46 protein-coding genes, 9 tRNA genes, 1 other RNA gene and 1 pseudogene (1 of these 57 running past the window's edge) are annotated in these 57,671 nt (G+C 71.1%); 33 read left to right on the top strand and 24 right to left on the bottom strand.

Annotation, left to right across the window (positions count from 1 at the left end; genetic code table 11):
* Positions 1-237: 237 nt before the first annotated feature.
* From QIY60_RS12295 to QIY60_RS12280, 4 genes are all read left to right on the top strand, one after another.
* Positions 238-1,251, top strand: a complete 1,014-nt coding sequence (locus QIY60_RS12295; protein ID WP_283142446.1) for a dipeptide epimerase — start codon at positions 238-240, stop codon at positions 1,249-1,251.
* Positions 1,252-1,381: 130 nt separating this feature from the next.
* On the top strand, positions 1,382-1,846 hold the full coding sequence (locus QIY60_RS12290) for a pyridoxamine 5'-phosphate oxidase family protein (protein ID WP_283142445.1): 465 nt from the start codon (positions 1,382-1,384) through the stop codon (positions 1,844-1,846).
* 37 nt (positions 1,847-1,883) lie between these two features.
* Positions 1,884-3,182: an ATP-grasp domain-containing protein gene (locus tag QIY60_RS12285; RefSeq protein WP_283142444.1), complete on the top strand. Its 1,299-nt coding sequence runs from the start codon at positions 1,884-1,886 to the stop codon at positions 3,180-3,182.
* A 96-nt stretch (positions 3,183-3,278) separates the two neighbouring features.
* A complete protein-coding gene (locus QIY60_RS12280) occupies positions 3,279-4,769 on the top strand; it encodes an ATP-binding protein (protein ID WP_349253914.1) in 1,491 nt (496 codons plus the stop codon).
* A 100-nt stretch (positions 4,770-4,869) separates the two neighbouring features.
* On the opposite strand, the gene QIY60_RS12275 is transcribed toward QIY60_RS12280, so the two are convergent.
* From QIY60_RS12275 to QIY60_RS12265, 3 genes are all read right to left on the bottom strand, one after another.
* Positions 4,870-5,295, bottom strand: coding sequence for a PIN domain-containing protein (locus QIY60_RS12275; RefSeq protein WP_283142443.1), 426 nt, complete (start codon positions 5,293-5,295; stop codon positions 4,870-4,872).
* Positions 5,292-5,570, bottom strand: a complete 279-nt coding sequence (locus QIY60_RS12270; RefSeq protein WP_283142442.1) for a CopG family transcriptional regulator — start codon at positions 5,568-5,570, stop codon at positions 5,292-5,294. Before QIY60_RS12270 ends, QIY60_RS12275 begins: the two co-directional genes overlap by 4 nt.
* A 163-nt stretch (positions 5,571-5,733) precedes the next feature.
* Positions 5,734-5,821 (bottom strand) — tRNA-Ser (locus tag QIY60_RS12265).
* Between the two features lie 71 nt (positions 5,822-5,892).
* Here QIY60_RS12265 and ffs point away from each other — a divergent pair.
* The 6 genes from ffs to QIY60_RS12235 all read left to right on the top strand — a co-directional run bounded on the left by ffs (position 5,893) and on the right by QIY60_RS12235 (position 14,515).
* Positions 5,893-5,991: signal recognition particle sRNA small type (gene ffs, locus QIY60_RS12260), an RNA gene on the top strand.
* A gap of 130 nt (positions 5,992-6,121) precedes the next feature.
* Positions 6,122-8,371, top strand: coding sequence for a DNA polymerase III subunit gamma and tau (locus QIY60_RS12255; RefSeq protein ID WP_283142441.1), 2,250 nt, complete (start codon positions 6,122-6,124; stop codon positions 8,369-8,371).
* A gap of 61 nt (positions 8,372-8,432) precedes the next feature.
* Positions 8,433-9,689 (top strand): phosphoribosylamine--glycine ligase, encoded by a 1,257-nt coding sequence (purD, locus tag QIY60_RS12250; protein ID WP_283142440.1) that lies wholly within the window; start codon positions 8,433-8,435, stop codon positions 9,687-9,689.
* A 402-nt stretch (positions 9,690-10,091) separates the two neighbouring features.
* Entirely contained in the window at positions 10,092-11,738 is a 1,647-nt protein-coding gene (locus tag QIY60_RS12245; RefSeq protein WP_283142439.1) for a hypothetical protein, read from the top strand.
* 225 nt (positions 11,739-11,963) lie between these two features.
* Positions 11,964-13,427 (top strand): N,N-dimethylformamidase beta subunit family domain-containing protein, encoded by a 1,464-nt coding sequence (locus QIY60_RS12240; RefSeq protein ID WP_283142438.1) that lies wholly within the window; start codon positions 11,964-11,966, stop codon positions 13,425-13,427.
* 176 nt (positions 13,428-13,603) lie between these two features.
* The gene (locus QIY60_RS12235; RefSeq protein ID WP_283142437.1) at positions 13,604-14,515 is read left to right on the top strand and encodes a phosphoribosylaminoimidazolesuccinocarboxamide synthase; all 912 of its coding nucleotides are present in this window, start codon (positions 13,604-13,606) and stop codon (positions 14,513-14,515) included.
* A gap of 47 nt (positions 14,516-14,562) precedes the next feature.
* Here the strand turns inward: QIY60_RS12235 and QIY60_RS12230 are convergent.
* The 8 genes from QIY60_RS12230 to QIY60_RS12195 form a co-directional block, all read right to left on the bottom strand.
* Positions 14,563-14,635: transfer RNA gene (locus QIY60_RS12230), tRNA-Gly, on the bottom strand.
* 22 nt (positions 14,636-14,657) lie between these two features.
* Positions 14,658-15,293 carry a response regulator transcription factor gene (locus QIY60_RS12225; protein ID WP_283142436.1) on the bottom strand — a complete coding sequence of 212 codons (636 nt, stop codon included), beginning with the start codon at positions 15,291-15,293 and terminating at the stop codon, positions 14,658-14,660.
* Positions 15,290-16,471 carry a histidine kinase gene (locus tag QIY60_RS12220; protein ID WP_283142435.1) on the bottom strand — a complete coding sequence of 394 codons (1,182 nt, stop codon included), beginning with the start codon at positions 16,469-16,471 and terminating at the stop codon, positions 15,290-15,292. The genes QIY60_RS12225 and QIY60_RS12220 overlap by 4 nt, the downstream gene beginning before the upstream one ends.
* A gap of 86 nt (positions 16,472-16,557) precedes the next feature.
* Positions 16,558-17,349 (bottom strand): ABC transporter permease, encoded by a 792-nt coding sequence (locus QIY60_RS12215; protein ID WP_283142434.1) that lies wholly within the window; start codon positions 17,347-17,349, stop codon positions 16,558-16,560.
* Complete coding sequence (locus QIY60_RS12210) at positions 17,346-18,269, bottom strand: ABC transporter ATP-binding protein (RefSeq protein WP_283142433.1); 924 nt, start codon at positions 18,267-18,269, stop codon at positions 17,346-17,348. Before QIY60_RS12210 ends, QIY60_RS12215 begins: the two co-directional genes overlap by 4 nt.
* A gap of 129 nt (positions 18,270-18,398) precedes the next feature.
* A tRNA-Gly gene (locus QIY60_RS12205) sits at positions 18,399-18,471 on the bottom strand.
* Between the two features lie 79 nt (positions 18,472-18,550).
* Positions 18,551-18,622: transfer RNA gene (locus tag QIY60_RS12200), tRNA-Gly, on the bottom strand.
* Between the two features lie 145 nt (positions 18,623-18,767).
* Positions 18,768-19,085 carry an Lsr2 family protein gene (locus QIY60_RS12195; protein ID WP_283142432.1) on the bottom strand — a complete coding sequence of 106 codons (318 nt, stop codon included), beginning with the start codon at positions 19,083-19,085 and terminating at the stop codon, positions 18,768-18,770.
* A gap of 331 nt (positions 19,086-19,416) precedes the next feature.
* Here QIY60_RS12195 and purS point away from each other — a divergent pair, with 331 nt between their 5' ends.
* Genes purS through purL form a run of 3 tightly spaced genes read left to right on the top strand, consistent with a single transcriptional unit; the run spans position 19,417 to position 22,594 of the window.
* The gene (purS, locus tag QIY60_RS12190) at positions 19,417-19,668 is read left to right on the top strand and encodes a phosphoribosylformylglycinamidine synthase subunit PurS (RefSeq protein WP_067162360.1); all 252 of its coding nucleotides are present in this window, start codon (positions 19,417-19,419) and stop codon (positions 19,666-19,668) included.
* Entirely contained in the window at positions 19,665-20,345 is a 681-nt protein-coding gene (gene purQ, locus QIY60_RS12185) for a phosphoribosylformylglycinamidine synthase subunit PurQ (RefSeq protein ID WP_283142431.1), read from the top strand. Before purS ends, purQ begins: the two co-directional genes overlap by 4 nt.
* Positions 20,345-22,594, top strand: a complete 2,250-nt coding sequence (gene purL, locus QIY60_RS12180) for a phosphoribosylformylglycinamidine synthase subunit PurL (RefSeq protein WP_283142430.1) — start codon at positions 20,345-20,347, stop codon at positions 22,592-22,594. The genes purQ and purL overlap by 1 nt, the downstream gene beginning before the upstream one ends.
* A 313-nt stretch (positions 22,595-22,907) precedes the next feature.
* On the opposite strand, the gene QIY60_RS12175 is transcribed toward purL, so the two are convergent.
* The gene (locus QIY60_RS12175) at positions 22,908-24,359 is read right to left on the bottom strand and encodes an MFS transporter (protein WP_283142429.1); all 1,452 of its coding nucleotides are present in this window, start codon (positions 24,357-24,359) and stop codon (positions 22,908-22,910) included.
* Between the two features lie 209 nt (positions 24,360-24,568).
* On the opposite strand from QIY60_RS12175, the gene QIY60_RS12170 reads away from it, so the two are divergent.
* From QIY60_RS12170 to purM, 4 genes are all read left to right on the top strand, one after another.
* Positions 24,569-25,231: a TetR/AcrR family transcriptional regulator gene (locus QIY60_RS12170; RefSeq protein ID WP_283142428.1), complete on the top strand. Its 663-nt coding sequence runs from the start codon at positions 24,569-24,571 to the stop codon at positions 25,229-25,231.
* 176 nt (positions 25,232-25,407) lie between these two features.
* On the top strand, positions 25,408-26,193 hold the full coding sequence (locus tag QIY60_RS12165) for a maleylpyruvate isomerase family mycothiol-dependent enzyme (protein ID WP_283142427.1): 786 nt from the start codon (positions 25,408-25,410) through the stop codon (positions 26,191-26,193).
* A gap of 240 nt (positions 26,194-26,433) precedes the next feature.
* On the top strand, positions 26,434-27,960 hold the full coding sequence (purF, locus tag QIY60_RS12160; RefSeq protein WP_266981902.1) for an amidophosphoribosyltransferase: 1,527 nt from the start codon (positions 26,434-26,436) through the stop codon (positions 27,958-27,960).
* A 45-nt stretch (positions 27,961-28,005) separates the two neighbouring features.
* Positions 28,006-29,073 (top strand): phosphoribosylformylglycinamidine cyclo-ligase, encoded by a 1,068-nt coding sequence (gene purM / locus QIY60_RS12155; protein ID WP_283142426.1) that lies wholly within the window; start codon positions 28,006-28,008, stop codon positions 29,071-29,073.
* 118 nt (positions 29,074-29,191) lie between these two features.
* Here purM and QIY60_RS12150 read toward each other — a convergent pair whose 3' ends face one another.
* Together QIY60_RS12150 and QIY60_RS12145 are read right to left on the bottom strand one after the other, a co-directional pair.
* Positions 29,192-29,458, bottom strand: a complete 267-nt coding sequence (locus QIY60_RS12150; RefSeq protein WP_190091932.1) for a DUF3073 domain-containing protein — start codon at positions 29,456-29,458, stop codon at positions 29,192-29,194.
* Positions 29,459-29,739: 281 nt separating this feature from the next.
* Positions 29,740-30,843, bottom strand: a complete 1,104-nt coding sequence (locus tag QIY60_RS12145; protein WP_283142425.1) for a Glu/Leu/Phe/Val dehydrogenase dimerization domain-containing protein — start codon at positions 30,841-30,843, stop codon at positions 29,740-29,742.
* A 176-nt stretch (positions 30,844-31,019) separates the two neighbouring features.
* On the opposite strand from QIY60_RS12145, the gene QIY60_RS12140 reads away from it, so the two are divergent.
* Positions 31,020-31,862, top strand: a complete 843-nt coding sequence (locus tag QIY60_RS12140; protein WP_283142424.1) for a hypothetical protein — start codon at positions 31,020-31,022, stop codon at positions 31,860-31,862.
* A 542-nt stretch (positions 31,863-32,404) separates the two neighbouring features.
* Positions 32,405-32,611 (top strand): developmental transcriptional regulator BldC, encoded by a 207-nt coding sequence (gene bldC, locus QIY60_RS12135; protein ID WP_003949541.1) that lies wholly within the window; start codon positions 32,405-32,407, stop codon positions 32,609-32,611.
* Between the two features lie 360 nt (positions 32,612-32,971).
* Here bldC and QIY60_RS12130 read toward each other — a convergent pair whose 3' ends face one another.
* The 3 genes from QIY60_RS12130 to hrpA form a co-directional block, all read right to left on the bottom strand.
* Positions 32,972-33,196 (bottom strand): DUF6274 family protein, encoded by a 225-nt coding sequence (locus QIY60_RS12130; protein ID WP_283142423.1) that lies wholly within the window; start codon positions 33,194-33,196, stop codon positions 32,972-32,974.
* 243 nt (positions 33,197-33,439) lie between these two features.
* Positions 33,440-33,514 (bottom strand) — tRNA-Asp (locus tag QIY60_RS12125).
* Between the two features lie 104 nt (positions 33,515-33,618).
* Positions 33,619-37,551, bottom strand: coding sequence for an ATP-dependent RNA helicase HrpA (hrpA, locus tag QIY60_RS12120; RefSeq protein ID WP_283142422.1), 3,933 nt, complete (start codon positions 37,549-37,551; stop codon positions 33,619-33,621).
* A gap of 102 nt (positions 37,552-37,653) precedes the next feature.
* On the opposite strand from hrpA, the gene QIY60_RS12115 reads away from it, so the two are divergent.
* From QIY60_RS12115 to QIY60_RS12105, 3 genes are all read left to right on the top strand, one after another.
* Positions 37,654-38,019, top strand: a complete 366-nt coding sequence (locus QIY60_RS12115; protein WP_283142421.1) for a hypothetical protein — start codon at positions 37,654-37,656, stop codon at positions 38,017-38,019.
* An 89-nt stretch (positions 38,020-38,108) separates the two neighbouring features.
* A complete protein-coding gene (locus QIY60_RS12110; RefSeq protein ID WP_283142420.1) occupies positions 38,109-38,912 on the top strand; it encodes a DsbA family protein in 804 nt (267 codons plus the stop codon).
* Positions 38,909-39,742, top strand: a complete 834-nt coding sequence (locus QIY60_RS12105; protein WP_283142419.1) for a cytochrome c biogenesis CcdA family protein — start codon at positions 38,909-38,911, stop codon at positions 39,740-39,742. The genes QIY60_RS12110 and QIY60_RS12105 overlap by 4 nt, the downstream gene beginning before the upstream one ends.
* 44 nt (positions 39,743-39,786) lie before the next feature.
* Here the strand turns inward: QIY60_RS12105 and QIY60_RS12100 are convergent.
* The 3 genes from QIY60_RS12100 to QIY60_RS12090 form a co-directional block, all read right to left on the bottom strand.
* Positions 39,787-39,860: transfer RNA gene (locus tag QIY60_RS12100), tRNA-Phe, on the bottom strand.
* A 24-nt stretch (positions 39,861-39,884) separates the two neighbouring features.
* Positions 39,885-39,959, bottom strand: a tRNA-Asp gene (locus tag QIY60_RS12095).
* Between the two features lie 39 nt (positions 39,960-39,998).
* Positions 39,999-40,071: transfer RNA gene (locus QIY60_RS12090), tRNA-Glu, on the bottom strand.
* Positions 40,072-40,237: 166 nt separating this feature from the next.
* Between QIY60_RS12090 and QIY60_RS12085 the strand changes: the two genes are divergently transcribed.
* The 8 genes from QIY60_RS12085 to QIY60_RS12050 all read left to right on the top strand — a co-directional run bounded on the left by QIY60_RS12085 (position 40,238) and on the right by QIY60_RS12050 (position 49,669).
* Entirely contained in the window at positions 40,238-40,588 is a 351-nt protein-coding gene (locus QIY60_RS12085; RefSeq protein ID WP_180357222.1) for a metallopeptidase family protein, read from the top strand.
* Complete coding sequence (locus tag QIY60_RS12080; RefSeq protein WP_283142418.1) at positions 40,585-41,097, top strand: CrcB family protein; 513 nt, start codon at positions 40,585-40,587, stop codon at positions 41,095-41,097. Before QIY60_RS12085 ends, QIY60_RS12080 begins: the two co-directional genes overlap by 4 nt.
* Positions 41,094-41,456, top strand: coding sequence for a CrcB family protein (locus QIY60_RS12075; RefSeq protein WP_283142417.1), 363 nt, complete (start codon positions 41,094-41,096; stop codon positions 41,454-41,456). The genes QIY60_RS12080 and QIY60_RS12075 overlap by 4 nt, the downstream gene beginning before the upstream one ends.
* A 165-nt stretch (positions 41,457-41,621) precedes the next feature.
* Complete coding sequence (locus QIY60_RS12070) at positions 41,622-42,179, top strand: hypothetical protein (RefSeq protein WP_283142416.1); 558 nt, start codon at positions 41,622-41,624, stop codon at positions 42,177-42,179.
* 230 nt (positions 42,180-42,409) lie between these two features.
* Positions 42,410-44,638 (top strand): DEAD/DEAH box helicase, encoded by a 2,229-nt coding sequence (locus QIY60_RS12065; protein ID WP_283142415.1) that lies wholly within the window; start codon positions 42,410-42,412, stop codon positions 44,636-44,638.
* A gap of 228 nt (positions 44,639-44,866) precedes the next feature.
* Complete coding sequence (locus tag QIY60_RS12060; protein WP_283142414.1) at positions 44,867-47,830, top strand: VCBS repeat-containing protein; 2,964 nt, start codon at positions 44,867-44,869, stop codon at positions 47,828-47,830.
* Between the two features lie 87 nt (positions 47,831-47,917).
* Positions 47,918-49,483 (top strand): amino acid permease, encoded by a 1,566-nt coding sequence (locus QIY60_RS12055; RefSeq protein WP_283142413.1) that lies wholly within the window; start codon positions 47,918-47,920, stop codon positions 49,481-49,483.
* A gap of 113 nt (positions 49,484-49,596) precedes the next feature.
* A tRNA-Lys gene (locus QIY60_RS12050) sits at positions 49,597-49,669 on the top strand.
* A 142-nt stretch (positions 49,670-49,811) separates the two neighbouring features.
* Here QIY60_RS12050 and QIY60_RS12045 read toward each other — a convergent pair.
* Both QIY60_RS12045 and QIY60_RS12040 read right to left on the bottom strand, forming a co-directional pair.
* A pseudogene (locus QIY60_RS12045) lies at positions 49,812-51,317 on the bottom strand (tyrosine-type recombinase/integrase); the annotation flags it as partial.
* Entirely contained in the window at positions 51,314-52,063 is a 750-nt protein-coding gene (locus QIY60_RS12040; RefSeq protein ID WP_283142412.1) for a helix-turn-helix transcriptional regulator, read from the bottom strand. The pseudogene QIY60_RS12045 and the gene QIY60_RS12040, both read right to left, overlap by 4 nt.
* 135 nt (positions 52,064-52,198) lie before the next feature.
* Here QIY60_RS12040 and QIY60_RS12035 point away from each other — a divergent pair, with 135 nt between their 5' ends.
* The 3 genes from QIY60_RS12035 (at position 52,199) to QIY60_RS12025 (ending at position 53,911) form a co-directional block, all read left to right on the top strand.
* Positions 52,199-52,426, top strand: coding sequence for an integrase (locus QIY60_RS12035; protein WP_283142411.1), 228 nt, complete (start codon positions 52,199-52,201; stop codon positions 52,424-52,426).
* Positions 52,427-52,559: 133 nt separating this feature from the next.
* Complete coding sequence (locus tag QIY60_RS12030) at positions 52,560-53,390, top strand: hypothetical protein (protein WP_283142410.1); 831 nt, start codon at positions 52,560-52,562, stop codon at positions 53,388-53,390.
* Entirely contained in the window at positions 53,387-53,911 is a 525-nt protein-coding gene (locus QIY60_RS12025; protein ID WP_283142409.1) for a hypothetical protein, read from the top strand. Before QIY60_RS12030 ends, QIY60_RS12025 begins: the two co-directional genes overlap by 4 nt.
* Positions 53,912-54,149: 238 nt before the next feature.
* On the opposite strand, the gene QIY60_RS12020 is transcribed toward QIY60_RS12025, so the two are convergent.
* Positions 54,150-57,026, bottom strand: a complete 2,877-nt coding sequence (locus tag QIY60_RS12020) for an FG-GAP-like repeat-containing protein (protein ID WP_283142408.1) — start codon at positions 57,024-57,026, stop codon at positions 54,150-54,152.
* A 317-nt stretch (positions 57,027-57,343) separates the two neighbouring features.
* Positions 57,344-57,671 carry the 3' portion of an FG-GAP-like repeat-containing protein gene (locus QIY60_RS12015; protein ID WP_283142407.1) on the bottom strand. It continues 2,054 nt past the right edge of the window, so 328 of the gene's 2,382 nt are visible here — the last part of the coding sequence; its start codon lies off the right edge, out of view; the stop codon is at positions 57,344-57,346.

Below are 57,671 nucleotides of genomic sequence, written 5' to 3'. Positions count from 1 at the left end.
TCCGTCAACCATACGATCATCAATTCCGGGCGGACGGGGCCGATTCGGTCGCCTTGACAGCGGGATATTCCATGAACGGATCAAGGGTTCCGCTGTTCGGAGTGGTTTTGGATTGACTGCCGCAGAGTAATTGACAAGCCAGGACCTGGCCAGAAAACACCTGTTGCGCAGATCACAGGTAAAATGTTCAATCATCCCTCTGTCATTTTTAGCGGAGGCTGGGCTACCGTCCTCGGCGTGGATTCCTTGCAGTTCGCAGTGGTACGCCAGGAGATTGCCTTCGGACTTCCCTACACGTACGCGCGAGGCCATGACCTCACGTGCACGGTCGTACGCGTCGAGTTACGCGACGGATTGCGCGACGGTGCTCATCTCGGACGCGGTGAAGGCGCGCCCTTCGAGAGCTTCTTCGAGGTTTCCGCCGAGGAAACGGTGGCCGAACTCGAAGCGGTCGGCCCGCTCGTCGAGAGCGGCACCGCCGACCGCGCGGACCTGCTCGCCCGGCTCCGGCGCGGCGCCGCCCGCAACGCGCTCGACGCGGCGCTGTGGGACCTGGCGGCCAAGAGGGCCGGCGTCCCCGTGTGGCGGCTGCTCGGCACGCCCGAGCCCAAGCCGCTGGAGATCATGACGACGATCTCGCTGGCGGGCCCCGGGCAGTTGGAGCAGGAGATCGCCGAGAGCCGTTCCGTACGCGTCCTCAAGCTCAAGCTCGGCTCCCCGGACGCCGACGACGACGTACACCGCCTGGAGCGGCTGCGCGCCGCCCGCCCGGACGCGCGGATCGTCGTCGACGTGAACGGCGGCTGGGACCTGGACACCCTGCGCGTGATGCTGCCGCTCCTGGAGAAGCACCGCGTCCGCATGCTCGAACAGCCCGTGGACGCGGCCTCGGAGCCGGGCCTGCGCGGACTGCCGCGCTCCCTGCCGATCGTCGCCGACGAGTCCTTCGAGACCGAGGACGACCTGGAGCGGGTGCGCGGCCTCTACGACGGGGTCAACGTCAAGCTCGACAAGTGCGGCGGACTCACCGCCGCGCTGCGCATCATCGGCCGCGCCCGCCGCGAGGGCCTGCGCATCATGGTCGGCTGCCTGCCCGGCAGTTCGCTCTCCGCCGCCGTCGGCTTCCACGCCGCCCAACTGGCCGAGTTCGTCGACCTGGACGGGCACGTGCGCCTGGTCGACGACATCGAGCCGAGGATGACGGCGAAGGACGGCTGGCTCCAGGCACCGGCGCGGGAGCTGTGGGGGTGAGCGGGGTGAGTGGCGTCGTCCTGGACGGCGCCACGTTTCCTGGGGGGCGCTCCGGCAGGGCGGCGAAATGCGGCCCAACAGGGCACGGACACAGGCATGTTGAGACACCCCCTGGGCTAGGTTCATGACCATGACCAAGACTCCTCCTCCAGCAGTGCGCACGCTCGACGAGCGGATCAAGGACACCCGCGAGCACTTCGAGAACGACGTCGACACCTGGGTGTCGACGGCCTCGGCGGACGGCACGCCGTACCTGGTCCCCCTCTCGTTCCTCTGGGACGGCACGACGTTCCTGATCTCGACGGTCCGTACGGCACCGACGAGCCGCAACCTCGTGGCGAACGCCGCCGTACGGCTGGCCTTCGGCGCGACCCGGGACGTGGTGCTGGTCGAGGGCACCGCCGTACCGGTCGAAGAGGGCGCGCTGGAGCGGGAGTCGGCGGACGCGTTCGCGGCGAGGACGGGCTTCGACCCGCGCGAGGAGAAGCAGGAGTACCTGTACTTCCGCGTCACCCCGCAGCGCGTCCAGGCGTGGCGGGAGGCGAACGAACTGGCGGGCCGCACGCTGATGAGGGATGGCACCTGGCAGGCCTGAGAGGCCTGACGACTCGGAACGGGAACGGGGGCACGACGTGCCGATCCAGACGATCAACGACCGGGTGGCGGTCGTGGTGGACGGCCACTCCACGGGCGCGCTGCTGGCCCCGGCCTTCACGGCGTACGGGATCGGCGCGGTGCACGTGGAGAACCGGGCGGAGCGCTCGGCCGTCCACCTGCGCACGTTCGCCCCGGAGACGTACGGGGCCTGTTACGCGTACGAAGGCGACATGGCGGCCCTCGTCAGGGAGCTGCGCCCGCACCGGGTGGGCTGGGTGATCGCGGGCACGGACTCGGGCGTGGCCCTGGCCGACCGGCTGGCGGCCGCGCTGGACCTGCCCCGGCACAACGACCCGGCGACGTCGGCGGCCCGCCGCGACAAACGCGAGATGCAGCGCGCGCTGGCGGCGGCCGGGGTCCCCGCGGCGTGGCACGCGGCGGTCACCACACCGGAGGAGGCCCGGGCGGCGGCGCTGCGGCACGGCGGCGCCCCGGTCATCGTCAAGCCCCTGCGCAGCGGCGGCACCGACGGCGTGCTCTTCTGCGCCGACCCGGACGAGACGGCGAGCGCGGCCGGGAAACTCCTGGGCAGCGAGTCGATCTACGGCGAGCGCAACGGGACGGTCCTGGTCCAGGAGTACTTGCAGGGCGACGAGTACATGGTCAACTGCGTGAGCGCGGCGGGCCACCACACGGTCCTGGAGATCTGGCGGTCGGTGAAGACGGTGGTGGGCACGTCACCGGTGTACGACTACACGGAACTCCTGAATCCGCACTCCCCGGAATCCGCTCAGGTGACCTCCTACGTCCGAGAGGTCCTGTCCGCGGTGGGCAACACCTGGGGCCCGTCCCACACGGAGGTCATCGCGACCCCGGCGGGCCCCCGCCTGGTGGAGACGGCCGCGCGCCTCCAGGGCACGGCGGACCTCTCGGCGATCACCCGGGCGACGGGCCGCAACCCGGTGACGGAGACGGTCCACGCCCTCCTCGACCCCGACCTGTACGCCCGTGGCGGCCCCCCGGCGCCCCCGCCGCAGCGGGTGGCCCGCGGCGTCAGCTTCATCTGCCCCCGAAGCGGCCGCCTCCGCCGCGACCTGGACTGGACCCCGCTCCACACTCTCCCGTCCTTCCACAGCCTCCTGGCCCCCGCCCCCAAGGCAGGCGCCTACATCCCCCGCACCACCGACCTCTTCACCCGCCCCGGCGCGGTCTACCTGATCCACGAGGACCCGAGGGTGGTGGAACGGGACCACGCGACGATTCGGGGGTGGGAGGGGGAGGGGTTCTATGACATCGAGGAGGGGGAGGAAGCGGGTTCGGCGGGGGCTGATTGACGCGGCCCGCCGCCCACCTCTCCCTATCCATAAGGAGTGCAGCCCTAAGGGGTGCATCCCTTATCGATGTGCTCGGGTGAACAGGGGTAACACACAGTGCGGGATCAGGATCGGTCCAGGCCCCAGAAGCCGGCGCACGTCTTCGACCGGCAGGCCGAGTGGGACGGTCTGGCCGCGTTCGTGGGGCGGTCCACCCCGCACGCGATGCTCGGCGTGGTCAGCGGCAGATGGCGAATGGGGAAGACGTACCTGCTGCGGGCGCTGGCCGAGGCACGGGGCGGGTTCTATTTCGGGGCGACCGCCGCGACCGCGGGCGAGTCGCTGCGGCAGTTCGGGGCGGCGCTTGCGCGCCACGTCGAGTCCCCGGCCCCGTTCTCCTTCGCGACGTGGGACGACGCGATCACGTACCTCTTCTCCCTCGCGGCCCCCGCCCGGCGCGGGGAGCCGATGCCCGTGGTGATCGACGAGTTCCCGTACCTGGTCAAGGCCGCTCCCGAACTTCCGTCGATCGTGCAGCGCGAGATGGACCGCTTCCAGTCCGAGGAGAGCCGGATGCGGCTGCTGCTGTGCGGCTCCGCGATGTCGGTCATGGGCGGGCTGCTCGCCAGCACGGCACCGCTGCGCGGGCGTGCGCAACTGGAACTGGTGGTGAAGCCGTTCGGCTTCCGTGGCGCGGCGGAGTTCTGGGGCGTGGCCGAACAGCCGGAGCTCGCCGCCCGCCTGAACGCCGTGCTGGGCGGAACGCCCGCCTACCGCCGCCAGTTCCTCGCCGACGACGTCCCCGAAAGCCTCGCGGACTTCGACGACTGGCTGTGCCGTACGGTCATGTCCCCGCTCAGCCCCCTCTTCCGGGAAGCCCGCTACCTCCTCGCGGAGGAGGCCGAGATCCGGGACGCCGCCCTCTACCACTCGGTCCTCGCCGCCGTCGCGGACGGGAACGCGACCCGGGGCGGCATCGCGAACTACATCGGCCGCAAGTCCGTCGACATCTCGCACCCGCTCAACGTCCTGGAGGACAGCCACCTTCTGGTCCGCGAGCAGGACGTCTTCCGGGCCGGGAAGACGCAGTACCGCATCGCCGAACCGCTGATCAATTTCTACGAGGCGGTGATGCGCCCCGCCTGGCCCCTCCTGGAGAGCGGGCAGGCGGCAGAGGTCTGGTCGCGCTCCGGCGAACGCTTCGCGGCCCAAGTCCTTGGACCCCGTTTCGAGGCGCTGTGCCGGGAGTTCCTGCGCGGCCCCGGCCGGAACCTGCTCGCCGGAGGCCTCGGCCAGGTGGGAAGCGGCGTCGTCGTCGACCCGGTGGCCCGCCGGCAGATCGAGATCGACGTCGCCGCCACCGAGCCCGGCTCGGGCGCCGGCCCCGCCTCCGTCCTCCTGCTGGGCGAGGCCAAGTGGGGCACACCGATGGGACTCCCCCACCTGGACCGCCTCCGCCGCGCCCGCGACCTCCTCGAAGCGCGTGGCCTGGACACCACTCACTGCGCCCTCGCCTGCTTCAGCGCCACGGGCTTCAGCGATGCGCTGCACGCGGAGGCGGACCGGGGCGAAGCCGTGCTGATCGGACTGGCGGAGCTGTACGGCTGACCTGTTCCGAGGCCCTGCTCAAAGGAACCCCGACAGAGCGGGACGGGCTTGAAGAGCACTTCAGCCGTAAGAGCCGGCGGGGCAACCTGTGGTGGCCACGTCATACCTTCTTGACGACGATCGTGTCCGGTACCAGCTTCTCCAGGTCGTCCACGTCCGAAGTGAAGACGGTGACCTGCCCCTTCTGCTGCCGCGCGATGACGGCGAGCACCGCATCGATCGCGTACTTGTGGCCGTGCAGCTCGGCATCGGCAAGGAGGTGCCGGGCCTGGCGGGCCTCGTCCTTTCCGATGTCGGCGACCTTGAGACGGGAGAGTACCCAGTCCCAGCGCTGCTCGGTGGTCCTGCCGTCGTACGCCTCGATCAGCGTCATGGGAGAAGTCACCACCTCGGCTTCTCCCCGGGCCGCGAGGTCGAGCCAGGCGATCATCTTCCGGTCGCCGCGCACGGCCAGGGACAGGGCTTCGCGGTCGAGTACGAATACACGCAGGGGCCGCTGCCCGTGTTCGCCGGCGCGCTTCTTCACGTGGCCTCTCCGGCGTTGTGCTTCCCGGCGGCGCGACGTCGCTCGTGCTCGGCGTCGAGATCCTCCAGCTCCTCGAATGCCGCGGCGCGCTCGTCTTCGGTTACCGGACCGTGTTCCTCCTGCAGCCATTCGACCAGCTCGCACAGCCGGTCACGGTCGCGCTTGAAGCGCAGCGCCTCGGCGACGTACGCCGACAGGCCCCGCTCTGCTGCCTCCGCCCGGATCTCGTCAAGGAGATCCTCGGGGATCGTCACCGTCACCTTCTTGGTTGCCATACAAGGGACCATGCTCCAGGTGTTGAACCCCTTACTGGCGTGCATGCATCGACCGAACCGATGTGGGGCGTGGCCAGACGACGACGGATGGACTGAGGCCACATACGTCGATGGGCCCCACCGCAAGCGGTGGGGCCCATCGACATCGTGCCCGGTGAGGCACTGGCGGAGGATACGAGATTCGAACTCGTGAGGGGTTGCCCCCAACACGCTTTCCAAGCGTGCGCCCTAGGCCACTAGGCGAATCCTCCGCCGCAAACAATACAAGACGCTGAGGGGTGCTCGCGAACTCGTTCCCCGGTCGGGGATCGGGTACCCTGTGCGGAGCCCCTCACGTGGCGCTATCTGACTGAACTCCCCCAGGGCCGGAAGGCAGCAAGGGTAGGTCGGCTCTGGCGGGTGCGTGGGGGGCGCTTGCGTTTGCGGAGGCATGGCTCGGTGGAGCCCGGCCGGCTCGGTGGGTGGCAGATCCCGGCGCGCAGGCCGGCCGGCGGCCCCCGCGTACGGCGACGCGGGCTCGGTTGTCAGTCCGCCCCGATAACCTCGTAGGTGTGTCGTCCCTTGCGCTGTACCGCCGCTACCGCCCGGAGTCCTTCGCCGAGGTCATCGGGCAGGAGCATGTCACCGACCCGCTGCAGCAGGCGCTGCGGAACAACCGGGTCAATCACGCGTACCTGTTCAGTGGGCCGCGCGGATGCGGCAAGACCACCAGTGCGCGGATCCTCGCGCGGTGCCTGAACTGTGAGCAGGGGCCGACGCCGACCCCGTGCGGCGAGTGCCAGTCGTGCCGGGACCTGGCGCGCAACGGGCCGGGGTCCATCGACGTCATCGAGATCGACGCCGCGTCGCACGGTGGCGTGGACGACGCCCGTGAGCTGCGCGAGAAGGCCTTCTTCGGCCCCGCGAGCAGCCGGTACAAGATCTACATCATCGACGAGGCCCACATGGTCACCTCGGCGGGGTTCAACGCCCTGCTGAAGGTCGTCGAGGAGCCGCCGGAGCATCTGAAGTTCATCTTCGCCACCACCGAGCCCGAGAAGGTCATCGGGACCATCCGGTCGCGGACCCACCACTACCCCTTCCGGCTCGTCCCTCCCGGCACCCTGCGGGAGTACCTGGGCGAGGTCTGCGGGCGCGAGGGCATCCCCGTCGAGGACGGCGTGCTGCCGCTCGTCGTGCGCGCCGGGGCCGGGTCCGTGCGTGACTCGATGTCCGTCATGGACCAGCTCCTCGCCGGCGCCGCCGACGACGGTGTGACGTACGCCATGGCCACCTCCCTCCTCGGCTACACGGACGGGTCACTGCTCGACTCCGTGGTGGACGCGTTCGCCTCCGGTGACGGCGCCGCCGCCTTCGAGGTCGTCGACCGGGTGATCGAGGGCGGGAACGATCCGCGCCGGTTCGTCGCCGATCTGCTGGAGCGGCTGCGGGATCTCGTCATCCTCGCCGCCGTCCCGGACGCCGGGGAGAAGGGGCTCATCGACGCGCCCGTCGACGTCGTCGAGCGCATGCAGGCCCAGGCCTCCGTGTTCGGCGCCGCCGAGCTCAGCCGGGCCGCCGACCTCGTCAACACCGGGCTGACCGAGATGCGCGGTGCCACCTCGCCCCGGCTCCAGCTGGAGCTGATCTGCGCGCGCGTGCTGCTGCCCGCCGCGTACGACGACGAGCGCTCGGTCCAGGCCCGGCTCGACCGGCTGGAGCGCGGCGCCCACTTCCAGCCGGGCGCGGGCACCGGACCCGCGATGGGGTACGTGCCGGGGGCCGAGGCCCATCCGCCGATGCCCCCCGTGCCCGCCGGACACGGCCCCGAGGCCGCCCGGGCCGCCGCGCGCGGTGCCGCCGCCCCGGTCGCCCCGCCCGCGCCCCAGACGTCCGCCCCGGCCGCCCCCGCCCCCGTACAGCAGCCGCCGGTCCAGGCCCCGCCCGCCCCCGCTCCCGAGCCGGTCTCGCAGGCCCCCGCCCCGGGTGCCTGGCCCGGTGCGGCCGCTCCCGGAGGCGGTCAGGGCGGCGGTCAGGGTGGCGGTGCCCAGCGGCCCGGCGCCTGGCCGGGTGCCGGAGGTTCCGGTTCCGGGAGCGCGGCCCCCGCCGCCCCCACCTCCGGCGGCGCCGGAGCCTGGCCCTCCGCCTCGACGCCCGGTCAGCCCGCCCCGGCCGCGCAGGCCCCGGCCCCGACAGCCGCTCCGACTCCCGCCGCCGCCAACCCCGGCAGCGCCGTCCACGTACGGAACATGTGGCCGGACATCCTGGAGGCCGTGAAGAACAAGCGGCGCTTCACCTGGATCCTGCTGAGTCAGAACGCGCAGGTGGCCGGATTTGACGGCACCACCCTCCAGCTCGGGTTCATCAACGCCGGCGCCCGGGACAACTTCGCGAGCAGCGGCAGCGAGGAAGTCCTGCGCGGAGTGCTCGGTGAGCGCTTCGGCGTGCAGTGGAAGGTCGAGGCGATCGTCGACCCGTCCGGCGGCTCCCAGCCCCCGGCCGCGGCGGGCAACTTCGGCGGCGGCTCCGGCAACCCCGGCGGCTACCAGGCCCCGGGCGGCTTCGCCCCCTCCCGCCCCCAGCCCCCGGCCCCGGCCGCCCCCGCGACCCCGGCCGCCCCCGCCCCCGTACAGCAGCCGCCGCAGGCCTCCGCGCCCGTGCGGCAGGCGCCCCCCGTGGCGCAGGAGCCGCCGCCGGTGCGCCCGGAGGACGACGTTCCGGAGGACGACGACCCGGACCTCGTGGACAACGCGCTCTCCGGCCACGACCTCATCGTCCGCGAGCTCGGTGCGACGGTGGTGGAGGAATATACGAACGAGTAGCGGTACGGGGTTCGGTGACCCGTACGAGGGGGATTCCGCCACTGAGGCTAGGCTGGCTGCCGTGAAGGTCCTTGTCATCGGCGGCGGCGCCCGCGAGCACGCCCTGTGCCGTTCCCTGTCCCTCGACCCCGACGTGACGGCGCTGCACTGCGCCCCCGGCAACGCCGGGATCGCGGAGGTCGCCGAGCTCCACCCCGTGGACCAGCTGGACGGCGAGGCGGTCGCCCGCCTCGCGGCCTCGCTCCACAGCGACCTGGTCGTCGTCGGGCCCGAGGCGCCGCTGGTCGCCGGGGTCGCCGACGCCGTACGGGCCGCGGGCATCCCCTGCTTCGGCCCCTCGGGCGAGGCGGCGACGCTGGAAGGCTCCAAGGCCTTCGCCAAGGACGTGATGGCGGCGGCGAACGTGCCGACCGCCCGCTCCTACGTCTGCACCACCCCGGCCGAGATCGACGAGGCGCTGGACGCGTTCGGCGCCCCGTACGTCGTCAAGGACGACGGTCTCGCGGCCGGCAAGGGCGTCGTCGTCACCGAGGACGTCGAGGCGGCCCGTGCGCACGCGCTGGCCTGCGACCGGGTCGTCATCGAGGAGTTCCTCGACGGCCCCGAGGTCTCACTCTTCGCGATCACGGACGGCGTGACCGTGCTGCCGCTCCAGCCCGCGCAGGACTTCAAGCGCGCGCTCGACGGCGACGAGGGCCCCAACACCGGTGGCATGGGCGCGTATTCGCCGCTGCCGTGGGCCGACCCCAAGCTCGTCGACGAGGTCATGGCGAGCGTGCTCCAGCCGACGGTCGACGAACTGCGGCGCCGCGGCACGCCGTTCTCCGGGCTGCTGTACGCGGGCCTCGCGATCACCTCGCGCGGCGTGCGCGTCATCGAGTTCAACGCCCGCTTCGGCGACCCCGAGACGCAGGTCGTGCTCGCCCGGCTGAAGACGCCGCTGGCGGGCGTGCTGCTGCACTCGGCCAACGGGACGCTGGACGCGCAGCCGCCGCTGGCCTGGCGCGACGACGCCGCGGTCACGGTCGTCGTGGCGTCGCACAACTACCCCGGTACGCCCCGGACGGGCGACCCGATCGACGGGCTCGACCAGGTCGCGGCCCTGGACGCGCCGCACGCGTACGTGCTGCACGCGGGGACGCGGCGGGACGGGGACGCGGTGGTGAGCGCGGGGGGACGGGTTCTTTCGGTCACCGCGACGGGGGCGGACTTGGCGGAGGCTCGGGAGCGGGCGTATGCGGCGGTTGGGCGCATTCGGCTGGATGGGGCGCAGCACCGTACGGATATTGCGCTTCGGGCGGCGGACGCGCAGGTGTGACGCGGGGCGTTTACCTCTAGTGCCCTGGCCGGGGCGCGGTCCTTTGCGGGGCTGCGCCCCGGACCCCTTTTCGGCTGCGGACCGTGGGCCGTTGTGCCCACCCGTTCCGCCCCAGCGGAACGACTGCCCACAACGGCTGGGCGGCAATGTTCGCCCGGCTCGAACCCCGCCTCAGCGGAACGACTGCCCACAACGGCTGGGCGGGATTGCCCCCCAACCCCACCCCCAAGCCATTCCATCGAGTGACGGGTGGGCCATCCGGATGACGGGTGGCGGGGGCGCAACTAGGGTGCGGCGGGAGCGGTCCGGCACTTGGGTCACCGGCATTGCGATGTCAGTGGGGGGTGCCACAGTGGGGGAGTGAGCAACGCCGACGCAGGGCAGAGGGGGTGACGTCCGGCCGTGTCCGGTTCCGGGATGGGTGGTGAGGCGGGCGCGCGGTCGGCGCGTTCGCGGGCGCTCGCCGTGCTGCGGGTGCGCAGCCGGGCGCTGGCCTTCGCTCTGCTGCCGGCGGCGGTGGCCGTCGTGCTGCTCGTCGCGGACGTGCAGGGTCGGATCGACGGCCGCGGCTGGGACACGGTCCGCTGGGCGGTGACGGGCGCGGCGGCCGTGGTGCTGCTGGCCGCCGCCGCGGTGACGGCCGTGATCGTACGGGCGAGACCCGCGCTCTCTCCGACGGTCGAGCTGGCCGAGTCCTCGGCGCCGGATCTGTACCGGCTGGTGAAGGACCTGGCCGACCGGCTCGACGTGCCCGTGCCCTCCGCCATAGCGCTCACGCCGGACTGCGACAGCTGGCTGGAGGACCGTACGCATCCGGCCCATTCCGTACGGGCGCGGCTGGGGCAGGGTCCGCTGGGCATACCGGGCGTGCGGCGCCGCACCGACGCCGCGCCGGTCCTCGTCATCGGGTCGCCGTTCCTGTGGTGGATGCGGGTCGGTGAGCTGCGGGCCATCCTGGCGCCCGTGGTGGCCGGCACCGGGCCGTCCGCGCAGCCCGACATAGCCTCGGCCCGCCGTTTCGTACGGGGTCTGGACGCGGCGGTCGCCGTGACCAGCGGGCCCCGGGCCGGCCGGGGGGCGCGGCTGGTGCTCGGCTTCGTCGGGCCGGTCGCGCGGCTGCTGCTGCGCGGCTGCCGGGCGCACGCCGCCGAGATGGAGCGGGGGGTCGCGGCCGCGGCCTCCGAGCGGGCCCAGACCGTGGACTACGGGCTGCGGATCGTCGCCCAGGAGCAGGTCGGGCTGGCGTACGCGGGCTGGGACCGGCTGCTCACCCGGGTGGCGCTGCCCGCCTGGCGGATGGGGCGGTGGCCGTCCCGGCTGGACGCCGGGGTGGTCTCGGCGCTGACCGAGCTGTCGCGGCGGGACCGGCTGGCCGAGGGGTTCGCGTCCCGGCTCGGCGAGCGGCCCGCGTGCGATCTGCTGGAGGAGCCCGGGGCGGCCGACGAGGCGGCCTCGCTGCTCGCCGCCCGGCTGTTCCACGGCGGTCCGGCCGAGCCCGGGCCCGACTGGTCGCCGGTGGACTGGCAGCACTATCCGGAGGAAGTCGTCGACCGGAAGTGGCGTGCGGAGGCGGCCCGGCTGCACCGCGTGCTCGACGGGATGGGGACGCGGCCGGGCGCGGAGCCCGCCGCTGCCGCCGCTCCGACGCTGGCGCGGGTCCTCGACCACCTCGCCGGGCAGGACGGGGAGGTGCTGGCCGCGGCCATCGCGGCGGCGGTGGCCTCCGAGGAGGCGGCGGGTCCGCCGCTGCCGTCGGCGGACGTGTGGGGCGACTCGGTCCCGCTCTTCCCGCTCCAGCCGCCGCGGACGGGGCGGGAGCTGCTGGCCGACCACGTCACGGCGATGGTGTGCTGCGCGGCGGTCGACACGGCGGGGGCGGCGCCGGGGCTCGACTGGCTGGACGGTCCCGCGCTCCTCGTGGACGGGGAGCGGAAGGGGGATCTGGGGTCGCGGGTGCTGGCGTTGCTGGAGGAGGGGGATGCGGAGCCGCTGCGGCGGTGGTTGGTGGGGGTGGGGGTGCGGGCGGAGAAGCCGGTCCGGCTGGTCTGAGCCTCCGGGCTGCCCCCACCGGCCCGCAGACAAACACCGGGCCCAAAAGGGGCGCGGGGAACTGCGTGCTCAGCCACAGACAACCCGCACCCACCTCCTAAGCGGAGCCATCCCTTCCGTATCTCGTCAATTCGCGACGAACAGTGACGGAGTGCGTGCGTTATGTGATGTGCTGGAGACCGACCGCTGACCGGCGGCGTCGGGGGAGTGAGGGAGGGGAGTGGTATGGGGGCGGAGCAGATCCGGCGGTGGGAGTCGGGGGCGCTCGCGCACGCCGTCTCCGATCCTTTCGGGCAGGGGCCGCTGCCCTGGCTGCGCGGCGGGGAGCACTACTTCGACGACACCGGGCACGTCGTGCCCTGGTACGTCGAGCCCGCCCGGCCCGGCACCGGCAGCGCGCCCGGGCCCCGTACCGCCGACGACGTACGGAAGCAGATCAAGGGGTTCGCCTCCACCGGGGCCGTCGCGCCCGGTGAGGCGATCGACTTCCACATCACGGTCGATCCGCCGCAGCAGTTTTCGGTCGATATCTATCGCATCGGGCACTACGGGGGAGACGGCGCCGCCCATGTCGCCACCAGCCCCCGGCTCGCCGGGATCGTGCAGCCCGCGCCGCTCGCCGCCAACCGGACCGTCTCCTGCCACCACTGGTGGCTCTCCTGGCGGTACCAGGTCCCGTCGTACGCCTCGATCGGCGCGTACGTGGCCGTGCTCACCACCGCCGACGGGTACCGGTCGCACATCCCGTTCACCGTCCGCGACAGCCATCCGGCCGATCTGCTGCTCCTGCTTCCCGACATCACCTGGCAGGCCTACAACCTCTTCCCCGAGGACGGCCGCACCGGCGCCTCGCTCTACCACGCGTGGGACGGGGACGGGCGGCTGCTGGGGGAGGAGGACGCCGCCATCACCGTGTCCTTCGACCGGCCGTACGCGGGAGCCGGACTGCCCCTGCACGTGGGCCACGCGTACGACTTCATCCGGTGGGCGGAGCGGTACGGATACGACCTCGCGTACGCCGACACCCGCGATCTGCACGCCGGGCGCATCGACCCCACCCGCTACCGGGGGCTCGTCTTCCCCGGCCACGACGAGTACTGGTCGGCCCCCATGCGCCGCACCGTCGAGCTCGCCCGGGAGCACGGCACCTCGCTGGTGTTCCTCTCCGCCAACACGCTGTACTGGCAGGTCGAGCTCGCGCCCTCGCCCTCCGGCGTCCCCGACCGGCTGCTGACCTGCCGCAAGCGGCGCGGGCCCGGGCGGCCCGCACTGTGGCGCGAAGTCGCCCGGCCGGAGCAGCAGTTGCTGGGGATCCAGTACGCGGGGCGGGTGCCCGAGCCGTCGCCGCTGGTCGTGCGGAACGCCGGTCACTGGCTCTGGGAGGCCACCGGCGCGGGCGAGGGGGACGAGATCGACGGGCTTGTGGCGGGCGAGGCCGACCGCTACTTCCCGCGCACCGCGCTCCCCGAGCACCAGGACCGCATCCTGCTCGCCCACTCGCCGTACCGCGACGGCGAAGGAGCCGTCCGGCACCAGGAGACCTCCCTCTACCGGGCCCCCTCCGGCGCGCTCGTCTTCGCGTCCGGCACCTTCGCCTGGTCCCCGGCGCTCGACCGCCCGGGCCACACCGACCCCCGCATCCAGCGAGCCACCGCCAACCTCCTGGACCGCATCTGCAAGCGGGACTAGCGCTTCGCGGGGAACCGGGTGAATCGTCTGCGGGCCGGTGGGGGCTGGTCGCGCAGTTCCCCGCGCCCCTTGGGGGCGCACCGGCCTGTCGCACCTGCGACGAACCCCGGTAATCGGGTACCCGTCGCGTGCGAGAGAATCGGAAGTGCTCCTGGATCAATCTACGCGGAGGAACCGTGTCCGGATTTGTAGAAAAGCCCGAGCCGATTCAGGTCCCGGGCCTCACCCACCTCCACACGGGCAAGGTCCGCGACCTCTACCAGAACGAGGCCGGCGACCTGGTGATGGTCGCCAGTGACCGGATGTCCGCGTACGACTGGGTGCTGCCGACCGAGATCCCCGACAAGGGCCGGGTGCTCACCCAGCTCTCGCTGTGGTGGTTCGACCGGCTGGCCGACCTCGTCCCCCACCACGTGCTCTCCACCGAGCTCCCCGAGGGCGCCCCCGCAGACTGGGCCGGGCGCACGCTCGTCTGCAAGTCGCTGCGGATGGTCCCGGTCGAGTGCGTGGCGCGCGGCTACCTCACCGGCTCGGGCCTGATCGAGTACGACGAGTCCCGTACGGTCTGCGGGCTCGCCCTGCCCGAGGGGCTCAGCAACGGCTCCGAGCTGCCCGCGCCGATCTTCACGCCCGCCACCAAGGCCGCCGTCGGCGACCACGACGAGAACGTCTCGTACGAGGAGGTCGCCCGCCAGGTCGGCGCGGAGACCGCCGCGCTGCTGCGCCAGACGACCCTCGCCGTCTACGGCCGGGCCCGCGACATCGCCCGCGACCGGGGCATCGTCCTCGCGGACACCAAGTTCGAGTTCGGCTTCGAGACCGTCGACGGCGAGGACCGGCTCGTCCTGGCCGACGAGGTCCTCACGCCCGACTCCTCGCGCTTCTGGCCCGCCGAGACCTGGGAGCCCGGCCGCGCCCAGCCGTCGTACGACAAGCAGTTCGTGCGCGACTGGCTGACCTCCGCCGCCTCCGGCTGGGACCGCCACGGCGAGCTGCCGCCGCCCCCGCTGCCGCAGGAGGTCGTGGACGCCACCCGGGCCAAGTACGTGGAGGCGTACGAGCAGCTGACCGGCACCAGCTGGAGCTGAGCACACGAAGAAGCCCCCGACCTGAAGGTCGGGGGCTTCTTTCACTGAGCGGACGACGAGATTCGAACTCGCGACCCTCACCTTGGCAAGGTGATGCTCTACCAACTGAGCCACGTCCGCATGCGCCGTAGCGCGCAGCTAACTATACCCAACCCCGGCGGCGCGCGAGACGCACCGCCGTGTGACGGTTCTCGGCACCGAGCTTCGAGGCGGCCGAGGAGAGGTAGTTCCGGACCGTTCCCGGGGAGAGTCCGGCGCGCTCGGCGATCTCCGCGACGGGCGCCCCGTCCGCCGCCAGCTCCAGCACCTGCGCCTCGCGGGCGGTCAGCGGGGAGTCCCCGGCGGAGATCGCGTCGGCCGCCAACTCCGGGTCCACATAGCGGTTTCCCGCGTGTACGGACCGGATGATCTCGGCGAGCTTGCGGGCGCTCACGGTCTTCGGTACGAAGCCGCGCACCCCGGCCGTGAGCGCCCGCTTGAGGTGGCCGGGCCGCCCGTGGCTCGTCACGATCATGGTGCGGCAGCCGGGCAGTTCGGCCCGCAGGGATGTGGCGACACTCACACCGTCCGCCCCCGGCATCTCCAGGTCAAGGACGGCCACATCGGGCCGGTGCGCCCGCGCCATCGCCAGCGCCTCGGGCCCGGACGCGGCCTCCGCGACCACGGTCAGATCGTCTTCGAGCCCGAGCAGCGCGGCGAGCGCGCCCCGGATCAGATGCTCGTCGTCGGCGAGCAGGACGCGCAGGGGCGCCGCGGCTGCCCCGTCGGGCGTGGTCATACGGTCAGCTCCTCGCCCAGTTCCGCCGCGCTGTGCAGCGGTACGGTCACCGTCAGCAGGAAGCGCTCGCCCGTGCGGGCCGCCTCCAGCGTGCCGCCCATCGGGGCGAGCCGTTCGCGCAGCCCCGCCAGGCCCGAGCCGGGGGCGGCGGGGGCGCGGTCGGGGACGCCGTCGTTCTCCACGACCAGGGTCACGGCCGGGCCGTCGGCCGCAAGCCGGATCGCGCACCGGCGGGCGTTCCCGTGCCGCAGCACATTGGTGGTGGCCTCGCGCACCACCCAGCCGAGCGCCGACTGCACCCCGGCGGGCAGTCCGGCGGCCGCGCCCGTGACCGCGCAGTCGATCCCGGCGGCCTCCAACACGCCCCGGGCGCCGTCGAGTTCGACGGCCAGGTCCGCCTCGCGGTATCCGCGCACCACTTCCCGTACCTCTCGTTGCGACTCCCGCGCGATGCGCTGGACCTCGATCATCTGGGCCACCGCCTCGGGCCGTCCGCGCTCGGCCAGCTGCACGGCGAGCTCGCTCTTGAGGGCGATCACCGCGAGGTTGCGGCCAAGGACGTCGTGCATGTCCCGCCCGAAGCGCAGCCGTTCCTCGGCGACGGCGAGCCGCGCCTGGACGTCCTTGGCCTCCTCGGCCTGCCACATGTTCCGCAGCCCCCAGGCGCCGGGCCGGACCGTGATCAGCATCAGGGCGCCCGCGACCACCACCATCGGCAGCGGCGCGACCAGCTCCATGCCCCGCACCCCGGCGGCCGCGAAGACGGCGACGACCAGGGCCGCGTACCCCAGGCAGTGCAGCAGGAAGGTGCGGGCCGGGACGAGCAGGGCGTACGGGATCATCAGCGCGATCGGCAGGTCGGTGAGGAGCAGCGGGAAGACGCTGCGCGCGTCCGTGGCGGTGAGCACCGCGAGCAGCGCGGTGCCGGCGCCGAGCAGTACGGCCGGGGCCACCAGGAGGCGGCGGGGGAAGATGCCGTGGCCGAGGTAGTCGTCGTAGGCCAGGTCGATCCGGCGGCCGCTCAGCGCGCACTGCGCGATGTTCACCACGAGCAGCGCCAGGCCGAGCGCGGTGACCAGCGCGCCCCGGGGCCCGGCCGCGACCACCGGCAGGACGCCCCAGGTGAGCAGGAAGAACCAGAGCATCACCTTCATGGTGTTGCGCGTGTACAGGTCCATCTTCTGGATCCTGCTGCGCGCCTGCCAGCGTCGTCGCCAGCCCCTGATCCGGCGTATCCGACCGAGCACCCCGTCATCCCCCTGTGTCAGCGCCGCGGTTCCCAGCGGAACCACGTGCGTACAGCAAACACGCCGAGCAGTGTCCAGGCCACCGCCGTACCGAGGTGGCCGAGCACCTCGCCGGTGTCGAGCGCGCCGGTCCAGCCGCCCCTGATCAGGGCGATCGCCGGGGAGAGCGGCAGCAGTTCGCAGACCGAGGCCATCGCGTCGGGCATGACGTCCAGCGGGACGACCATGCCGGAGCCCGCCATCGACAGGAGCAGCATCGGCATCACCGAGATCTGCGCGCCCTCGGCGGAGCGGGTGAAGGCGGCGGTCGCCGCCGCGAGTACGCACATCAGCGCCGCGCCGAGCAGCAGCCCGGCCGCCGCGAGCCACACCGCGCGGGGCGCGGCCATGTCCATCACGACGGTGCAACCGGCCGCGAGCAGGGCGCACTGCACGAGCGCCAGCGCCACCGCCGGGAGCGCGGCGCCGGCGAGGATCTCGCGGTCCCGCAGCTCGCCGGTGCGCAGCCGCTTCAGGACGAGCTCCTCACGGCGTACGACGAAGACGCCGACCAGGGCCGAGTAGACGGCGAAGAGCAGGACGTAGCCGAGCGAGCCGGGCAGCAGGACCGTGCCGACGGTCAGCCCGCTCTTCTCCAGGTCCATGCCGTCGACGGCCGTGCTCATGGAAAAGGTGAGCATCGCGGGCAGCACCAGCGCGGTGAACGACGCGGCCTTGTTGCGGCCGAGCAGGGTGAGTTCGGCGCGGGCGAGCGCCTTCATCCGGGAGGCGGGGGTGCCGACGCGGGGTTCCAGGGCCGTGGTGCTCATCGGGTCGACTCCTGTTCCCGGGCGATGTGCAGGAAGGCTTCTTCGAGGGACGCGGCCCGGATGTCGAGGCCGCGCAGCTCGACGTGGCCGTCCCGGGCCCACAGCAGCAGTTCGGTGGCGGCGTGCTGGAGCGCGGTGGTCTTCAGCCGTACGGTCCGGCCCTCGGTCTCGTGGCTGGTGACCCCGAGCAGGCCGAGCGGCGGGAGGTCGCCCAGGTGGTAGCCCTCGGGCAGCTCGAAGGAGAGGTGCGAGGGCTGGGCGGCGACCACCTCGTCCACGCGCCCGGTGGCGGCGATGCGTCCCTCGTGGAGGATCGCGAGCCGCTCGGCGAGCGCCTCGGCCTCCTCCAGGTAGTGGGTGGTCAGCAGCACGGTGGTGCCCGCGTCCCGCAGTTCGCGGACCAGCTCCCAGGTGGTGTGGCGGCCCTCGGCGTCCAGGCCGGTGGTCGGCTCGTCGAGGAAGAGCACCTCGGGCCGGGCGAGCAGCGCGAGCGCGAGATCGAGCCGCCGCTTCTCGCCGCCGGACAGCTGCTTGACGCGTACGTCCGCGCGCCGGGCGAGCCCGACGAGCTCCAGCGCCTCGCCGATGGGCCGGGCACCACTCGTACATCCCGCCCACATCCGTACGGTTTCGGCCACCGTCAGCTCCGACGGGAAGCCGCCTTCCTGGAGCATGACCCCGGTGCGGGGGCGCACGGCGGCGCGTTCGGTGTACGGGTCGTGGCCGAGCACCCGTACCGATCCGGCGCTCGGCGGGGCGAGGCCTTCGAGCAGCTCGACGGTGGACGTCTTGCCCGCGCCGTTGGTGCCGAGCAGCGCGAAGAGCTCGCCGCGCGCCACGGAGAAGGAGATTCCACGAACGGCCTCGAAGCCCCCGGCGTAAGTGCGCCGCAGCTCCTCGACCTCGATCACATCTGGCATGCGTCCAGCGTTCCGCGGGAGGGGGGTCCGGGGCAGTGCGCGGTGTCATCGCTCGTCATGACAAATGTCAGCGGGGCCCGTACACACGACAAAGGCCCCGGTCATGATGACCGGGGCCTTTGCTACCTGAGCGGACGACGAGATTCGAACTCGCGACCCTCACCTTGGCAAGGTGATGCTCTACCAACTGAGCCACGTCCGCATTGCTGCCGCTCGGCTCTCACCTGCGGTTGCGAACACCACTGTACCTGATCCACAAGAGTGGTTGGTAAGCGATGCAGAGCGGGTGACAGGAATTGCACACTGCGCCTTCCCCCTGGAAGGGGGATGTTCTGCTACTGAACTACACCCGCACGCTGCTGGAGACTCGGCCTTTCGGCCTCGCCCCTCGGCGTGCTTCAGACTCTAGCTGATCACCCCGGGTGCAATGCAACTCGGTTGCCGGGGCCGCCAGTCCGGGGCCCCGGACTGGCGGCCCCGGCTCCTGCCGCGGCGCCCTCAGACCGCCGCGCCGAAGGCCTCGTAGACCTTCTTGGGGATGCGGCCCCGGGAGGGCACCTCCATCTTGTTCGACCGGGCCCAGGCGCGGACCGCCGCCGGGTCGGGGGCGACGGCCGTGTGCCGGAACGTCTTCCCGGACTTCGACTGCTTGCGGCCCGCCTCGACGTACGGGGCGAGGGCCTTGCGCAGTTTCTTTGCATTGGCGGGATTGAGATCGATCTCGTAGGCCTTCCCGTCCAGGCCGAACGTGACGGTTTCCGCCGCTTCTCCGCCGTCCAGGTCGTCGGAGAGCGTGACCACTACGCGCTGAGCCACGGATATCGGTTCCTTCCCACGGTCCGCCGTTCCCACGTGTCTGACGTGCGGCGATACCGGCCTTCCGGCGGTTTTGGAGCAATGCTGTTTCTCTCGGGTTTCCCCTGAGAAACCTTTGTACAGCGGCAGGCATTGCATTGTGAAGCCCAGCCAATTGCATCCGCGTGTCCGACCGCAATGTGCGGGGACCGTTTTTCCCGGGATTTTTCCCACGTGTTGTCACGGCCGAAACCGGAACGTGATCGGACGCCTCCGATATCTACTCGCGTAGATTTTCCGGCCGGGTACTCTGAGGGAACCGCCTTCGCACCACACCACCACGGGAGTGCCAGTGGCACGCGTCGTAGTCGACGTCATGCTCAAGCCGGAGATCCTCGACCCGCAGGGACAGGCGGTGCAGCGCGCACTGCCCCGTCTCGGCTTCGAGGGGATCGCGGACGTCCGCCAGGGGAAGCGTTTCGAGCTGGATGTGGAAGGGCCCCTCGACGAGGCCGCCCTCGCCCGCATCCACGAGATGGCCGAAACGTTCCTCGCCAACACCGTCATCGAGGACTTCACCGTGAAGGTCGAGGAGTCCAAGTGACTGCTCGCATCGGTGTCGTCACCTTCCCCGGGACGCTCGACGACCGCGACAGCCTGCGGGCCGTGCGGATCGCGGGTGCCGAGCCGGTGTCGCTGTGGCACCGCGACAAGGACCTCAAGCAGGTCGACGCGGTCGTCCTGGCCGGCGGCTTCTCCTACGGCGACTATCTGCGGGCCGGAGCCATCTCCCGCTTCTCGCCGGTGATGGAGACGATCATCGACCAGGCGAAGGCCGGAATGCCGGTCCTCGGCATCTGCAACGGCTTCCAGATCCTGACCGAGTCGCACCTGCTGCCGGGCGCCATGCTCCGCAACAACCACCTGCACTTCATCTGCCGCGAGCAGAAGCTGCGGGTGGAGACGAGCGGGACCGCCTGGACGGCCGACTACACGGCCGGGCAGGAGATTCAGATCCCGCTCAAGAACATGGACGGCCGGTACGTGGCCGACGAGCGCACGCTCGACGAGCTGGAGGCCGAAGGCCGCGTGGCCTTCCGCTACATGGACTTCAACCCCAATGGCTCGCTCCGCGACATCGCCGGCATCACCAACGCCGCCGGGAACGTCGTCGGCCTGATGCCGCACCCGGAGCACGCCGTGGAGCCGCTGATCGGCACCGGCCGCACCGACGGCCTCGGTTTCTTCACCTCGATCCTCAAGAAGCTGGTCAACGCCTGATGAGCCTCGACACCGTCAAGCACGCCACCGGGACGCCCGACGTCGAGCAGCCCTGGAAGGAGCTCGGCCTCAAGGAGGACGAGTACGCCCGGATCCGCGAGATCCTGGGCCGCCGCCCCACCGGCGCCGAGCTCGCCATGTACTCCGTGATGTGGTCGGAGCACTGCTCGTACAAGAGCAGCAAGGTCCACCTGCGCCAGTTCGGCGAGAAGGTCCCCGAGAACGACGCGATGCTCGTCGGCATCGGCGAGAACGCGGGCGTCGTCGACGTCGGCCAGGGCTACGCGGTCACGTTCAAGGTGGAGTCCCACAACCACCCCTCGTACATCGAGCCCTACCAGGGCGCGGCCACCGGTGTCGGCGGCATCGTCCGCGACATCCTGGCGATGGGCGCCCGCCCGGTCGCGGTCGTCGACCCGCTGCGCTTCGGCGCGGCCGAGCACCCCGACACCAAGCGCGTCCTGCCGGGCGTGGTCGCGGGCATCGGCGGCTACGGCAACTGCCTGGGCCTGCCGAACATCGGCGGCGAGGTCGTCTTCGACGAGTGCTACCAGGGCAACCCGCTGGTCAACGCCGGATGCATCGGCGTGATGAAGCACGAGGACATCCACCTCGCGAAGGCGTCGGGCCCCGGCAACAAGGTGATCCTGTACGGCGCCCGCACGGGCGGCGACGGCATCGGCGGCGTCTCGGTCCTGGCCTCGGAGACCTTCGAGTCGACGGGCCCGGCCAAGCGTCCGGCGGTCCAGGTGGGCGACCCGTTCCAGGAGAAGCTCCTCATCGAGTGCACCCTGGAGATCTTCAAGGAGAAGCTGGTCGCGGGCATCCAGGACCTGGGCGGCGCGGGCCTGTCCTGCGCCACCTCGGAGCTGGCGTCGGCGGGCTCGGGCGGCATGCGGGTGGACCTGGAGACGGTCCCGCTGCGCGACGCGACGCTCTCTCCCGAGGAGATCCTCATGAGCGAGTCGCAGGAGCGGATGTGCGCGGTGGTCGAGCCGCAGTACGTCGACCGCTTCATGGAGATCTGCGAGAAGTGGGACGTCATCGCCACGGTCATCGGTGAGGTGACGGACGGCGAGCGCCTGGAGATCTTCTGGCACGGCGAGCAGATCGTGGACGTACCGCCGCGGACCGTGGCCCACGAGGGCCCGGTGTACGAGCGTCCGTACGCGCGCCCCTCCTGGCAGGACGCGCTCCAGGCCGACGACGCGGGCAAGCTGCCGCGGCCGTCGACGCCGGAGGAGCTGCGCGCGCAGGTCCTGAAGCTGGTCGGCTCCCCGAACCAGGCCTCCAAGTCCTGGATCACGGACCAGTACGACCGGTTCGTGCAGGGCAACACCGTGCTCGCGCAGCCCGAGGACGCGGGCATGGTCCGCATCGACGAGGAGTCGAACCTCGGTGTGGCGATGGCGACGGACGGCAACGGCCGGTACGCGAAGCTCGACCCGTACACGGGTGCGCAGCTCGCGCTGGCGGAGGCGTACCGGAACGTGGCCGCGTCGGGTGCGAAGCCGCTCGCCATCTCCGACTGCCTCAACTTCGGCTCGCCCGAGGACCCGGACGTGATGTGGCAGTTCGCGGAGGCCACGCGCGGTCTTGCGGACGGCTGCCTCCAGCTCGGTACGCCGGTGACCGGTGGCAACGTCTCGCTCTACAACCAGACCGGTGACACCGCCATCCACCCGACGCCGGTGGTCGCGGTCCTGGGTGTGATCGACGACGTCACGCGGCGTACGCCGATCGCGTTCGCGGAGGAGGGGCAGCTGCTGTACCTCCTGGGCGACACGCGGGAGGAGTTCGGCGGGTCGGCGTGGTCCCAGGTGATCCACGACCACCTGGGCGGGCTGCCGCCGCGGGTGGACCTGGACCGGGAGAAGCTGCTCGGCGAGATCCTGATCTCCGCCTCGCGCGACGGCATGATCGACGCGGCGCACGACCTGTCCGACGGTGGTCTGGTGCAGGCCGTGGTCGAGTCCTGCCTGCGCGGGGGCCACGGCGCGCGTCTGGTCGTCCCGGACGGCCTGTCCGCCTTCACGTTCCTGTTCAGCGAGTCCGCTGGGCGTGCGGTGGTCGCGGTGCCGCGCAGCGAGGAGCTCCGCTTCACGGATATGTGCGGTGCGCGTGGCCTGCCGGCGGCGCGGATCGGAGTGATCGATGGTCAGTCCGTCGAGCTCCAGGGCGAGTTCAGCGTGCCGCTGAGCGAGCTCCGGCGGGTCCACGAGGCGACGATCCCCTCGCTGCTCGCGTGAGGTAACCCCCACCCCACCCCTTCCCGAAAGCGCTCAGCCGCGCGGCTGGGTTCGTCGGCTGCGGGTGGGTGGGGGCTGGTCGCGCAGTTCCCCGCGCCCCTGGATGCGCCCCTTCGGGGCGCCCAGGGGATTGCCGCGTAGCGGCATTTAAGGGGCGCGGGGAACTGCGCGACCAGCCACACACAACCTGCAGACGAACGGGATCCGGGGCGCAGCCCCGAAAGCGGGGTGCAGGGGCCGCAGGCCCCGCCTGGGGGTCCGGGGGCGTAGCCCCCGGGAGAGCCGCCTCCGCCCCCACCCACCCCCGGAGGGTTCAGGGAAGGGGCGGGGTGGGGGTCGGCAGGCGGGTTGCCAGGTACGCCGCCGCCGCCATCAGCACCGCCCCCACCACGAACACCACATCCATCCCCGTCGTGAGGGCATGAACCCCCGACGCGTGCGAAGGACCGTGCAGCGCGCGCAGCGCACTCGTCGAACCCCCCGGCCCCTTCGCCTCGTACACCCGGCTCAGGATCGTCCCGAACACCGCCGCCCCCAGCGCGTTCCCCAGCGTCTGGAAGAACCGCGTTCCCGTCGTCGCGATGCCCAGCTGCCGCGGCGGCGCGGCGGCCTGCACGATCTGGATCAGCTGGCCGATGAGCAGGCCGAACCCCGTACCCATCAGGAGCAGTTCGGCCCGGATCTGCCACAGGTTCGTCGAGACGTGCGTCGTGGCGAGGAGCCCCAGCGCCGCCGCGGCCGCGACCGTACCCGTCAGCACGAACGTCTTCTGCGACCAGCCGCGCGCCCCCAGCCGCTCCGAGGCGAGGCCGACGGCCGTCATGCCGATCGCCATCGGGATGAGGTACAGGCCCGCCGAGGTGGCCTCGATGTGCCGGACGACCTGGAGGTAGATCATCACGTACACCAGCGTGCCCATCATGGCCGCCCCGACCAGCGCCTGGATCGCGAAGCCGAGCCGGACCGCGGGGACCTTGAACATCGACAGCGGCAGGATCGGCTCGGCCGCCGTGGTCTGGCGGCGCAGGAACAGGGCGAGCGCGATGGCGCAGGCGGCCGTGAGGCCGAGGATCTGCGGCGAGGTCCAGGCGTAGTCCTTGCCGCCCCACTCCGTCACCAGCAGCAGCGAGACGGAGAAGGCCGCGGCGAGCGCCGCGCCGAGGTAGTCGATGCGGTGGTGGACCGGGGTGACCGGGAGGCGGAGCACGACGACCGCCGCCGCGAGGACGGCGATGCCGACCGGCAGGTTCACGTAGAAGATCCAGCGCCAGCTCGCGTGGTCGGCGAGCGTGCCGCCGATCCACGGGCCGAGCGCCATCCCGGCCCCGGCCACCACCCCGCCGATGCTGCCGCCCTTGCCCCGGCCCGTACCGTCCCCGGGCCCCGCGAGCTGTGCGATCACCACCATCGTCACGCTCATCAGGCCGCCGCCGCCGACGCCCTGCACCGCGCGGGCCGCGATCAGTTCGCCCATGGACTGGGCCGCCCCGCACAGCGCCGAGCCGGCCAGGAACGTGGCGATGGCGCCCACGAAGACCTTCTTGGCGCCGATCGTGTCGCACAGCTTCCCGTACAGCGGCAGCACCGCCGCCGAGGCGAGCGCGAACGAGCTGATCAGCCACGGGATCTTGTCCATCCCGTGGACCGGGTCGAGGTCGCGCACGATCGGGACGGTCGCCGCCGACACGATGTTGGTGTCGAGCACCGCCAGCAGGATCGTGACCAGGCAGACGACGAAGCCGATCTTGACCTGGACCGCGGACATCGGTTGATCCGGACGGTCCGGGGCTTGCGTATCAGCACCCCGCGCCGTTTTCGGCATGGGTGTGCTCAGGGTCTTGGGCATGGTGGATTCCCCCTCCGGGGCGGCAGTTGGGGCCGCTCGCCGTAGTCGTGGGCACCACCCTGACCCACATTCTGTACTGAGTCAACTTTTCATCCTGGATCAAAATTCATCCTGGTACAGTGATGCCCATGGCGGAGTACGTGGAGATCCCCGCGCCGGCCCACATGGGCCTGCGGGAGCGCAAGAAGTGGCAGACCCGGCGCCGGCTCATGGCGGCCGCCCTCGACCTCTTCGCCGAGCGCGGCTACGACAAGGTCTCCGTCGCCGAGATCGCCGAGGCGGCGGACGTCTCGAAGATGACCGTCTTCAACCACTTCGCCACCAAAGAGGACTTGGCGCTCCGGCCGATGGAGGAGCACAGCGGCGACGTGGTCCGCGCCGTCCGCGAGCGCCCGGCGGGCGAGTCCGCCGTCGCCGCCGTGCGCGCCCACTACCTGGCGGCCGTCGAGGCCCGCGACGCGTCCATCGGCCTCAACGACGACCCGATGGTGCTCCAGCTGCTGCGGCTCATCATGGAGACCCCGGTGCTCCTGAACCGCGCCCACGCCGCCCTCGTACGCAGCTCCGACCTGGTCGCCGAGGCGCTGGACGAGGAGACCGGGGACCCGGTGCTCGCCCGGGTCGCGGCGGCCCAGCTGATGGGCACGCGCGCGACGCTGGTCAGCGAGAACCACCGCCGCCTGCTGCTCGGCGACCCGGCGGAGGACATCGTCCCGGACGCCGTCCGCCTGGCCGTTCGAGCCTTCGACCTGGTCGAGTTCGGCCTCGGGGACTTCGCGACGAGGGGGTAGCGCCGCTCATTCGGCTGCGGGCCGGTGGGTGGCTGGTCGCGCAGTTCCCCGCGCCCCTAAAGTGCCGCTCCGCGGCAATCCCCTGGGCGCCCCGGAGGGGCGCATCTAGGGGCGCGGGGAACTGCGCGACCAGCCACCCACGGTCCGCAGCCGACGAACCCGCATAGGCTCCCGTCATGCCTCCCGCCAAGAAGCGCACGCGCAGCTACGACCCGGGGAAGACCCGCGCCGCCGTCCTCGCCCAGTTCGCGCACGTACGGGAAGCGGTGGCGCGGCTCGCGCCCGACGTGCTGGAGCGGCCGACCCGGCTGGCGGGCTGGACCGTGTACGACCTCGCCGCGCATCTGGCGCGGGCCGTGGACGTGGTCGCCCGGAACCTGGCCGAGCCGGCGCCCGCCCCCGGCCGCCCGGAAATCACTCTGCCGGACTGGCCGTTCGCCACCGCCGCGGCCGCCGTGCGCACCCCGGACGCCCAGCTGGACCTCGCCGCGCTCTACGCCGACGTGGCCGCCCGCACCGGGCGGCTGCTCCCGGGCGCCGAGGACACCCGGCTCGTCAGGACCGCCCTCGGCACCATGACCCTCGCCGACCACCTGGTCACACGCACGGTCGAGCTCTGCGTCCACACCGACGACCTGAACGACGCCGTGCCCGGCCTGGACATCCCGTACGAGCGACAGGCGCTCGCCGCCTGCACCCGGCTGCTCGCCGACGCGCTCGCGGTGAAGGCGCCGGGCGGCTCGGTCGAGGTCCGGATCCCGCCGTACGCGGTGGTCCAGTGCGTCGAGGGCCCCAAGCACACCCGGGGCACGCCCCCGAACGTCGTGGAGACCGACCCGCTCACCTGGATCCGGCTCGCCGCCGGGCGCCGGGCGTGGGCGGACGAGCGGGACGGGGGGCGGGTTTCGGCGAGCGGGGAGCGGGCGGACCTCTCCGCACTCCTGCCGGTGCTTTCCCGCTGAGGAATGCGGCCCGGCGAGGTGGTCATATGGCTACGGCAGGTGACTTCCGGCCGGGTTCCCGCCGGGGCCCGCGCGACCTCCGTCACATTTCCCGCCCGGCCTCTCCACCGGCCATTTCCCGCCCTGGCGGGAAAAGCCCTGCTCCACCCCGTCCGGCAGATGCCACAAACCGCCCACCACCCCCGCCTCGTCCGTATCCCCAATTCGGACCAGTGGTCGATCTCGCCTACACTCGGTGGCGTGCCACGTGGTGACGGTCGACTCAATCATGATCTGCTCCCCGGCGAGAAAGGCCCCCAGGACGCTTGCGGCGTCTTCGGCGTCTGGGCTCCGGGTGAAGAGGTCGCCAAGCTCACTTACTTCGGGCTTTACGCCCTCCAGCATCGGGGCCAGGAATCCGCGGGAATCGCGGTCAGCAACGGCTCCCAGATCCTCGTCTTCAAGGACATGGGGCTTGTCTCCCAGGTCTTCGACGAGACCTCTCTCGGTTCCCTCCAGGGTCATATCGCGGTCGGTCACGCCCGCTACTCGACCACGGGTGCCTCCGTGTGGGAGAACGCGCAGCCGACGTTCCGGGCGACCGCCCACGGCTCGATCGCGCTCGGCCACAACGGCAACCTGGTGAACACCGCGCAGCTCGCGGAGATGGTCGCCGAGCTGCCGAAGGAGAACGGGCGCGCGACCCAGGTCGCCGCCACCAACGACACCGACCTCGTCACCGCCCTGCTCGCGGGGCAGACCGACGACGACGGCAAGCCCCTCACCGTGGAGGAGGCGGCCGCCAAGGTCCTTCCCCAGGTGCAGGGCGCGTTCTCGCTGGTCTTCATGGACGAGCAGACGCTCTACTGCGCCCGTGACCCGCAGGGCATCCGCCCGCTGGTCATCGGCCGCCTGGAGCGCGGCTGGGTGGTCGCGTCCGAGACCGCCGCCCTCGACATCTGCGGCGCCAGCTTCGTCCGCGAGATCGAGCCGGGCGAGCTCGTCGCCATCGACGAGAACGGTCTGCGCACCTCACGATTTGCGGAAGCGAAGCCCAAGGGCTGTGTCTTCGAGTACGTGTATCTGGCTCGCCCGGACACCGACATCGCCGGTCGCAACGTCTACCTCTCGCGCGTCGAGATGGGGCGGAAACTCGCCAAGGAAGCGCCTGTCGACGCCGACCTGGTGATAGCGACTCCGGAGTCCGGCACCCCCGCCGCCATCGGCTACGCGGAGGCCAGCGGCATTCCGTACGGCTCGGGCCTGGTCAAGAACGCCTACGTCGGCCGGACCTTCATCCAGCCCTCGCAGACCATCCGCCAGCTCGGCATCCGGCTGAAGCTGAACCCGCTGAAGGAAGTCATCCGGGGCAAGCGCCTGGTGGTCGTGGACGACTCGATCGTCCGCGGCAACACCCAGCGCGCGCTGGTGAAGATGCTCCGCGAGGCCGGGGCCGCCGAGGTCCACATCCGGATCTCGTCCCCGCCGGTCAAGTGGCCGTGCTTCTTCGGCATCGACTTCGCGACCCGCGCCGAGCTGATCGCCAACGGCATGACGATCGAGGAGATCGGCACGTCGCTCGGGGCCGACTCGCTCTCGTACATCTCGACCGACGCGATGATCGAGTCGACCACCATCCCCAAGGACAACCTCTGCCGCGCCTGCTTCGACGGGGTCTACCCGATGGAGCTCCCGGACCCCGAGCTGCTCGGCAAGCAGCTCCTGGAGACCGAGCTCGCGGCCGGCCCCGCCGCCACGGCCGCGGCCGACGCGCTGCGCCGCCCGTAGGCGCCCGCACGAACCCTGCAGTACGACACGAAAGTTCTCACTGTCATGTCTGAGACCACTGGTGCCAGCTACGCAGCCGCGGGCGTCGACATCGAGGCGGGCGACCGCGCCGTCGAGCTGATGAAGGAGTGGGTGAAGAAGACCAAGCGCCCCGAGGTGCTCGGTGGCCTCGGCGGTTTCGCCGGTCTCTTCGACGCCTCCGCCCTCAAGCGCTACGAGCGCCCGCTGCTCGCCTCCGCCACCGACGGCGTGGGCACGAAGGTCGACCTCGCCCGTCGCCTCGGCGTGTACGACACGATCGGCCACGACCTCGTCGGCATGGTCGTCGACGACCTCGTGGTGTGCGGCGCCGAGCCGCTGTTCATGACCGACTACATCTGCGTCGGCAAGGTGCACCCCGAGCGGGTCGCCGCCATCGTGAAGGGCATCGCCGAGGGCTGTGTCCTCGCGGGCTGCGCCCTGGTCGGCGGCGAGACCGCCGAGCACCCGGGCCTGCTCGGCCCGGACGACTTCGACGTCGCCGGCGCCGGTACGGGCGTGGTCGAGTACGACCGGCTGCTCGGCGCGGATCGCATCCGCACGGGTGACGTCGTCATCGCCATGGCGTCGTCCGGACTTCACTCGAACGGGTACTCACTCGTCCGGCACGTGCTCTTCGACCGGGCGAAGATGAAGCTGGAGCAGCAGGTCGAGGAGTTCGGGCGGACCCTGGGCGAGGAGCTCCTGGAGCCGACCAAGATCTACTCGCTGGACTGCCTGGCCCTGACCCGTACCACCGAGGTGCACGGTTTCAGCCATGTCACCGGCGGCGGCCTCGCCAACAACCTGGCCCGGGTCATCCCCGACCACCTGCACGCCGTGGTCGACCGCTCGACCTGGGCGCCGGGCGCGGTCTTCGACCTGGTGGGCACGGCCGGCAAGGTCGAGCGGCTGGAGCTGGAGAAGACGCTGAACATGGGCGTCGGCATGATCGCGATCGTCCCCGAGGGCTCGGTGGACGTGGCGCTGACGACCCTCGCGGACCGGGGCGTGGACGCCTGGGTCGCGGGCCGGATCACCGAGCGCGGCGATCACACCACGGGCGCCGAGCTCACGGGTGACTACGCGAAGTAGGTCCCCGCGGACAGCACAGAACCCGGTCCGAGGCTTAGGCCCCGGACCGGGTCAGTGGTGCTTTGAGCAGCGGAAACGATTGCTGCGAAACCCGAAGGCTTATGAAGACGTGCGCGCGTCAAGCGCCGCGACGCTGCGCCGACGGACCGGACTCTTCGTCCTCGTCATCGTCGTCGCTGTTGTACAGCTCCGCATAGCGGGCGTACGGGTCGTCTTCCTCGTCGTCGTCCTCGAACGGCTCGCCATTCGGCGGCTGATTCGAGATCGGCTGCGAAGTCGATGCGCCCAGCTCGTTGGCCAGACGCGACAGGTCAGTCCCGCCGCTGCTGTACTTCAGCTGGCGGGCGACCTTGGTCTGCTTGGCCTTTGCCCGGCCGCGCCCCATGGCTCGACCCCCTCGGTGACGGGGCTCAACGGCCCCAGAGTCTTGACACGCGTTCATGAGTCGGAACGGGCTCTCCGTGGAGAGACCGTGTCCGTAGGGCTTCAACGGTACCTGCTTCCGCGGCCATACGGTACGCCGCCCGCATGACGTGCCACTTCGCAGAACCCGCAAGGAGCCCCTTCCTCGCTGGTCAACCGCGATTTTAACCTCTTCTTGGCGTCCGACCCGCCGACCGGCGTGAGTCTTCTCTCGCCGGTCGGCGGATCGGGTGCCGGGGGCGTCTAGCGCTTGCGCGCCTCGGCCATGCGCTGCTCGGCGATCCGGTCGGCCGCGGCGGCCGGCGGAATCCCGTCTTCCTTCGCACGTGCGAATATGGCCAGCGTGGTGTCGAAGATCTTCGCGGCCTTCGCCTTGCAGCGGTCGAAGTCGAAGCCGTGGAGCTCGTCGGCCACCTGGATCACGCCACCGGCGTTGACCACGTAGTCGGGCGCGTAGAGGATCCCGCGGTCCGCGAGGTCCTTCTCGACGCCCGGGTGTGCCAGCTGGTTGTTGGCCGCGCCGCACACGATCTTCGCGGTGAGCACCGGGACGGTCTCGTCGTTCAGGGCGCCGCCGAGCGCGCAGGGGGCGTAGATGTCCAGCCCCTCCACGCGGATCAGCGCGTCCGTGTCGGCGACCGCGGTGACGCTGCCCGGGTGCTTGTCGAGGATCCGGCGTACCGATTCCTCGCGCACGTCGGTGATCACGACCTCGGCGCCGTCCGCCACCAGGTGCTCCACCAGGTAGTGGCCCACCTTGCCGACGCCCGCGACGCCGACCTTGCGGCCGCGCAGCGTCGGGTCGCCCCACAGGTGCTGGGCGCTGGCCCGCATGCCCTGGAAGACGCCGAAGGCGGTGAGCACGGAGGAGTCGCCCGCGCCGCCGTTCTCGGGGGAGCGGCCGGTCGTCCACCGGCACTCGCGCGCCACGACGTCCATGTCCGCCACGTACGTGCCGACGTCGCACGCCGTCACGTAGCGGCCGCCGAGCGAGGCCACCATCCGCCCGTAGGCGAGGAGGAGTTCCTCCGTCTTGACCGTCTCCGGGTCACCGATGATCACGGCCTTGCCGCCGCCGTGGTCGAGCCCGGCCATGGCGTTCTTGTACGACATGCCGCGGGAGAGGTTGAGCGCGTCGGCGACGGCCTCGGCCTCGCTCGCGTAGGGGTAGAAGCGCGTTCCGCCGAGGGCCGGGCCCAGGGCGGTGGAGTGGATGGCGATGACGGCTTTGAGGCCCGAGGCGCGGTCCTGGCACAGCACGACCTGTTCATGGCCGCCCTGGTCCGAACGGAACAGGGTGTGCAGAACGTCTGCTGAGCTGACAGCGTCGCCGGTCACATCGGTCACGGTGGTGACTCCCAAGTACGAAGCGGCGTTTGACGGCCCGCTTGTGGGTGGGGCGGGCCGCGTCGCGGCCCGCCCGGGGCCGCGCTGGGAGCAGAGTAAGTCCTACGCGTCCGTAGATCAGGCGCAGTGCCCAGGATCACCCTCCCGCCCCGCGTGCGCGTGGGACGATTCGACGCATGGCGGTGGTGTCCTCGGTGATCGTCCCGTACGCGTCCTATCTCCGGGTGTACGAGCCGCTGGCGGCCTTCCCCGAACCGGAGCGCGCCCATTGGGCCCGCTACGCGGAGCGCGGCCGCACCCCGGGTGCCCAGGACGAACTCCGGCGCGCGCTGGCGGATCTGGTGCCGACGCCCCCGGTGGCGGTGCCGGTCCACGAGAGCGCGGACGCGTTCGTGGCGGAGGTGGACGGGGTGGTGTGCGTCTGCCCGTGGCGGACCCGGCTGCGCGGCTGGCAGGCGCTGGAGGAGCTGCCGGGCCAGTTCCCCGAGCCGGTGCTCGACGCGCTGCTGCCGCCGGTGGTGCGCCGGCAGGCCGCGGCGGACTACGAGCGGTGGCGGGAGAGGAACCCGGACGCCCGGCCGTGGATCCGCACGGCGGTCTGGCACGTTCCTGTGAGCTGGTTCACAGTCTTTTCGGACGAAGAGCGGGAGTATGTCCGGGCGGAGAGCGGCGCGGCACCCGTGCTGCGCTACCGCACCCCGATGGTCCAGGCCCGGCGCCGCCTCGCGCGGGCGCTTCGGACACTGCGCGACCACATCGACGAGGGACCCCTGACCGAGGGGCTGGTCGAGGTGGGGCGCTGGCTGGAGGAGTTCCATCCGCGCTCGCTGGTGGAGCTCGACTACGGGGGCCTGGTGCACGCGCTTCCACAGGCGCGCCTGGAGGAGGACCGCTCGGCGGCCGACGTGGCCGAGGGGATCGCCGCGCTGCGGGCCGGGGACGGCGCGGGGGCGGCCAGGGCGTACGAGCGCTTCACGGAGCGCTGGCGGGCCGTCAGGGACCGCCAGCTCGCGAACTGAGGGACCGTCGGACTGAGGGGGCGTCGGACGGCGCCGCACGCTGACCCGTTCGGGTGAGCGCTTTCGTACGGCTGAGTGACCTTTCCGGCCGTACGGTCGGGACGTAGGTCCTGATCCGGGCCTTTGCCCCAAGCGTGACGGACCGCACTTACTGGGCCCTTGCGTCGATCCCCCACCCTCGTGCCAAAATAGGACAAGGAGTCCGGGGAGGGCTCCTTCCGTCCAACTACGGGCGGATTGCTTGGTATTGCCTGATCTGGGGGGTCTGATGACTCCTGATCGCTCTGTGACTGATCGTCACTGTGGCGTGACTGTCCGCTATGGCATGGTCCATCGGCTTCCGTCGCTGATGAACACCTGGGAGGGCAATTCCATCGGTTTGGCCGACGTGGCTGGACAGATGGTGTAGTTGTAGTGCCGAGGACAAGCCGTTCGTCCTATAACCGACTCGGCTCGCGTCCGCCATTTCGGGCAACGCGGGTCAAGGTGCAGAATTTAGAGGAAAGAACCGAGAAGGTTCGGTTCTCCCGAGGAGGCCGCTCATGACCGCTCGCACCCCTGATGCCGAGCCGCTGCTGACCCCGGCTGAGGTTGCCACGATGTTCCGCGTGGACCCGAAGACGGTCACCCGCTGGGCGAAGGCGGGCAAGCTCACGTCCATCCGCACGCTGGGTGGGCACCGCCGGTACCGCGAAGCAGAGGTCCGTGCGCTGCTTGCGGGTATTCCGCAGCAGCGTAGCGAGGCCTGAACAACACCCCGATAACGGGCATTCCGGGGCCCCCACCCCGGTCGCCCACCCCATAGCTCCACTGACGCCAGGCCCGCCCCAACGGGCCCATCGTCATCGGCCGCGCTGGACTCCGCCGGGTCCAGCGCGGTCTTTTTTATGCCCCGATCCGGGCCGGTCCGGGCCGTCTGGGGGTGCTTCGCGGAGCTTGCCGCAGGTACTTGAAGGGGTGGTGCAATTGCACATATTAAATTGGGAGGTTGTAGGTACGGCGTAAGTTCCCCGGTTCCCAAAACTTGTTCGGTGACTCCCGTCACACCGCCGCGACCGTCCTCTGAACAGAGCCTGCCACCGTCCGGGGCGCGGCCGGCCCGCCATTGGTCACCGCTCGACGGGACTTTCGTCCTCGGCGAGGGGCCCGGGGAGAGTCTCGGGCAGGGCCTCGGGGAGTACGAGGAGGGGCTCCGGCTCGGAGAGCTCCATGGCGAGCCGCAGGAGGCGCGAACAGACGGGGCAGTGCCGGGTGACATGCCGGTAGCCGCTCGCGGCCGACAGATGGGCGCGCAGCAGCGCCCGAGTCTCGTGCCTCGCGGACGACGCCGTCATGCGCCACCTCCCGGGTGGGGCCCGCTGCCTCCTCCTTGGGTACCGGTGCCGGTTGACCCCGTCAAGACGGCCGGAAACGCCAAGTGGGCCCGGATCCATACGGATCCGGGCCCACTTGTTACTGCGGTCCTGACGGGATTTGCTGTGTCTGTTTCGCGGCTCCGCCGCGGGGCGCGGCCTCGGGTGGGCCCCGAACAGCACCAGAGCCCGCATCCGGGAAGGATGCGGGCTCTGATTTCACTGCGGTCCTGACGGGATTTGAACCCGCGGCCTCCACCTTGACAGGGTGGCGAGCACTCCAAACTGCTCCACAGGACCAGGTTTCGCAGCCTGTGCTTGCTCCTTGGCTGCGAGAGAGACTGTACAGCAGGTCAGCTGGTCAGGTCGAACTCACTCAGGGCGATGGGTCCGTCACGGCGTCGTCACGGCGCCGCCGCGTCGATCGCCTTCACGATCCGCTTGTCCGAGACGGGGAACGCGGTGCCCAGCGCGTGCGCGAAGTAGCTCACCCGCAGCTCCTCGATCATCCAGCGGATGTCCAGGACCTCCCGGGGCACCGGCCGCCCCTGCGGCATCTGCTCCAGGAGCCACGCGTACTCGTCCTGCATCTCGTGGACCTTCTCCATGCGCGTGGTGTCGCGCTGCACGGACGTCGGCATCTGCTGCAGGCGCCGGTCCACCGCCACCAGATAGCGCATCAGGTCCGGCAGCCTGCGCAGCCCCGTCGCGGTCACGAAGCCGGCCGGCATCAGGGCCGCCAGCTGCTCCCGTACGTCCTGGAGGTTGTTGATCAGGACCAGGCTGTTCGTGGCCTTCAGGCGGCGCTCACAGGCCTGCCAGGCGGCCAGGATCTGCTGCACCTGCCCGACGGTCCGTACGGTCGCGTCGACGAGGTCGGCGCGCACCTTGTCGTACAGCTTGCGGAACGACTCCTCGTCCCACGCCGGGCCCCCGTGGTCCGCGATCAGCTTGTCGGCGGCGGCCATGGCGCAGTCGTCGAAGAGCGCCTGGACCGAGCCGTGCGGATTGCGGGACAGGGCGAGCTTCTGCTGGTTGGTCAGCTTGTCCGAGGCGAACTTCGCCGGGTTCACCGGGATGTTCAACAGGATCAGCTTCCGGGTGCCGCGCCACATCGCCTGCTGCTGCTCGGCCTCGGTGTCGAAGAGCCGTACGGAGACGGTCTCACCGGAGTCGACCAGCGCCGGGTACGCCTTCACCGGCTGGCCCGCGCGCTTGGTCTCGAAGACCTTCGTCAGGGTGCCGATCGTCCAGTCGGTGAGGCCCGTGCGCTCGATGGAGACACCGCCCGAGGGCGCGGCCGCCGCGGCGGCCTTGGAGAGCGCCTGGCGGGCCTTGGGGCGCAGCTGGAGCTTGAGCGCCTCCAGGTCCTTGTCCTCGGCCAGCTTGCGGCGCCGCTCGTCGACGATCCGGTACGTGATCTTCAAGTGGTCCGGTACGCGCGCCAGGTCGAAGTCGTCGGCCGTGACCGGGACCCCGACCATCCGCTGGAGCTCGCGCGCCAGGGTGACAGGCAGCGGCTCCTGCAACGGCACGGCCGTGTCCAGGAACCGCGTCGCGAAGTTCGGCGCGGGCACGTAGTGGCGGCGGATCGGCTTGGGCAGCGAGCGGATGAGCTCGGTGACGACCTCCCCGCGCAGGCCGGGGATCTGCCAGTCGAAGCCCTCGTCCGTGACCTGGTTGAGGACCTGGAGCGGGATGTGGACGGTCACGCCGTCCGCGTCCGCGCCCGGCTCGAACTGGTAGGTGACCTTGAACTTCAGCCGGCCCTGGCGCCAGTTGTCCGGATAGTCGTCCTTGGTGACGGCGAGCGCCGACTCCCGGATGAGCATCTCCCGCTCGAAGTCCAGGAATTCGGGCTCGTCGTGGCGCTTGTGCTTCCACCAGGAGTCGAAGTGGGCGCCGGAGACGACGTGTTCGGGCACCCGCTGGTCGTAGAAGTCGAAGAGCGTCTCGTCGTCGACCAGGATGTCGCGGCGCCGCGCCCGGTGCTCCAGCTCCTCGACCTCGGTCAGGAGCTTGCGGTTGTCGGCGAAGAACTTGTGGTGGGTGCGCCAGTCGCCCTCGACCAGCGCGTTGCGGATGAACAGCTCGCGCGAGGCCTCCGCGTCGATGCGGCCGTAGTTCACCTTGCGGTTGGCGACGATCGGCACGCCGTACAGCGTGACCCTCTCGTACGCCATCACCGCGGCCTGGTCCTTCTCCCAGTGCGGCTCGCTGTAGGTGCGCTTGACCAGGTGCTGGGCGAGCGGCTCGATCCACTCGGGCTCGACCTTCGCGTTGACCCGCGCCCACAGGCGGGAGGTCTCCACGAGCTCGGCCGACATGAGGACCTTGGGCTGCTTCTTGAAGAGCGCGGAGCCCGGGAAGATCGCGAACTTGGCACTGCGGGCGCCCAGGTACTCGTTCTTGTCGGTGTCCTTGAGCCCGATGTGGGAGAGGAGACCGGCGAGGAGCGAGGTGTGGACGGACTGCTCCGGCGCGGCCGTACCCGCCGAGGGCTCCTCGATGTGGATGCCCATCGTCTTGGCGACCGTGCGCAGCTGGGAGTAGATGTCCTGCCACTCCCGGATGCGCAGGAAGTTCAGGTACTCCTGCTTGCACATCCGGCGGAAGCTGGAGGAGCCGCGCTCCTTCTGCTGCTCGCGGACGTACCGCCACAGGTTGAGGAAGGCGAGGAAGTCGCTGGTCTCGTCCTTGAAGCGGGCGTGCTGCTGGTCGGCCTGCGTCTGCTTGTCGGACGGCCGCTCGCGCGGGTCCTGGATGGAGAGCGCGGCCGCGATGACCATGACCTCGCGGACGCAGCCGTTCTTGTCGGCCTCCAGGACCATCCGGGCCAGGCGCGGATCGACCGGGAGCTGCGCGAGCTTGCGGCCCATCGGGGTCAGCCGCTTGCGCGGGTCCTTCTCCGCCGGGTCCAGCGCGTGCAGCTCCTGGAGGAGCTGGACGCCGTCGCGGATGTTGCGGTGGTCCGGCGGGTCGATGAAGGGGAACTTCTCGATGTCGCCGAGCCCGGCGGCGGTCATCTGGAGGATGACGGAGGCCAGGTTGGTACGGAGGATCTCGGCGTCGGTGAACTCCGGCCGGGAGAGGAAGTCGTCCTCGGAGTAGAGCCGGATGCAGACGCCGTCGCTGGTACGGCCGCAGCGGCCCTTGCGCTGGTTGGCGCTGGCCTGCGAGACCGCCTCGATGGGCAGCCGCTGCACCTTGGTGCGGTGGCTGTAGCGGGAGATACGGGCGGTGCCCGGGTCGATCACGTACTTGATGCCCGGGACCGTCAGGGAGGTCTCGGCGACGTTGGTGGCGAGAACGATCCTGCGGCCGGAGTGCTGCTGGAAGACGCGGTGCTGCTCGGCGTGGCTCAGGCGCGCGTACAGCGGGAGCACTTCGGTGAACCGGAGGTTCTTCTTGTTGAGCGCGTCCGCCGTGTCGCGGATCTCGCGCTCGCCGGAGAGGAACACCAGGATGTCGCCGGGGCCCTCGGACTGGAGCTCGTCGACGGCGTCGCAGATCGCGGTGATCTGGTCCCGGTCGGCGTCCTCGGAGTCCTCCTCCAGGAGCGGCCGGTAGCGCACCTCGACCGGGTACGTACGGCCGCTGACCTCGACGATCGGCGCGTCCCCGAAGTGGCGCGAGAAGCGCTCGGGGTCGATCGTCGCCGAGGTGATGACGACCTTCAGGTCCGGCCGCTTGGGCAGCAGCTGGGCCAGATAGCCCAACAGGAAGTCGATGTTGAGGGACCGCTCGTGGGCCTCGTCGATGATGATCGTGTCGTACGCGCGCAGCTCGCGGTCCGTCTGGATCTCCGCGAGCAGGATGCCGTCCGTCATCAGCTTGACGAAGGTCGCGTCCTGGTCGACCTGGTCGGTGAACCGGACCTTCCAGCCGACCGCCTCGCCGAGCGGGGTCTTCAGCTCGTCCGCGATCCGGTCCGCGACCGTACGGGCCGCGATCCGGCGGGGCTGGGTGTGCCCGATCATGCCGCGCACGCCCCGGCCCAGCTCCATACAGATCTTGGGGATCTGGGTGGTCTTGCCGGAGCCGGTCTCACCCGCGACGATCACGACCTGGTGGTCCCGTATCGCCTCCAGGATCGCGTCCTTCTTCTGGCTGACCGGGAGCTGCTCGGGGTACGTGACCTCGGGCATACGGGAGGCCCGCCGGGCGACGCGCTCGGCGGACTTCGCGGCCTCGGCGGCGATCTCGTCGAGCACGGCCTGCCGGGCTTCGGGCTTCTTGATGCGGCGGGCGCCTTCCAGACGGCGGCCGAGCCGATGGGCGTCACGCAGCGAGATCTCGGCCAGCAGGGTCTGGAGATCGGCAAAGGAAGTAGACATACCTGATTCAGGATCTCACCCGCCGCCGACGAGTGGCGAACGCATTTCGGGTCCGTCACCGGCTTGGCGCGCGGCCACCGGCCACCCCGTACCATTTCGGGCATGCCCCGCACCCACGCCCCGCACCGCCGCCTCGCGGCCGTGCTGCTCATGGTGCTCGGGGTGGTGACGGTGCTGCTGTGCGGGCCGTCCCCGGCGGTTGCCTCACCGGGTGAGGCGCCGCGTACGCAGGTGTCGGCCCCCGTCGACGGCTCGCCCGGCTGCAAGCAGGGCGGCAGGCAGGACAAGGGCGGCGATCCGGCCGCGCCGGTGCGGGCCCGTACCGCGTACGACCAGGCCCCCGCGCTCGGCGAGCGGACCGTCCCGGCGGGCCTCGTCGCCCAGGACGCCCAGCACCGCACCCCACCGGCCCGCGGCCCCACGCTCGCCGCGCCCACACCCGTCGAACTCTCCGTACTGAGGGTCTAGGCGGCCGGTCACCACGACCGGCCGTCCCTTTCCCCTTCCCTCTTCCCGCCGCAGCCGAGCGCTGTCGCGGTACGTACACGGAGACCCGTATGTCCAAGCCCAAGGGCACCCCTGCGCCCAAGTCCAAGCCGTCGAAGTCCAAGCCGTCCAAGGCCGGGAAGAAGCCGTTCCTGATCGGCGCGGCCGTGGTCGCGGCCGCCGCCGTCCTCGGGGTCGCCTCCTACCAGGCGACGTCCTCCGACCCGAAGAAGAGCGACTCCGTCGCCTCCTCCTCCGACGCCGTCGAGCCGCCCGCCGGGACCTTCCCCGAGCTGGAGAAGCTGGCCCGGCGCGACGGCAGGGACCCGCTGGCCCAGGGCCGCGCCGACGCGCCCGTCGTGATGATCGAGTACGCCGACTTCAAGTGCTCGTACTGCGGCAAGTTCGCCCGCGACACCGAGCCCGCGCTGGTGAAGAAGTACGTCGACGCGGGCACCCTGCGCATCGAATGGCGCAACATGCCGATCTTCGGCGCCGAGTCGGAGGCCGCGGCGCGCGCGGCCTGGGCGGCCGGGCAGCAGGGCCGGTTCTGGCAGTTCCACTCGGCGGCGTACGCCAAGGGCGCCAAGGAGAAGGGCTTCGGCAAGGACCGGCTGCGCGAGCTCGCGAAGGAGGCGGGCGTGGCCGACCTGGACCGCTTCGTACGGGACGCGGACGGCGACGCCGCGAAGGCGGCCGTGAAGAAGGACCAGGACGAGGCGTACGCGCTGGGCGCGACCTCCACGCCGTCGTTCGTGGTCAACGGCCGCCCGCTGGCCGGGGCCCAGCCGCTGGACACCTTCGCGCAGGCGATCGACGAGGCGGCGAAGTACAAGGCCGCGCAGGCCGCCGCCACGAAGGGGACCGGAAAGTGACCCCGGACATCGGCTATCTGGCCGCGTTCCTGGGCGGTCTGCTCGCGCTGCTCAGCCCGTGCAGCGCCCTGCTGCTCCCGGCCTTCTTCGCGTACTCGATCGACTCCACCTCCCGGCTCCTGGCCCGCACCGGCATCTTCTACGCGGGCCTGGCCACCACCCTGGTCCCGCTCGGCGCGGCGGGCTCGTACGCGGGACGGCTCTTCTACGGCCACCGCGACCAGCTGGTCCTCTTCGGCGGCTGGCTGATCATCGCGCTCGGCGCCGCCCAGATCCTCGGCATGGGCTTCGCCAGCCGCCGGATGACCGAGCTGTCCGGCCGCATCCGCCCGACCACGGCCGCCTCCGTCTACGCGCTCGGCGCGGTCTACGGCCTGGCGGGCTTCTGCGCCGGGCCGATCCTGGGCAGCGTCCTGACGGTGGCCGCGGTCAGCGGCAGCCCGGCCTACGGCGGGCTGCTCCTCGCGGTGTACGCCCTGGGGATGGCGGCCCCGCTGTTCCTGCTCGCGCTGCTGTGGGAGCGCTTCGGGCTCGGCCGCCGCCGCTGGCTGCGCGGCCGGGCGGTGAAGCTCGGCCGCTTCGAGCTGCACACCACCTCGCTGCTCTCGGGCCTGTTCTTCATCGCCCTGGGCGTCCTGTTCCTGGCGTACGACGGGGCCACGGCGCTGCCGGGGCTGCTCGACGTGGACGATTCGTACGCGGCGGAGAAGTGGGCCCGCTCGTTCGGCGACGCCGTCCCGGACTGGGCACTCCTTGTGGCCGTGGTGGCGGTGGCCGGGCTGGTCCTGGGCGTACGCGGCCGGCGCGGCCGGGAGCGCGAGCCGGAGTGAGGAACGCGGAAGGGCCCCGTCCGGTGGACGGGGCCCTTCTCTTGTGGCTGGGGCCGGGGTCGAACCGGCGACCTATCGCTTTTCAGGCGATCGCTCGTACCAACTGAGCTACCCAGCCACGCAGTTCACAAGTGAACTGCAGCGGTCCTGACGGGATTTGAACCCGCGGCCTCCACCTTGACAGGGTGGCGAGCACTCCAAACTGCTCCACAGGACCAAGCAATGTGCGAGCACTAGTCTCGCACACGGTAAAGCGTGCCCCCAACGGGATTCGAACCCGTGCTACCGCCTTGAAAGGGCGGCGTCCTGGGCCACTAGACGATGAGGGCTAAGGGCCCACCTGCGCGCTTCGCAGCGCGTCGGGGACGTGAGAAGCATATGGGATGCGGGGAGCTATCGCCAAAACGGTTTCCCGGGGGCCGCTCGGGGGCCGCTGGGGGCTCGCGAGCGGGGCGGGCCGGGGCGGGCCCGCGCCCCATGCGTGACAATGGCCGCGTGCTGGAGATGACGCGCGAGGAGTTCGAGGAACTGGTCGCCGAGGCGCTGGACCGCATCCCGCCGGAGCTGACGCGGCTGATGGACAACGTCGCCGTGTTCGTCGAGGACGAGCCCGCCGCCGACGACCCCGAGCTGCTCGGGCTCTACGAGGGGACTCCGCTCACCGACCGCGGCGAGTGGTACGCGGGCGTGCTCCCCGACCGGATCACCATCTACCGGGGCCCCACCCTGCGGATGTGCGAGTCGCGCGAGGACGTGGTCGCCGAGACCGAGGTGACCGTCGTGCACGAGATCGCCCACCACTTCGGCATCGACGACGAGCGGCTGCACGCCCTGGGCTACGGGTGAGCGCGCCCGAGCGGCCGGAGGCCATCGACCCGGACGTCGACCTCCACGTTCCCGCCCAGCGCGCCGAGACGGCGGGCGGCGCGAAGTGGCCGGTGCTCGCGGTGATCTCGGCGGGCGGGGCGCTGGGGGCGAGCGCCCGGTACGGGCTCGCGCGGGCCTGGCCGGTGCCGGCCGGCGGCTTCCCCTGGTCGACGCTGCTGATCAACGTCCTGGGCTGCGCCCTCATCGGCGTCCTGATGGCGCTGATCAGCGAGGGCGGGCGGCGCGCCCACCATCTGGTGCGGCCGTTCCTCGGGGTCGGCGTGCTCGGCGGCTTCACCACCTTCTCGACGTACGCCGTGGAGGTCTCCCGGTTGCTCGCCCGCCAGCAGGCGGGGCTCGCGATGGCCTACGCGGCCGGGACGCTTCTCGGGGCGCTCGGCGCGGTCGGGCTGGCGGCGACGGCGACCCGGCGGGCGCTGGCCGCGCGGACGAGGGCGGAGACGGAGTACGAGGTGCGGACGCCGTGACCTGGCTGCTCGTGGTCGTGGGCGCGGCCGTCGGCGCGCCGCTGCGCTATCTGACGGACCGTGCGGTGCAGGTCCGCCACGACTCGGTGTTCCCCTGGGGAACGTTCGTCGTCAACGCGGCCGGGAGCCTGCTCCTTGGCGCGCTGACCGGCGCCGCCGCCACCACGGACGCGTACGCGCTGCTCGGCACCGGCCTGTGCGGCGCGCTCACCACGTACTCGACGTTCTCGTACGAGACGCTCCGGCTGGCCGAGCGCGGCTGGAGGTTCCTGGCGGCGGCGAACGTGGCGGCCTCGGTGCTCGTCGGGCTGGGCGCGGTGTTCCTCGGCGCGGGCCTGACGGGCGGCACTCTGGCGTAAGGCGACCGGGGTCCGCCGCTACCTGATCGGGCGGGACCGGATTCGCCGTCACCGGACCACCCGTCGGAATCCCGTTCGTACGGGCGGGTCCTCGGGCGTGTCCCCGGCGGGGAAAAGGGAGTTGGGCACGGCGACCCTGTCCTGCCCGCGCCCCGGAGGCCGCTCGTGCGCCAGTTGTCCGCCCCCGTCCGTTTGGCCGTGACCGCGCTGGTCGTCGCGGCGTCGGCGGGCTGCATGAGTGTGAGCGACGACGGGAAGGCCCCCAAGCCGTCGGTCTCCGCCGGGCGCGAGGGGGCGGTGGCGGAGTCGGACGGGGTCGCCGCGGTCTCCGCCGGGCCCGGCAAGGGGCGGTCCGGCAAGCACGGCGTGAAGGCGTCACCAGGGGCTTCCGCCGCCCCGAGCCCGAGCGGGTCGGCGCCCGGGGCGGGCCCGGCATCGCCCGGCGGCCGCCCCCGGCCGCAGAACCCGCCGCCCCCCGGCGGCGGCACCGCGGGCGGCCCCTCCGCGCCCCCGCAGCAGCCCTCCCAGCCGCCCGCCTCGCCGACCCCGCCCGCGCCCCCGACCAGCGAGCCGCCGCCGGACCCGCCGGCCAGCCCGAAGCCGAGCGACTCGCCGTCCGCCTCCCCGGCCGCCGACACCCGCACCACGGCCCTGCGCGACCACGGCGAGGGGCCCGCGAACCGGACCGAGCCGGCGGCATCGCCGCAGGTGGGGCCGGTTTAGGCGGGGTCAGACCGGTCCGGTGTGATGTGGATCGCAGGGGAGCGGTTTGCGCTCCTGTGGGGGGAGTGCGTATGGTGGTAGATCGTTTGATCCCATTGCCCGGCGCCGACACAGAAGAGCGCCGTGTGGCGCGTACTCTCCCTAGCCGTGGCTGACCGCATTGAGGCGGTCGAATTGCGATTCACGGAGTTTGGGCGCGTGCCGAGACTCCGGAAGGTTTCGCATTTCGCATGTCCATTTCCAGTTCTGACCACACCGTCATGCCCGAGAACGACGAGATCACCGAGATCGTCGCCGTCGACGAGGCCGTCGAGACCGTAGAGGCCGTCGAGGCCGAGATCACCGAGGCCGACGAGGCCGCCGAGCCGACCGTCACCTTCGCGGACCTCGGTCTGCCCGAGGGCGTCGTGCGCAAGCTCGCCCAGAACGGTGTGACCACCCCCTTCCCGATCCAGGCCGCGACCATCCCGGACGCCCTGGCCGGCAAGGACATCCTCGGCCGCGGCCGCACCGGCTCCGGCAAGACCCTCTCCTTCGGTCTGCCGACCCTGGCGCAGCTGGCCGGCGGCCACACCGAGAAGAAGAAGCCCCGCGCGGTCATCCTGACCCCGACCCGCGAGCTCGCGATGCAGGTCGCGGACGCCCTCCAGCCGTACGGCGACGTGCTCGGCCTGAAGATCAAGGTCGTCTGCGGCGGTACGTCGATGGGCAACCAGATCTACGCCCTGGAGCGCGGTGTCGACATCCTCGTCGCCACCCCGGGCCGACTGCGCGACATCATCAACCGTGGCGCCTGCTCCCTGGAGAACGTCCAGGTCGCGGTCCTCGACGAGGCCGACCAGATGTCGGACCTGGGCTTCCTGCCCGAGGTCACCGAGCTGTTCGACCAGATCCCCGAGGGCGGCCAGCGCATGCTCTTCTCCGCCACCATGGAGAACGAGATCGGCACGCTGGTCAAGCGCTACCTGAAGAACCCGGTCAGCCACGAGGTCGACAGCGCCCAGGGCAACGTCACCACGATGACCCACCACGTCCTCGTCGTGAAGCCGAAGGACAAGGCGCCGGTCACGGCCGCCATCGCCGCCCGCAAGGGCCGCACGATCATCTTCGTCCGTACCCAGCTGGGCGCCGACCGCATCGCCGAGCAGCTCGTCGAGGCGGGCGTGAAGGCGGACGCGCTGCACGGCGGCATGACGCAGGGCGCCCGTACCCGCGTCCTCGCGGACTTCAAGGACGGTTACGTCAACGCGCTGGTCGCCACCGACGTCGCCGCCCGAGGCATCCACGTCGACGGCATCGACCTGGTCCTGAACGTGGACCCGGCCGGTGACCACAAGGACTACCTGCACCGCTCGGGCCGTACCGCCCGTGCCGGCCGCTCCGGTGTCGTGGTCTCGCTGGCGCTTCCGCACCAGCGCCGCCAGATCTTCCGCCTGATGGAGGACGCGGGCGTCGACGCCTCGCGCCACATCGTCGGCGGTGGCGGCGCCTTCGACCCGGAGGTCGCCGAGATCACCGGCGCCCGTTCGCTGACCGAGGTCCAGGCCGACTCCGCGAACAACGCCGCCAAGCAGGCCGAGCGCGAGGTCGCCGAGCTCACCAAGCAGCTGGAGCGTCTGACGCGCCGCGCCGCCGAGCTCCGCGAGGAGGCCGACCGCCTGGTCGCCCGCTCCGCCCGTGAGCGCGGCGAGGACCCGGAGGCCGCTGTCGCCGAGGTGGCCGAGGCCGCCGAGGCCGAGGTCGCGGCCGCCGTCGTGGCCGCCGAGCCGGTCGCGCAGGAGCGCGCCGAGCGCCCGGCGTACGACCGTGACCGCCGTGACGACCGGGGCAACTTCGACCGCCGCGAGCGTCGTGACGACCGCGGCGACCGTGGCGGCTTCCGTCGCGACGACCGTCCGTCCGGTGGCTTCAACCGCGACCGCAACGACCGTGGTTTCGAGCGTCGTGACGACAACCGTGGTGGCGGCTTCCGCCGCGACGACCGTCGTGATGACAACCGCGGTGGCGGCTTCCGCCGTGACGACCGTCCGTCGGGCGGTTTCAACCGGGACCGTAACGACCGTGGTTTCGAGCGTCGTGACGACAACCGTGGTGGCGGCTTCAACCGCGACCGCAACGACCGTCCCTCCGGCGGCTTCCGTCGCGACGACCGTCCGTCGGGCGGTTTCAACCGGGACCGTAACGACCGTGGTTTCGAGCGTCGTGACGACAACCGTGGTGGCGGCTTCAACCGCGACCGCAACGACCGTCCCTCCGGCGGCTTCCGCTCCGGTGGCGGCGACCGCCCGTTCAACCGCGACCGCAACGACCGCCCCGCGGGCGGCTTCCGCTCCGGTGGCGGCAGCGGCGACCGTCCGTACGGCCGTCGTGACGACCACCGCGGTGGCGGCACCGGCTCGAACACCGGCTCCTCCTTCGGGCGCCGTGACGACAAGCCGCGCTGGAAGCGCAACGGCTGAGGCTGAGTCCCAGTAGCAAGTGTTGGGCCCGTACGGCACCCACCGGGTGCGGTACGGGCCCTTCCGTTTGCCCGCGTAATCCCACGTCACAGCACATGCGGCTCCTGTTAGGGTCAAACCTCGTATGGGGGGTTTCGGAGAGCCGGGGGGCTTTTCTGCGCAACGCTGCCGCGCGGTACACCGCGCGCCGTGCGCCCTCCCATGCCCAAAGGTTTCGGGAGCATCAACTTGAGACGTCACACACTCGTACGGAACGCGATCGCCGCAGTCACCGCGCTCGGCATCGCGGCCGCCGTCGCTCCACTGGCCACGGCCCCGGCCTTCGCGGCGGACGCCCCGGCGGAACTCACCGTTCCCGCCGAGCGCACGCCCGACCACAACGCGACCGTGATCAACGGCGCGGGCGAGACCGGCTATCTGTCCGGCTGGACCCAGGTCGGGTTCCACTGGACCTCGTACGCGGACGGCTCCACCGCGCCGGTCGTCATGCCGCAGGGCATGACCACCGCATGGGGCACCGGCACGGACACCCTCGTCCTGACCGGCAAGGACACCACCTCCGTCGTCCAGCGGAACATGAAGGACGGCTCCGAGCGGACCCTGCCGCTGCCCAAGGGCCAGCTGTTCGCCGGGACCTTCGGCGACGTCGTGGTCACCGACGGCCCGCTCGGCATGCGCCTGCTGTCCTGGGAGGACGGCAAGGTCCAGGAGACGCCGGTCAGTGGAGCCGGGCAGCTCCACTCGCTCTACCAGGGGAACAAGGACGGCATGTTCGTCCAGAAGGACCTCTCGGGCATGACCATGATCTGCTGGCTGGGCCGCGACGGAATCGCCCGCTCCACCCACCTCCAGGCGGAGCAGTTCGACAACGGCAAGATCGAGGTCGGCGGCGACCGCGCGGTCCAGTGGACCAAGGACGGCAAGGCCACGGTCTGGAAGACGTCGGACTTCTGGGCGTCCACGGACCAGCTCACGATCGGCGGGTACGACAGCTCCCAGCTGCTCGGCGCGGTCGGCGACAACGTCCTGGTGGCGCGCCGCGTCTCGACCGGCGGCCAGCGGTACTCCTCGCTCGACTACCGCGTGGTCGCCGTACCGCTCAAGGGCGGCCCCGAGCGGGTCGTCCTGGAGAAGGCGACCGCGATGGCCCGCTTCAAGCCCGACGGGACGATGCTGATCGGCGCGGTGGTCGACGGCCACCAGGGCGTGTACGCGGTCGGCTCCTCGCTGGACGTCACCAAGGTCCGCGAGTCGCCCGCCCTCGCGTCGGTGCCGACGGCGCTGACCCTGGCGCAGGGCCGCCTGAACACGGTGGACCGGGTGCCGGGCGAGGACGGCGCCGAGGCGCGGCTGCGCGGCCTCGACCTGTCGGTCACGGGCCCGCTGACGGCCGGTCAGCGCACCGACCGGGGCGCGGACGCCAAGGACTTCCCGGCCGGCGCCACCCCGGAGATCCAGGCCACCGGCGACGGGCGCCTGGTGTACCGGCTCGCCGACGGCACGGTGAAGGTCCTCGACGAGGGCGCCAAGCTGCCCGCGCGCACGCTGGGCGTGAAGGCGGACGAGCTGCGGGTGTCGGGCCGTTACGCGGCCACCTACCAGCAGGGCGCGCGGGTCCAGGTCACCGACCTCGACACGGGCGCGGTCGTCTACACGGGCATCGGCACCCGCGACTTCGCCCTCTCGGGCAGCACGCTGTGGATCGGCAACGACCCGGGCAGCGCGCAGGCGATCGACGTCCGTACGGGCAAGGCCACCGGCAAGCGGATCTCCGTCCCCTGCCTGATGACCTCACTCCAGGCGCAGGGCGGCGACGTCTACTGGGAGTGCGACCGGGACAAGTCCGGGGTGTACGACACGGCGGCCGAGAAGAACATCGAGCTGCCCGCCCACCAGGGCGCCCTGCTCGGCGACGGCTATGTCGCCTGGCAGAAGGACGGCGAGCTGAGCGTCACGGACCTGCGCGGCACCACGGGCACGCACAAGGTCGGCAAGCCCGCGGTGGCCAAGCCCGGCCAGGGCTGGACGGTCGACCGCTTCGGCGGCGCGGTGGCGTACGTGGACGCGTCCGGCGACACGCACGTGGCGCCGTCCGGGGTCCGGAGCGCTCCCGTACGCGCGCTGGACGAGGACTTCCCGGCGGCGGTCGACGCCAAGTCGGCGGCGCGGACGGTCCGTTGGTGGGCGTCGAAGCCGCTGGTCTCCTGGGACCTGACCCTGGTGGACCTGGCGACCCGTAACACGGTCCTCGTGTCCACCGGCCAGGAGACGCGCGGCCAGGTGCGCCTCGACTGGGACGGAAAGAACTCCTCCGGCAAGGACCTGCCGGCCGGGAAGTACGCCTGGTACGTGACGGCGGTCCCCGCCGACGGCGGCCCGGACCAGACGTTCACCACCCCGTTCGAGGTGAAGGGTTCGGGTCCGGCCCCGCGCGACTACGTCGGCGCCGACGGCCTGGGCGACCTGCTCGCCGTCACCCCCGCCGGAGTCGCGGACTTCCGCGCGGGCGGCGGCGGCGAGGTCGACGCGAAGGTGTCGGGCAGCGGCTGGACCGGCGCGAACGAGGTGTCGGCGGCGGTCCCGTTCGACGACGTGGACGGCGACGGCAAGAACGACGTCCTGGTCCGCCTGACGAGCGGCGAGCTCCGCGCGTACAAGCCGGGCGGCAAGGCGCTGACCCCCTCCACCCCGTACGCGAAGATCGGCTCGGGCTGGAACATCTTCGACGCGCTGACGTCCCCGGGCGACCTGACGGGCGACGGCCGGGCGGACCTGATCGCCCGTGAGGCGTCGAGCGGCGACCTCTACCTGTACGAGGCGAACGGGTCCGGGAACTTCAAGTCCCGCGTGAAGATCGGCACCGGCTGGAAGAACTACCTGCTGGCGTCGGGCGCGGGCGACCTGAACGGCGACGGCAAGGCGGACCTGCTGGCCCGCGACGCGGCGGGCGTGCTGTGGCTGTACCCGGGCACGGGCGGCGGCACCCTGGCCACGCGCGTGAAGATCGGCGGCGGCTGGCAGGTCTACAACGCCCTGGTCGGCGCGGGCGACCTGAACGGCGACGGCAAGCCGGACCTGCTGGCGCGCGGCACGGACGGCGTGCTGTGGTCGTACGCGGGTGACGGCGAGGGCAACTTCGGCGGCCGGGTGAAGGTCGGCGGGGGCTGGCAGATGTACAAGTACCTGTTCTAGTAATCGGCCCCGGGGCTCAGGCCCTTGGGCTGATTTTTGGCCAAGCCTGGCGCATGTCATGCCCCCAGCGAGGGAATCGCTGGGGGCATGACAAGTGACGCGAGTGCGAATCCGGGTGCCCAAGGGGCCCCGGACGGTCTCGGTCCGGCGGGCGACGGCGCGGTCGCTTCGGCGATCGGCAGCGGCGCGACGTCCGACGAAGAGCGGCTGGCGCAGCTCGGCTACACCCAGGTGCTGGCCCGCCGGATGTCCGGCTTCGCCAACTACGCCGTCTCGTTCACCATCATCTCGGTGCTCTCCGGCTGCCTGACGATGTACGCGTTCGGCATGAACACCGGCGGCCCGGCCCTGATCACCTGGGGCTGGGTCGGGGTGGGCCTGATGACGCTGCTCGTCGGCCTGTCGATGGCCGAGATCTGCTCGGCGTACCCGACGTCGGCGGGCCTGTACTTCTGGGCGCACCGGCTGGCGCCCGAGTGGAGCGCGGCCGCCTGGGCCTGGTTCACGGGCTGGTTCAACGTGCTCGGCCAGGTCGCGGTGACGGCCGGGATCGACTTCGGGGCGGCGTCGTTCCTGGGCGCGTACCTGAACCTCCAGTGGGACTTCGAGGTGACGCCGGGCCGTACGATCGCGCTCTTCGCGGCGATCCTCGTCCTCCACGGCCTCCTGAACACCTTCGGCGTCAGGATCGTGGCGATCCTGAACGGCGTGAGCGTGTGGTGGCACGTGCTGGGCGTGGCGGTGATCGTGGGCGCGCTGACCTTCACGCCGGACCACCACCGCTCGACGGCGTTCGTCTTCACCCACTACGTGAACAACACGGGCTGGGGCAGCGGCTTCTACGTGGTCCTCATCGGCCTCCTCATGGCCCAGTACACCTTCACCGGCTACGACGCCTCCGCGCACATGACGGAGGAGACCCACGACGCGTCGACGGCGGGCCCGCGGGGGATAGTGCGCGCGATCTGGACATCATGGATAGCGGGCTTCGTCCTGCTGCTCGGCTTTACGTACGCGATCCAGTCGTACGACGACGAGCTCGGCTCGGCGACGGGCGCACCACCGGCCCAGATCCTGCTGGACGCGCTTGGGGCGACGACGGGCAAGCTGCTCCTGCTGGTGGTGATCGGGGCGCAGCTGTTCTGCGGAATGGCGTCGGTGACGGCCAACTCCCGTATGATCTATGCCTTTTCGCGCGACGGCGCGCTCCCGTTCTCGCGCGTCTGGCACACGGTGAGCCCGCGCACCCGCACCCCGGTGGCGGCGGTCTGGCTGGCGACGACGGGCGCGCTGGCGCTCGGCCTCCCGTACCTGATCAACGTCACGGCGTACGCGGCGGTGACGTCGATCGCGGTGATAGGCCTGTACATCGCGTACGTGATCCCGACGCTGCTACGCCTGCTGCGGGGCGACTCGTTCGAACGCGGCCCCTGGCACCTGGGCCGCTGGTCCCGCCCGATCGGCGTGGCGGCGGTGGCCTGGGTGGCGCTGATCACGGTCCTGTTCATGCTGCCCCAGCTGTCCCCGGTGACCTGGGAGAACTTCAACTACGCCCCGGTCGCGGTCCTGGCGGTCCTCGGCTTCGCGACGGTGTGGTGGGCGGTGTCGGCCCGCCACTGGTTCCTCCGCCCACCGTCGACCCCGCCCCGATGACCTGCGCATCCACGCCCCACTGACCGCCGAATGGGCCCCACCGGGCCCGGAAGCCGATACCCGATCGGCTGCCGGGCCCTGTCGGGCTATGCTGCGGGGGTGCGGTATGCCAAGGGCCATTAGCTCAATTGGCAGAGCAGCGGACTTTTAATCCGTTGGTTGTCGGTTCGAGTCCGACATGGCCTACCGGTCGCGGAAAGGGCTTCGTAGCTCCTGACCTGCGCCTTAGCGCCCCGTCTGGCTTCGCCGGGCGGGGCGCTTCGCTGTGTCCGGCCTTGTTGCTGGCCCCATGTGAGCCCGAGGTGAGCCCGGGAGTGCGGGGAGCGCGTCGGGGGATGAGTTGGGCGGCCTTCTCGGCGATCTCCCGGTCGAGCTCCGGGAGCAGGCTCGTGTACGTGTCCGATGTGAGCGCGATGGTCGAGTGCCGCAGGGTCTCCTTCACCGCGTGGATGTCGCCACCTCCGCCGTGCGTGAGGGTCGCGGCGACGTGCCGCAAGTCCCGCAGCGTGATGGGTGGGAGGCCGGTCGTCGCGAGGATGCGGCGGAAAGTCTCGGAGACGGTTTCGGGGTGCAGCCAGGAGCCGTCTTCCTGCGTGAAGACCTTGCCCGTGTCGTGCCACGTCTCGCCGCGCGCGAGCCGGGCCCGCTTCATCTCCTCCTGGCGCTGTCGATGCGCCGTCAGGACGGTGACGTTCAGGCTGTCGAGCGCGATCGTGCTCGCGCTGCCGTCGGTCTTGGGCTCGGACTCGTACACGTCCCAGCCGTCGACCACGAGTTCCTTCGCCGGCGTGATGCTGCCGCCGACGAGGTCGACCTCGGTCCAGTCCTGGCCGACCCCTTCGCCGCGTCGCAGGCCGCGCGTCCCGACGAGGTGGAAGAAGGCGTACAGCGGGTCGTCCTCGGCGGCGTCGAGGAAGGTGCCGTACTGCTCCGGCGTCCACACCATGACCGCGCTCGGGATCTCGCCCGTCTCACGCCACCGCCGTACGCGCTCGGCGGTCCACAGGAGTGGCTTGGGCCGCTTGCCGGATTCGAGCTCGACGTGAGCGGCGGCGTTGAAGATGATCAGCTGCTCCGAGATCGCGGAGTTGAGCGCGGCGCGCAGGGTGCGTCGGATGCTCTGGCGGGTCGCAGGGCCCGTGATCCTTCGGAACGGCTTCATCTCGGCGAGCTTGGCCCGTTCGACGGCAAGGCGCTCCCGCTCGGCCGCGACGGGCCGCCCCGGTTTGCTCGGCTTGCAGCGTGCGACCTGCTCGTGCCGGGCCTGGTTCTCGGCCGCGATCACCTCGTTCTCGTCTGCGATGGCGTCGAACATGCGGACCAGGTGGCGGACGCTGAGCCGGTCGAGCCGGATGTTCCCGATGCGCGGCTTCAAGTGCACCTTGATGTGCGAGGCGTACCCGCCCGTCGTCCTGCGGCGGGTCTTCTTGCCCGCGATCCACTCGTCGAGCCACTCCCCGACAGTCGTGCGCACGGTGAGGTCGGACCCGGTCTGGAAGCGGCGCTTGGTCTCGTCGTAATCCGGTATCGGCTCCTTGGCGGCCGATACCTGGGCGAGTAGATCGCCGATGCGCTGTCGGCCGTCGGTGTCGTCCTCGTCCGGGATCGCGATTAACGCGCGCACCTTGTCGAGGTCGCCCTGCGCCTTCGTCTGGGAGTCGTAGCCGCTGCGGCGGAAGGTGCGGCGGGTCTTCCCGTCCTCGCCGGGCGGCAGCTCCTGGCGGACGTTCCACAGGCCGTGGCGCCGGTTCTTGAGCTTCGGGCACGACTGCCCGTACTGCTTGCCGGTCTCCGGGTTCCGGCACGCGCATCTCCGGAAGGTCGAGCCGCTCACTCGGCCCCCTCCCCAGCCTGCGTTTTGGAGACCGGGACGGCCTCCGGGTGGTCGAGCAGCCCGAACTCGCGCATGTCCTGGACCCACCTGGCGTCGTACTCCGGGATGCGGAGGCCGAGTTCGGTCATCTCGTTGAGGACGGTGGCGAGGTCCTGGAGCCGGTCGAGGTAGACCCCGCGCGCCTTGCGGGTCTCTTCGGCGTCCGCGCCGTGCCGCTCTTGGGCGAAGTGGTGCCGCCCGGTGGCCTTCTGCAGCGCGGCCTGGGCGGCTTGGAGGCTGCGATACACCTCGGTCGGCACGGACACTTGCCGCCAGACCTCCATGCGGCCGGGGCCGTCACCGCCGCCGATCTTCGTGCTGTCGGCGATGATCCGCCCGCGTTCGTCGCGGGAGGCCGGCGGTTCTTCGCCCGTGACCCACCGCCACGCGTAGTGGGGGTGCAGTCCGCCCCATCGCGTCGGCGAGGGGACGCGGTCCACGCTGCCGAGGGGGAGGGCGAGCAGCAGCGGTGGGACGCCGAGTGCGTACGCGAAGGTCATCAGCTCGTCGACGGTGACCTCGCGGCGTCGCTTGCCGCTCTTGTCCCGGCGACCGGTCTCGATGTTCGTGATGGTCGCGTACGTCAACTCCGGGGCGCCGATCCGGGCGCATTCCTCGGCGAGCTGCTCGCGGTTGAGCCCGAGGCGCGTCCGGTGCATCCGGATCTGGTCGGCGACCAGGTCACTCAAGATCTCATGACTGTGCATATCGACACGTTAGCGCATCGAATTGCGTCGTGTCGTTGGGTGCCGTAGTTTGTGATCAAGGTCGATTCGAACTGTCGACTACGCAAAACGACACGCCTAGGAGGTGTGGTGCCCGACGCCCAGAACGCCCGAGAGATGACCCACGCAGAACTGCTCGACCTGCCGGTGAGCTTCCCCCTGGAAACAGCCAACCGTGCGCTGGCCATCGGTCGGACGAACGGCTACTTCATGGCCAAGACCGGCACTTACCCCGTACGAGTCCTCCAGCACGGTCGCGCCTACCGCGTCACCCGCTACGACCTGCTGCGCTACCTCGGCCTCGAACCCGCCCCGGCCGACCGCGCGCCCCGAATCCGGCTCTGAGCTCCTTGAAACCCGTACGAGCAGACAGAACGGCGGCACGGGGTGCGAACGACGAAGCCCGCCCCGCGCCGCCGCACGGAGATTTACTCATGAACAAGAGTACTCAGCCGTACCACGCAGGGCCGGTGGCCACATGAGCCTCGACGCCATGGACTGGGTATGGACCCGGTCCGCAGCCAAGGGAATCGCCCGCCTCGTCCTGGTGGCCATCGCGGACAAGTGCCCCCGCACCGACTACACCGCCTACGCCGGTACGACGATGCTCATGCGGTGCACCAACGCCTCCCGTACGGGCGTGAGGACGGCCGTGGACACGTTGATCGCCTTGGGCGAGCTGGAGATCGTGGAGGGCGCCAGAGGGCCGCGTGGCGAGACCGTGTACCGCCTTCCGCACGCTGTCGGCCACTTCCGCTCCGCAACAGACGGATCGGGCAGACAGGGGGCCGGATTCCGTCCCGGACCGGATCGTGGCCCCCATTGGGAACTGGCCCCGAGGGGAGCGGAATCCAATCCTGCCCGGGGCCAGAAGCCGACCCGGGCAGGGGCAGATATCCGGCCCCAGAACGCAAGGAACCAAGAAGAACTCAAGGAACAGCAGCCACGCGCGACGCAGCAGTCGGCTCCCATGTCGGATGAGGTGGCCGAACTCGTCTCCGCGCTTCGGGAAGCCGGTGTGGCGGCCGACTGGCGCCTTGGCGGTGATGAGCAGCGGGCGGTGCGAGACCTCGTCGAGCGGCACGGCGTGGAGACTCTCGTCGCCCGTGCTCTGAGCCGTACAGGAGCGGGCATGGGCCCGAAACCTCCCCGGTACTGGCTGAAGGTCTGGGGCGACCTCGATCGTGCGCCTCTGCCGGACAGCGGGGCAACCGTCATCCCGCTGCATGCCGCCGCGCCCCGTACCCATCGCGATGCCCTCGCCGCAGGACTCGCACTCGTCAACGCGCAGGAAGGGTTCGCCCGATGAACCACGAGAACGTCGCCGCGCTCCTGCACCATGCGGCTGGGCTTGACAGCCGCATGCACCGCGCGGTGGTCACCGACCAGCAGGCCGCCACGCTGATACGCACGTGGACCGACGCGCTGAGGGACATCCCCGCCGTCGTCGAAAGCGTGCGCTGGGATGCCGCTGTCGCCGTAAGGCGCTTCTACGACCAGGCGGGCGGTGATCGTTCAGCGAAGTTCCACGCGATCCAGCCGAGCGACATCCGTGCCGCATGGAGTCCACACCGCGCTGAGCTGATGAACCGGCACGTAGACCCGACGCCCGCTGCCGACCCCGACGACGTGGCGGCCTACCTGAGCGAGCTGAGAGCCACCCGCGCAGCGGTCGCCAGTGGCCGGACGGCACCCAGCGGTCAACGCCAGCTCGCGCCCGCGGTTTCGGACCCTGTGGTGGGCTGCTCCGCCGCTGGACCGGCGGTTCCCGCGCAGATCCGCCGGGAGCTCGCTCGGGTCCGGGAAGGCGCAATGAGGGCAGCCGCCTGACGGCTCAGGCCCCCGGACCGGGTGTGTGCCGTTGGAGGCCATGGCGGGCATTGATGAGGGGAAGGAACCGGTGCCTGGTCCTCGGAATGGGCAGAAGAGGAAACGTCCAGCGTGTGGGGCGAGCGGCCCGAAACTGCCCCACTATTGCCCTACTTTCGCCCTACCCCGATTGACCTGTGAGCCGGACCGGCATGTCGCCCCGTTCAGAGACGGGGCGACATGCCGGAGGGGCGGATGGCTAGAAGAGGTACTTGTACATCTGCCAGCCGCCGCCGATCCGCTGGCGTCCGGCGAAGTTGCCCTTGCCGTCGCCTGCGTAGGACCACAGGACACCGGAGGTGTCGCGGGCGAGCAGGTCGGGCTTGCCGTCGCCGTTCAGGTCGCCCGCGCCCACCAGCGCGTTGTACACCTGCCAGCCGCCGCCGACCTTCACCCGGGTGGCGAGGGTGCCCTTACCGGTGCCGGGGTAAAGCCACAGGACACCGGAGGCGTCACGGGCCAGGAGGTCCGCCTTGCCGTCGCCGTTCACGTCACTTGCTCCGGTGAGCGCGTAGCCCGTCCAGCCACGGCCGATCTTCACGCGGGGCTTGAAGTTCCGGGCGCCGTTGTCCGCGTACAGGTACAGGTCACCCGTCGACGCCTCCCGGGCGAGCACGTCCGGGCGGCCGTCGCCCGTCAGGTCGCCCGGGGAGGTCAGGGTGTCGTAGATGTTCCAGCCGGTGCCGACACGGGTGTACCCCGCCTCCGACGACAGCCCGCTGCCGGGATAGACGTTGTAGGCGCGCAGCTCGCCACTCGACACGCGTACCAGCACGTCGTTGCGGCGGTCGCCGTTGAAGTCCCCGAAGGGAACGGCCGAGGTCACGCTCTTCCAACTCGCACCCGAGAGCTTGCCGTCGACGCCCCCGCGTCCGGTGCCGAGCCGGAAGTCGAGGGCCCCGTTCGGGGTGATGCCCAGCAGATCACCGAGGCCGTCGCTGTCGAGGTCCCGGAACTTGTCCGAGTAGGACCACAGGCGGATGTCACCGCTCGCCAGCTCGCGCAGCCCCGCGCCATCGCCGCTGTCCACCTTCAGCCGCCACGTCTGGTGGCCTCCGGGGACCACTGCCCCCTTGTCGTCGGCACCGTCCCAGACGGCCGACACCAGCGCGCCCTGATCCTTGCCGGCACCCCGGAGGGTGCGCACGACGCGCCCCTTGGAGTCCTCCACCGTCACCGCCCAGGCGACCGGGAGCTGTGACAGCTGCCAGGAGCCATGCCACTTGTACCCGTCCCAGTCACTGCCGTCCACGCGCGCCTCGGTGTCGGCGTGGGAGTCGGTGACCGCCAGAGGGGACCGCCGAACCGTCACCCGCCTGATGTGGATGCGCTCCTCGGCGTCCACGTAGGCGAGGTCGCCGCCGAACTTGTCGACCGTCCACGACAGACGGCGGTCGTCGTCCTGGCTCTTCTTGGGTTCGCCCACCTCGGACGTCGTGGGCGTGGTCCCGGCTCCCTCGCTGAAGTCGGTGAGTGCCAGCTTGTTGGCGGTGTGGTCGTGGCGGACGGTGAAGCCGTCGCCGAGGAGCACGTCTCCGCCGGGCACCGCGACGCTGCGCTTCAACTCGCGGTCGTAGACCCCTGCCTTGTCCGGGCCGCAGCTCCAGTAGATCCAGCGGCCGAGGGCTTGGAGTTCCTGGGGGTTGCAGCCGACGTCGGCTGTCGAGGTGGTCTGCTTGGACCGAAGGTCGTACGCCTCGATCGTGCCCGCGTTGCCGACGGGCCGCCACAGCGTGCTGCCCCACAGCGCGGCGGAGCTCTTCGCTCCGGACAGCAGAATGCTGTCGCTCACGCCCTGCTTGAGGGTTCCGACGTACTGCTGGGAAGTGGTACGGCCGATCGCGTACTGGCCGAAGCCGTCGACGAGGGTGGCGGTGTCCGGCAGCGCGACGCTCGTCTCCTTGCCGGTGTCGCCCGGCGAGACCAGTTCCTGGCCCCTCTCGAACACCGTGTGGCCGTCCCCGAGCGCCTGGATACGAGTGCCCAGCCCGGGGTTGGCGCGCACTATCGGCTCGGCCACCTCGCCAGTCGCAGAGATCTTCCGCTCGTACAGGGACGTGGACGCATCCCTCTCTGAGTCGCTGAAATAGCTCAGCGCGCCTGTGCCGAGCGCGATCCCCTTGACCTGTGCCGTCACGGGCGGCAGTTCCCGTACGACAGTGAGGCTCGGGGCCCCGTCCGCGCCGACCGTGACCCGGCGGATCGCCCAGTCCTTGGGGCCGGTGCCGCCGGTGACCAGCGCGGTACCGTCCGGGGCGGCCACGACACCCGCACCCGCGTACGCGAGGAGCTCGCGAGGCGTACCGCCGGTGACCGGCATGGCCCACAGCTTGTTGCCCCGGACGTGGGTGAAGGTCGGGTCGAGCGTGTAGCGGAAGACGATCCAGTCGCCGACCACCGTGGGACGCAGGTAGGTCTGTTCGGTGCCCGTCGGTGTGGGCAGGGGAACTTTGGTCTCGGCCGACGGATCGTCTCTGTGAATGACGTGGAGGGGCTCGTCCGCCCTGGCGAACCCGAGGACGTAACCCTTGGCCAGCGCGATGCCAAGCCCACCGAAACTCCTTGGGAGGGCGCTGACCGTGCCGGTGCCGTACCGGAGGAGGTACGTGTTGGGAACGTTCCCCCGGAGCCCGAAGCGCAGCACCGCGCCGTCACCGTCCTGCTTGACGACGACAGCGGCTGTCGCGCCCTGCGGGAGCCCGGTCAGAGGCTGCTCAATGACTTTTCCGTCTGTTTTCCGGAACACGCTGATGCCACTGATCACCTTGTCCGTCAGCCGGTAGGCGACCACGGAGTCCGTGGTGTACGCGCTGGTCCAGCGGTAGCCGTCCGGGAGCTCCACTGTGGTGGCGGCACCGGTGGCCTGATCGGTGATCTGGATCGCGGACGGGTTGGCCCAGGTGCCGATCACTTGCGCGCGCAGCCCCGAGTGATCCCGGGGGCTGGGCGCCGCGTAGTCGGTCAGTCGCTTGGTCTCACCGGAGCGGTTGTCCGTCCAGAGTGTGCCCTCGGTGCCCTCCTCTTGGCGGACGTACCCGGTGGCTCCGGCCTCTAGGACCTCGCCCGCACGCGGCATGAAGCGTGTCTCGGCAGGCAGAACCACCTCTGAGGCATCGCCCTGTGGTGCGGTGGCATGGGGCACGGCCGTGGCGGGCACCACCCCCGCCGCCGTCACCAATACCGCTACGACGACCGCGCTCTGTACCAGCACGTGACGTCTCAAGTTGTCCCTCCCGTAAGCCAAAACAGGCATGACGGGACGCGGCGGCACCAAGCAGTCGCCGTGTGAAGTGAAAGTGGCCCCCCAGCCGATCCCCCCATGCAGATGGCCCGACTGTAACAGCGCGGGCCCGTCCATGATCGGACGGGCCCGCACCGCTCAAACGTCGCGAATCAGAACAGGTACTTGTACATCTGCCAGCCGCCGCCGATCCGCTGGCGTCCGGCGAAGTTGCCCTTGCCGTCGCCCGCGTAGGACCACAGGACGCCGTCCGTGCCCCGGGCGAGGAGGTCCGGCTTGCCGTCGGTGTTCAGGTCGCCCGCGCCGACGAGGGTGTTGTATATCTGCCAGCCGCCGCCGACCTTGATCCGGTTGCCCAGCGTGCCCTTGCCGGTGCCGGGGTAGAGCCACAGCGTTCCGGCGGTGTCGCGGGCCAGCAGGTCGGCCTTGCCGTCGCCGTTCAGGTCGGTCGCGCCGGATGTGAGGAGGTAGTTCTTCCAG

The sequence above is a fragment of the Streptomyces sp. BPTC-684 genome, from assembly GCF_030028635.1.
In the GTDB taxonomy this organism is placed as follows: Bacteria; Actinomycetota; Actinomycetes; order Streptomycetales; family Streptomycetaceae; genus Streptomyces; species Streptomyces noboritoensis.
The sequence above is the reverse complement of the archived record's forward strand: the minus strand, read 5'-3'. Positions and strand labels throughout refer to the sequence as shown.

Excerpts from the sequence above, each read along its gene's own strand:
- QIY60_RS12290 (WP_283142445.1), top strand. The coding sequence starts at position 1,382 with ATGACCAAGACTCCTCCTCCAGCAGTGCGCACGCTCGACGAGCGGATC.
- QIY60_RS12270 (WP_283142442.1), bottom strand. The coding sequence starts at position 5,570 with ATGGCAACCAAGAAGGTGACGGTGACGATCCCCGAGGATCTCCTTGAC.
- QIY60_RS12240 (WP_283142438.1), top strand. The coding sequence starts at position 11,964 with ATGGGGGCGGAGCAGATCCGGCGGTGGGAGTCGGGGGCGCTCGCGCAC.
- QIY60_RS12225 (WP_283142436.1), bottom strand. The coding sequence starts at position 15,293 with ATGACCACGCCCGACGGGGCAGCCGCGGCGCCCCTGCGCGTCCTGCTC.
- QIY60_RS12220 (WP_283142435.1), bottom strand. The coding sequence starts at position 16,471 with ATGGACCTGTACACGCGCAACACCATGAAGGTGATGCTCTGGTTCTTC.
- QIY60_RS12215 (WP_283142434.1), bottom strand. The coding sequence starts at position 17,349 with ATGAGCACCACGGCCCTGGAACCCCGCGTCGGCACCCCCGCCTCCCGG.
- QIY60_RS12210 (WP_283142433.1), bottom strand. The coding sequence starts at position 18,269 with ATGCCAGATGTGATCGAGGTCGAGGAGCTGCGGCGCACTTACGCCGGG.
- purL (WP_283142430.1), top strand. The coding sequence starts at position 20,345 with ATGAGCCTCGACACCGTCAAGCACGCCACCGGGACGCCCGACGTCGAG.
- QIY60_RS12175 (WP_283142429.1), bottom strand. The coding sequence starts at position 24,359 with ATGTCCGCGGTCCAGGTCAAGATCGGCTTCGTCGTCTGCCTGGTCACG.
- QIY60_RS12170 (WP_283142428.1), top strand. The coding sequence starts at position 24,569 with ATGGCGGAGTACGTGGAGATCCCCGCGCCGGCCCACATGGGCCTGCGG.
- QIY60_RS12165 (WP_283142427.1), top strand. The coding sequence starts at position 25,408 with ATGCCTCCCGCCAAGAAGCGCACGCGCAGCTACGACCCGGGGAAGACC.
- purM (WP_283142426.1), top strand. The coding sequence starts at position 28,006 with ATGTCTGAGACCACTGGTGCCAGCTACGCAGCCGCGGGCGTCGACATC.
- QIY60_RS12150 (WP_190091932.1), bottom strand. The coding sequence starts at position 29,458 with ATGGGGCGCGGCCGGGCAAAGGCCAAGCAGACCAAGGTCGCCCGCCAG.
- QIY60_RS12140 (WP_283142424.1), top strand. The coding sequence starts at position 31,020 with ATGGCGGTGGTGTCCTCGGTGATCGTCCCGTACGCGTCCTATCTCCGG.
- bldC (WP_003949541.1), top strand. The coding sequence starts at position 32,405 with ATGACCGCTCGCACCCCTGATGCCGAGCCGCTGCTGACCCCGGCTGAG.
- QIY60_RS12130 (WP_283142423.1), bottom strand. The coding sequence starts at position 33,196 with ATGACGGCGTCGTCCGCGAGGCACGAGACTCGGGCGCTGCTGCGCGCC.
- hrpA (WP_283142422.1), bottom strand. The coding sequence starts at position 37,551 with ATGTCTACTTCCTTTGCCGATCTCCAGACCCTGCTGGCCGAGATCTCG.
- QIY60_RS12115 (WP_283142421.1), top strand. The coding sequence starts at position 37,654 with ATGCCCCGCACCCACGCCCCGCACCGCCGCCTCGCGGCCGTGCTGCTC.
- QIY60_RS12110 (WP_283142420.1), top strand. The coding sequence starts at position 38,109 with ATGTCCAAGCCCAAGGGCACCCCTGCGCCCAAGTCCAAGCCGTCGAAG.
- QIY60_RS12065 (WP_283142415.1), top strand. The coding sequence starts at position 42,410 with ATGTCCATTTCCAGTTCTGACCACACCGTCATGCCCGAGAACGACGAG.
- QIY60_RS12055 (WP_283142413.1), top strand. The coding sequence starts at position 47,918 with ATGACAAGTGACGCGAGTGCGAATCCGGGTGCCCAAGGGGCCCCGGAC.
- QIY60_RS12040 (WP_283142412.1), bottom strand. The coding sequence starts at position 52,063 with ATGCACAGTCATGAGATCTTGAGTGACCTGGTCGCCGACCAGATCCGG.
- QIY60_RS12035 (WP_283142411.1), top strand. The coding sequence starts at position 52,199 with ATGACCCACGCAGAACTGCTCGACCTGCCGGTGAGCTTCCCCCTGGAA.
- QIY60_RS12030 (WP_283142410.1), top strand. The coding sequence starts at position 52,560 with ATGAGCCTCGACGCCATGGACTGGGTATGGACCCGGTCCGCAGCCAAG.
- QIY60_RS12025 (WP_283142409.1), top strand. The coding sequence starts at position 53,387 with ATGAACCACGAGAACGTCGCCGCGCTCCTGCACCATGCGGCTGGGCTT.
- QIY60_RS12020 (WP_283142408.1), bottom strand. The coding sequence starts at position 57,026 with ATGCCGCGTGCGGGCGAGGTCCTAGAGGCCGGAGCCACCGGGTACGTC.